42 protein-coding genes and 1 pseudogene (1 of these 43 running past the window's edge) are annotated in these 57,671 nt (G+C 65.6%); 15 read left to right on the top strand and 28 right to left on the bottom strand.

Annotated features, from left to right (window positions below):
• Positions 1–132: the 5' end (the start) of an RsbRD N-terminal domain-containing protein gene (locus MLE18_RS15090; RefSeq protein ID WP_243439632.1), read on the bottom strand. The gene continues 408 nt to the left of window position 1, outside the view; 132 of the gene's 540 nt are visible here — the first part of the coding sequence; its start codon is at positions 130–132; its stop codon lies beyond the left edge, outside the window.
• Positions 133–371: 239 nt separating this feature from the next.
• Between MLE18_RS15090 and MLE18_RS15085 the strand changes: the two genes are divergently transcribed.
• Entirely contained in the window at positions 372–893 is a 522-nt protein-coding gene (locus MLE18_RS15085) for a hypothetical protein (protein ID WP_243439631.1), read from the top strand.
• 49 nt (positions 894–942) lie between these two features.
• Here MLE18_RS15085 and MLE18_RS15080 read toward each other — a convergent pair whose 3' ends face one another.
• Together MLE18_RS15080 and MLE18_RS15075 are read right to left on the bottom strand one after the other, a co-directional pair.
• Positions 943–1,203, bottom strand: a complete 261-nt coding sequence (locus MLE18_RS15080; RefSeq protein ID WP_243439630.1) for an amphi-Trp domain-containing protein — start codon at positions 1,201–1,203, stop codon at positions 943–945.
• Positions 1,204–1,385: 182 nt separating this feature from the next.
• Positions 1,386–1,871, bottom strand: coding sequence for a CinA family protein (locus MLE18_RS15075; protein WP_243439629.1), 486 nt, complete (start codon positions 1,869–1,871; stop codon positions 1,386–1,388).
• An 81-nt stretch (positions 1,872–1,952) separates the two neighbouring features.
• Between MLE18_RS15075 and serS the strand changes: the two genes are divergently transcribed.
• From serS to MLE18_RS15060, 3 genes are all read left to right on the top strand, one after another.
• Positions 1,953–3,224, top strand: coding sequence for a serine--tRNA ligase (gene serS / locus MLE18_RS15070; protein ID WP_243439628.1), 1,272 nt, complete (start codon positions 1,953–1,955; stop codon positions 3,222–3,224).
• A complete protein-coding gene (locus MLE18_RS15065; protein ID WP_243439627.1) occupies positions 3,221–3,385 on the top strand; it encodes a hypothetical protein in 165 nt (54 codons plus the stop codon). Before serS ends, MLE18_RS15065 begins: the two co-directional genes overlap by 4 nt.
• Before the next feature lie 71 nt (positions 3,386–3,456).
• Positions 3,457–3,753, top strand: a complete 297-nt coding sequence (locus MLE18_RS15060; protein ID WP_243439626.1) for a hypothetical protein — start codon at positions 3,457–3,459, stop codon at positions 3,751–3,753.
• Between the two features lie 730 nt (positions 3,754–4,483).
• On the opposite strand, the gene cysQ is transcribed toward MLE18_RS15060, so the two are convergent.
• A complete protein-coding gene (gene cysQ, locus MLE18_RS15055; protein WP_243439625.1) occupies positions 4,484–5,248 on the bottom strand; it encodes a 3'(2'),5'-bisphosphate nucleotidase CysQ in 765 nt (254 codons plus the stop codon).
• Between the two features lie 34 nt (positions 5,249–5,282).
• Positions 5,283–6,770 carry an ATP-binding cassette domain-containing protein gene (locus MLE18_RS15050; protein ID WP_243439624.1) on the bottom strand — a complete coding sequence of 496 codons (1,488 nt, stop codon included), beginning with the start codon at positions 6,768–6,770 and terminating at the stop codon, positions 5,283–5,285.
• A 113-nt stretch (positions 6,771–6,883) separates the two neighbouring features.
• Here MLE18_RS15050 and MLE18_RS15045 point away from each other — a divergent pair, with 113 nt between their 5' ends.
• Positions 6,884–7,264 (top strand): response regulator, encoded by a 381-nt coding sequence (locus MLE18_RS15045; protein WP_243439623.1) that lies wholly within the window; start codon positions 6,884–6,886, stop codon positions 7,262–7,264.
• Between the two features lie 7 nt (positions 7,265–7,271).
• The gene (locus MLE18_RS15040; RefSeq protein ID WP_243439622.1) at positions 7,272–9,899 is read left to right on the top strand and encodes a PEP/pyruvate-binding domain-containing protein; all 2,628 of its coding nucleotides are present in this window, start codon (positions 7,272–7,274) and stop codon (positions 9,897–9,899) included.
• Between the two features lie 35 nt (positions 9,900–9,934).
• Here MLE18_RS15040 and MLE18_RS15035 read toward each other — a convergent pair whose 3' ends face one another.
• The 7 genes and pseudogenes from MLE18_RS15035 to MLE18_RS15005 all read right to left on the bottom strand — a co-directional run bounded on the left by MLE18_RS15035 (position 9,935) and on the right by MLE18_RS15005 (position 22,200).
• Positions 9,935–11,020, bottom strand: a complete 1,086-nt coding sequence (locus MLE18_RS15035; RefSeq protein ID WP_243439621.1) for a hypothetical protein — start codon at positions 11,018–11,020, stop codon at positions 9,935–9,937.
• A gap of 126 nt (positions 11,021–11,146) precedes the next feature.
• A complete protein-coding gene (locus MLE18_RS15030) occupies positions 11,147–12,295 on the bottom strand; it encodes an NAD(P)/FAD-dependent oxidoreductase (RefSeq protein WP_243439620.1) in 1,149 nt (382 codons plus the stop codon).
• 137 nt (positions 12,296–12,432) lie between these two features.
• Entirely contained in the window at positions 12,433–12,834 is a 402-nt protein-coding gene (locus MLE18_RS15025) for a response regulator (protein ID WP_243439619.1), read from the bottom strand.
• Positions 12,835–13,023: 189 nt separating this feature from the next.
• The gene (locus MLE18_RS15020; protein WP_243439618.1) at positions 13,024–16,260 is read right to left on the bottom strand and encodes an EAL domain-containing protein; all 3,237 of its coding nucleotides are present in this window, start codon (positions 16,258–16,260) and stop codon (positions 13,024–13,026) included.
• 140 nt (positions 16,261–16,400) lie between these two features.
• Entirely contained in the window at positions 16,401–19,658 is a 3,258-nt protein-coding gene (locus MLE18_RS15015; protein ID WP_243439617.1) for a PAS domain-containing sensor histidine kinase, read from the bottom strand.
• A gap of 244 nt (positions 19,659–19,902) precedes the next feature.
• Positions 19,903–21,573, bottom strand: a pseudogene (locus MLE18_RS18140) (sulfite exporter TauE/SafE family protein).
• A gap of 105 nt (positions 21,574–21,678) precedes the next feature.
• Positions 21,679–22,200: a 4Fe-4S dicluster domain-containing protein gene (locus MLE18_RS15005; protein WP_243312043.1), complete on the bottom strand. Its 522-nt coding sequence runs from the start codon at positions 22,198–22,200 to the stop codon at positions 21,679–21,681.
• 459 nt (positions 22,201–22,659) lie between these two features.
• On the opposite strand from MLE18_RS15005, the gene MLE18_RS15000 reads away from it, so the two are divergent.
• Positions 22,660–24,744, top strand: coding sequence for a molybdopterin-dependent oxidoreductase (locus MLE18_RS15000; protein WP_243439616.1), 2,085 nt, complete (start codon positions 22,660–22,662; stop codon positions 24,742–24,744).
• A gap of 121 nt (positions 24,745–24,865) precedes the next feature.
• A complete protein-coding gene (locus tag MLE18_RS14995) occupies positions 24,866–25,318 on the top strand; it encodes a DsrE/DsrF/DrsH-like family protein (RefSeq protein ID WP_243439615.1) in 453 nt (150 codons plus the stop codon).
• 72 nt (positions 25,319–25,390) lie between these two features.
• On the opposite strand, the gene MLE18_RS14990 is transcribed toward MLE18_RS14995, so the two are convergent.
• Both MLE18_RS14990 and MLE18_RS14985 read right to left on the bottom strand, forming a co-directional pair.
• The gene (locus MLE18_RS14990) at positions 25,391–25,966 is read right to left on the bottom strand and encodes a flavin reductase family protein (RefSeq protein ID WP_243439614.1); all 576 of its coding nucleotides are present in this window, start codon (positions 25,964–25,966) and stop codon (positions 25,391–25,393) included.
• A gap of 196 nt (positions 25,967–26,162) precedes the next feature.
• Positions 26,163–27,029 (bottom strand): NAD(P)-dependent oxidoreductase, encoded by an 867-nt coding sequence (locus tag MLE18_RS14985; protein WP_243439613.1) that lies wholly within the window; start codon positions 27,027–27,029, stop codon positions 26,163–26,165.
• A 72-nt stretch (positions 27,030–27,101) separates the two neighbouring features.
• Here MLE18_RS14985 and MLE18_RS14980 point away from each other — a divergent pair, with 72 nt between their 5' ends.
• On the top strand, positions 27,102–28,277 hold the full coding sequence (locus tag MLE18_RS14980) for a DNA polymerase IV (protein WP_272881694.1): 1,176 nt from the start codon (positions 27,102–27,104) through the stop codon (positions 28,275–28,277).
• Here MLE18_RS14980 and MLE18_RS14975 read toward each other — a convergent pair.
• The 3 genes from MLE18_RS14975 to hgcA are packed head-to-tail and all read right to left on the bottom strand — an operon-like array spanning position 28,271 to position 32,131.
• Positions 28,271–30,544, bottom strand: a complete 2,274-nt coding sequence (locus MLE18_RS14975) for a transglycosylase SLT domain-containing protein (RefSeq protein WP_243439611.1) — start codon at positions 30,542–30,544, stop codon at positions 28,271–28,273. The two genes, MLE18_RS14980 and MLE18_RS14975, sit on opposite strands and share 7 nt — an antisense overlap.
• A 52-nt stretch (positions 30,545–30,596) precedes the next feature.
• A complete protein-coding gene (hgcB, locus tag MLE18_RS14970) occupies positions 30,597–30,902 on the bottom strand; it encodes a mercury methylation ferredoxin HgcB (protein WP_243439610.1) in 306 nt (101 codons plus the stop codon).
• Complete coding sequence (gene hgcA / locus MLE18_RS14965) at positions 30,902–32,131, bottom strand: mercury methylation corrinoid protein HgcA (protein WP_264175407.1); 1,230 nt, start codon at positions 32,129–32,131, stop codon at positions 30,902–30,904. Before hgcA ends, hgcB begins: the two co-directional genes overlap by 1 nt.
• A gap of 45 nt (positions 32,132–32,176) precedes the next feature.
• Here hgcA and MLE18_RS14960 point away from each other — a divergent pair, with 45 nt between their 5' ends.
• Entirely contained in the window at positions 32,177–32,941 is a 765-nt protein-coding gene (locus MLE18_RS14960) for a hypothetical protein (RefSeq protein ID WP_243439608.1), read from the top strand.
• 173 nt (positions 32,942–33,114) lie between these two features.
• Here MLE18_RS14960 and MLE18_RS14955 read toward each other — a convergent pair whose 3' ends face one another.
• The gene (locus tag MLE18_RS14955) at positions 33,115–36,231 is read right to left on the bottom strand and encodes an efflux RND transporter permease subunit (protein WP_243439607.1); all 3,117 of its coding nucleotides are present in this window, start codon (positions 36,229–36,231) and stop codon (positions 33,115–33,117) included.
• Complete coding sequence (locus MLE18_RS14950) at positions 36,228–37,433, bottom strand: efflux RND transporter periplasmic adaptor subunit (RefSeq protein WP_243439606.1); 1,206 nt, start codon at positions 37,431–37,433, stop codon at positions 36,228–36,230. The genes MLE18_RS14955 and MLE18_RS14950 overlap by 4 nt, the downstream gene beginning before the upstream one ends.
• 119 nt (positions 37,434–37,552) lie before the next feature.
• Between MLE18_RS14950 and MLE18_RS14945 the strand changes: the two genes are divergently transcribed.
• Both MLE18_RS14945 and MLE18_RS14940 read left to right on the top strand, forming a co-directional pair.
• Positions 37,553–38,977 carry a DHA2 family efflux MFS transporter permease subunit gene (locus tag MLE18_RS14945; RefSeq protein ID WP_243439605.1) on the top strand — a complete coding sequence of 475 codons (1,425 nt, stop codon included), beginning with the start codon at positions 37,553–37,555 and terminating at the stop codon, positions 38,975–38,977.
• Positions 38,978–39,041: 64 nt separating this feature from the next.
• Positions 39,042–40,583, top strand: a complete 1,542-nt coding sequence (locus MLE18_RS14940) for a hypothetical protein (RefSeq protein ID WP_243439604.1) — start codon at positions 39,042–39,044, stop codon at positions 40,581–40,583.
• Positions 40,584–40,909: 326 nt separating this feature from the next.
• Here MLE18_RS14940 and MLE18_RS14935 read toward each other — a convergent pair whose 3' ends face one another.
• Both MLE18_RS14935 and MLE18_RS14930 read right to left on the bottom strand, forming a co-directional pair.
• Positions 40,910–41,545, bottom strand: coding sequence for a hypothetical protein (locus MLE18_RS14935; protein WP_243439603.1), 636 nt, complete (start codon positions 41,543–41,545; stop codon positions 40,910–40,912).
• A gap of 101 nt (positions 41,546–41,646) precedes the next feature.
• Positions 41,647–42,912, bottom strand: coding sequence for a VgrG-related protein (locus MLE18_RS14930; protein ID WP_243439602.1), 1,266 nt, complete (start codon positions 42,910–42,912; stop codon positions 41,647–41,649).
• A 31-nt stretch (positions 42,913–42,943) separates the two neighbouring features.
• Between MLE18_RS14930 and MLE18_RS14925 the strand changes: the two genes are divergently transcribed.
• A complete protein-coding gene (locus MLE18_RS14925; protein ID WP_243439601.1) occupies positions 42,944–43,237 on the top strand; it encodes a cysteine-rich small domain-containing protein in 294 nt (97 codons plus the stop codon).
• On the opposite strand, the gene MLE18_RS14920 is transcribed toward MLE18_RS14925, so the two are convergent.
• Positions 43,234–44,712, bottom strand: coding sequence for a dihydrolipoyl dehydrogenase family protein (locus MLE18_RS14920; protein ID WP_243439600.1), 1,479 nt, complete (start codon positions 44,710–44,712; stop codon positions 43,234–43,236). The genes MLE18_RS14925 and MLE18_RS14920 overlap by 4 nt on opposite strands.
• 239 nt (positions 44,713–44,951) lie before the next feature.
• Between MLE18_RS14920 and MLE18_RS14915 the strand changes: the two genes are divergently transcribed.
• Positions 44,952–45,578 carry a hypothetical protein gene (locus MLE18_RS14915; protein WP_243439599.1) on the top strand — a complete coding sequence of 209 codons (627 nt, stop codon included), beginning with the start codon at positions 44,952–44,954 and terminating at the stop codon, positions 45,576–45,578.
• A gap of 1,491 nt (positions 45,579–47,069) precedes the next feature.
• On the opposite strand, the gene MLE18_RS14910 is transcribed toward MLE18_RS14915, so the two are convergent.
• From MLE18_RS14910 to aprB, 6 genes are all read right to left on the bottom strand, one after another.
• The gene (locus tag MLE18_RS14910) at positions 47,070–47,732 is read right to left on the bottom strand and encodes a hypothetical protein (protein ID WP_243439598.1); all 663 of its coding nucleotides are present in this window, start codon (positions 47,730–47,732) and stop codon (positions 47,070–47,072) included.
• Between the two features lie 14 nt (positions 47,733–47,746).
• On the bottom strand, positions 47,747–48,949 hold the full coding sequence (gene qmoC, locus MLE18_RS14905; RefSeq protein WP_243439597.1) for a quinone-interacting membrane-bound oxidoreductase complex subunit QmoC: 1,203 nt from the start codon (positions 48,947–48,949) through the stop codon (positions 47,747–47,749).
• Positions 48,950–48,961: 12 nt separating this feature from the next.
• Positions 48,962–51,256 (bottom strand): hydrogenase iron-sulfur subunit, encoded by a 2,295-nt coding sequence (locus MLE18_RS14900; protein WP_243439596.1) that lies wholly within the window; start codon positions 51,254–51,256, stop codon positions 48,962–48,964.
• 6 nt (positions 51,257–51,262) lie between these two features.
• Positions 51,263–52,510 carry a CoB--CoM heterodisulfide reductase iron-sulfur subunit A family protein gene (locus MLE18_RS14895; protein WP_243439595.1) on the bottom strand — a complete coding sequence of 416 codons (1,248 nt, stop codon included), beginning with the start codon at positions 52,508–52,510 and terminating at the stop codon, positions 51,263–51,265.
• Between the two features lie 159 nt (positions 52,511–52,669).
• Positions 52,670–54,667, bottom strand: a complete 1,998-nt coding sequence (gene aprA, locus MLE18_RS14890; RefSeq protein ID WP_243439594.1) for an adenylyl-sulfate reductase subunit alpha — start codon at positions 54,665–54,667, stop codon at positions 52,670–52,672.
• A 44-nt stretch (positions 54,668–54,711) separates the two neighbouring features.
• Complete coding sequence (gene aprB, locus MLE18_RS14885; protein ID WP_243439593.1) at positions 54,712–55,206, bottom strand: adenylyl-sulfate reductase subunit beta; 495 nt, start codon at positions 55,204–55,206, stop codon at positions 54,712–54,714.
• Positions 55,207–55,704: 498 nt separating this feature from the next.
• Here aprB and MLE18_RS14880 point away from each other — a divergent pair, with 498 nt between their 5' ends.
• The gene (locus MLE18_RS14880) at positions 55,705–57,228 is read left to right on the top strand and encodes a PAS domain-containing sensor histidine kinase (protein WP_243439592.1); all 1,524 of its coding nucleotides are present in this window, start codon (positions 55,705–55,707) and stop codon (positions 57,226–57,228) included.
• The last annotated feature ends 443 nt before the right edge of the window (positions 57,229–57,671 follow it).

Below are 57,671 nucleotides of genomic sequence, written 5' to 3'. Positions count from 1 at the left end.
ATTATGGTAGGGGTCCGAGCTCTTCTTCCAGAGCTTGGCCGTCTCCGGCGGATAAGTGTCCAGAATCAGGTGCTGCCACCGCTGGACAATTGCCTCCCGGTTCGCAGCCAGGAGTGTCTCGACTGTGTTCATTAGTTGCCCTGGTATGCGGCGTGTGGTGATAACGCTTGTTCGCCCCGTCACAAACGCCACCACCCATACCCCGCACTCCATGTCCTGTAAAGATTGAAAAAGGCCGAAAGCGGCTCCCCGCCGTGAAAAACCGCCTCCTGGGCGGCGCATGTGGTTTACAGGCTTCGCATTCGCCACTATATTGTCAGATCGACGGGTTCGCCCAATCCGCCGTACGCCGCGAAACCATAGGACGCACCATGCTGCTCACCCAACAGCACTCGACCATCCTCAAAGCTGTGGAACAGTTCCAGCAAATCGAAAAATATCAGGGGGTCATGCCCCGCAAGCACGCCTGCCTCTTCCGAGATGAGGACGTGAGCGACCTGGTGGACCAGGGCCTGCTGGACTGGGCCAAGTTCACCTTCGATTGCGGCAAGGAGCTCAAGGGGCTGCGCCTCACCGTAAAGGGGCAGCGCCTGCTGGACCAGCAGCTGCGCAACGCCGAGATGCCCGCCCAGATCACCGGCACGGAACTGGCCTACGAGCACCTGCTCATCCTGGAGGATTTGCACCACTTCTGCCGCATGCCCCGCTACCGGCGCATGATGCCCGAGAAGAAGGCCCGCCACTACAACCCCACCGATTTCGAGGACCTGCTGCACAGGGGCTACATCCTCAAGGTGCGCCTCAAGGCCGACGGCGAGCAGACCTTCAAGGGCTACGTGATCTCCACCAAGGGCGAACACGCTTTGGCCGAGGCCAGGCAGGCCATCCAATAGGAAACAGCCCCCGGAGGGGCTGCTTCGGTAACCAGTGGCGAAAGGGCCCTCAGGCCTCGGCCCCGCCCACCTTCAGGCTGACGTCCTCGGCCCGGGTCCACTCCACTTCCAGCGAGAGCTTCTCCTTGTCCTTCTTCTGCGACACCTTGAGGCTGAACTCCATGACGCCGCGTGGTTTGAGGGTCATGCAGTCCTGCCCCACCGTCATGCACACGGACCCGGCCCGCATCCCGGCGGTCAGATCCTCCAGGTAGGCCACGACCTCGGCCACGGCCTTGGCCCCTTCCACCTTGATCTTGTCCTTGCCCATCTTGTTCTCCTTTTCACAAGCCCGGCAAAGCGATCAGCCCATGCGCCACCCCGGCGCGCGGATGCCGCGGGGGCACCGTCGCGGCGCATTTCCCCGCCCCGGGCATCCGGCGCAGGACGGCTATGACGCGCATTGTGCCAAGCATGGCCCCATGCTTAGCGCGCCTTGGTGACGATCCTGTTTCAATCCATGCGGGAGCTGAACCCGGCGATGGCCGCGAGTGCGCTCTGGCGCTTGATGTCTATCCGGTCGCCGTCGAAGTGGAACAGCTCCGCGTCGCGCGTGTCGGGCGTGACCCAGGCCACCCAGACGGTGCCCACCGGCTTCTCCTCCGAGCCGCCCGTGGGCCCGGCGATGCCGGAGACCGCAACGGCGCACTGGGCGCCCAGGCGCGAGGCCGCGCCCTCGGCCATGGCCAGCACGGTCTCCCGGCTCACGGCTCCGTGCTCTTCCAACACGGCCCCGGGCACGCCCAGCAGGCTCTGCTTCAGGGCGTTGGAGTAGGTGACGACGCCGCCCAGGTACCACTCGGAGCTGCCTGAAAGGTTCGTCAACTCGCTGCCGATGAGCCCCCCCGTGCAGGACTCCGCCGTGACCAGGCTCCAGCCCCGGTCCAGCAGTTGCCCGGCCAGCCATTCGATCATCTCGGTTCTCAATTCCCACTGCATCGCGGCCTCTCCCTGCTTGACCGAAGCGTTTTGCCCAAAGTAAGACCCGCCGACAATACACAACCATCCCGGAGGCCGCCAATGCTTGATGTGCGCTTCGTGCGCAAAAATATCGACACCGTCCGCCAGGCCCTGGAGAACCGCCAGATGCAGCTCGACATGGGCGAGTTCGTCCGACTGGACGAACACCGCCGCGCCGTGCTCGCCGAGGTGGAGACCCTGAAGAACGAACGCAACGCCGCCTCAGCCGAGGTGGCCAAGCGAAAGCGTTCCGGCCAGGACGCCTCCGACCTGCTCGAGGGGCTCTCGGCCCTGTCCGAGCGCATCAAGGGGCTGGACGAACAGGCCCGCAAGGCCGACGAGGATTCCGAGGCCTTCCTCTACTCCATCCCGAACATCCCCCACTCCACCACGCCCGTGGGCAAGTCCGAGGCTGACAACCCCGTGGTGCGCGTGGTGGGCGAGGCGCCCTCCTTCGACTTCGCGCCCAAGGAGCACTGGGAGCTGGGGCAGAGCCTGGGCGGCATCGACTTCGACCGCGCCGCCAAGATCACCGGCTCGCGCTTCGCCGTGCTCAGGGGCTGGGCCGCGCGCATGGAGCGCGCCCTGGTGGCCTTCATGATCGACCTGCACACCCGCGAGCACGGCTACACCGAGGTGGCCACGCCCTACATCGTCAACTCGGACAGCCTGCGCGGCACGGGCCAGCTGCCCAAGTTCGAGCAGGACCTCTTCCGCCTGGACTTCAAGGACTACTACCTGATCCCCACGGCCGAGGTCCCGGTGACCAACCTGCACCGCGACGAGACCCTGGACGAGGCCGACCTGCCCATGGGCTACACGGCCTACACGCCCTGCTTCCGCTCCGAGGCAGGGTCCTACGGCAAGGACACCAAGGGCCTCATCCGCCAGCACCAGTTCGACAAGGTGGAGATGGTGCGCTTCTGCAAGCCCGAGGAGTCCTACGAGCAACTGGAGCTTTTGACCTCCCAGGCCGAGGAGGTGCTCAAGCGCCTGAAGCTGCCCTACCGGGTCATCACGCTCTGCACCGGGGACGTGGGCTTCTCCTCCGCCAAGACCTACGACATCGAGGTCTGGCTGCCGGGCCAGAACGCCTACCGCGAGATCTCCTCCTGCTCCAACTTCGAGGACTTCCAGGCCAGGCGCGCGGGCATCCGCTTCAAGCCCAAGGGCGGCAAGGCCCAGCTCGTGCACACCTTGAACGGCTCCGGCCTGGCGGTGGGCCGGACCATGGTGGCCATCCTGGAGAACTACCAGCGCGCCGACGGCTCCGTGGCCATACCCGAGGTACTGGTGCCCTACATGGGCGGCCTCACCGAAATCCGCCCGTGATCAGACTCGCCCCCTTGCTCCGCGCAACAGCAGCCGCCGCCGGGGTCTTCACCCTGGCGGCGCTGTTCTACCTCTCGCTGGCCCAGGCGATTCTGCTCTCGGGTTTGGCCGGTGCGGCCATGCTCGGGCTGGAATTGGCCGGGAGGGGGAAGAACTGGTAGATTGCCCGCGTTGAACCCGCGTCGCCCCATGACAAGTTGACATTCAATAGCCAGATGATACGGACATACCTATGGATACGACCCCGAACATCATTCCCATGTTCCGCAGGACCATCGCATACGCGGTCACGTTCGTATCGTTTTACATCCTGGGCGCGATGGACAGCATGCGCCTATGGGCTCAATTCGGGTTGTTTTTCAGCGGGCTCATAGCGGCAACCGTCCTGAGCTTCTTCTTTTTCCTGTTTATCGGCGCATTCATTCCGCCAAAAGCGGGCAAGGGAGTGCAGGCCGTGATTTTCGCCACGGAAGTGATCGCATCCATCATTGTGTTGAAGCTCGTCATTCCGATCATCCCGACAAATTGAGACCAAGCCTTTTTGCTTGTATTGCGCGCCGACAGAAACGAAACATCAGCTGCATCTCCGTGGGCAATTGGAGCCTGTAAGATCTCTGCCCTGATGTTTCCTTGGAAGGCCCCGGTTCACGCCGGGGCTTTCTTGTTTTCGCCCTCCAAAACGACGACAAGCCCCGGTCAACCCGAGGCTTGTCATGATAATACTTCCCTGGCTCGTACCAAATTCTGAGCATCACCAACCACCGCGACAGGCGGCCGCGCGAGGGGACGAGGGCGGAACGCCGTGGCGATCCCGCGCTGGCGCTTGCGCCAGAGGGGCGCAGCCCCGGCAGCTTGATCGCTGCGGCGGCGCGCCCGATTCCCCGAGCGGCGGACGCCCAGTCGGCCCCCTACCCGCCTTCCGCATCACCCTCCGCCCGCGGCAGACGGACGCGCGAGGGGACGAGGGCGAAGCGACGTGGCGATCCCGCGCTGGCGCTTGCGCCAGAGGGGCGCAGCCCCGGCAGCTTGATCGCTGCGGCGGCGAGCCCGATTCCCCGAGCGGCGGACGCCCAGTCGGCCCCCTACCCGCCTTCCGCATCATCCTCCGCCCGCGACAGGCGGCCGCGCGAGGGGGCGAGGGCGAAGCGACGTGGCGATCCCGCGCTGGCGCTTGCGCCATAGGGGCGCAGCCCCGGCAGCTTGATCGCCTCGGCGGTGCGCCCGGCTCCCCGAGCGGCGGACGCCGAAAACCAACCCCCCTATTTCCAGCCCGCAACCTCGAACCCGCCGTTGCGCAGGTCTTCCTTGTTATAGAGGAACTCCCCTCCCCCCATGGCCTGGAAGCTGCCGCCCGCGCCCAGCACGATGGCGTGACCGGCGGCGGTGTCCCACTCCCAGGTGGGGTTGAAGCGCGGGTACAGGTTGGCGCTGCCCTCGGCCACCAGCCCGAACTTCAGCGCGGACCCGGCGCTGACCTCGCGCCGGTTGGGGTAGCGCTCCAGGTACCCAGCCAGACGCTCGTCCGGGTGGGAACGGCTGGCGACCACCACAACCTCCCCTCCTTCGGGGATCGGGCCGGAGACGCGCAGGGGTTCGCGCTTCCCTCCGGTCATCTTGAACGAGCCCATGCCGGGCCCGCCGTAGTAGAGCACGTCCTTTACCGGCACGTAGATCACCCCGAACACCGGGCTGCGCCCCTCCACCAGGGCGATGTTCACCGTGAACTCGCCATTGCGCTTGATGAACTCCTTGGTGCCGTCCATGGGGTCCACCAGCCAGAAACGCTTCCAGCCCTTGCGCTGCGCGTATTCCGCCTGGGAGGACTCCTCCGAGAGGATGGGCACGTCCGGGTGCAGGGCTGAGAGCGAGCGGGCGATGACCTCGTTGGAGGCGCGGTCCGCCTGGGTCAGAGGGGACTTGTCCTCCTTGATCTCCACCGCGAACTCGGTGCCGTAGACCTCCAGGATGGCCTGGCCCGCCAGCCGGGCCACTGCGCAGATCGCATCCCAATCGAAGTTGGACATCAGGTCTCCCCTTTGCTGTTGGATCGTTCGGAAATCAGGATTCGTAGGCGGCCAGAGCTTCGCCAGCCGGGCCGGCGGCCACGGCCCGCCCTCCTTCCAGCACCAGCGCGTGGGTGACGCAGGCCGGAATCTCCAGCGGATTGTGCGTGACCATCACCAGCTGCCTGCCCTGCGCCGCCAGGTCGTCCAGCAGGGCCAGCACCTCGGCCCGGGCCTGCGGGTCCAGCCCGCCGAGTGGCTCGTCCAGCAGGAGCACCTGCGGATCGAAGGCCAGGGCGCGGCCGATCATGGCCTTGCGCGCCTGCCCCTGCGACAGGGAGGATATGGGCCTGTCCGCCAGTTCGTTGAGCCCGAGCCGCTCCAGCCAGCCCGCGGCGCGGGCCAGCATGGCCGCATCCGGGGCGTTGTAGAGCCCGAAGCTGCCGAAGAAGCCGGAGACCAGCACCTCGCGCACGGTGGTGTCGCGGGGGTGCTCGGCCTGGGCGTCCCAGGCCACCACGCCCAGGCGGGCCCGCAGGTCCCACAGGCTCACAGGCTCGGGCAGGCCGAAGCGGTCCACCCTGCCCGCCGAGGGGTGCAGGTCGCCCGAGAGCAGCTTCACCAGGCTGGACTTGCCCGCCCCGTTGCGGCCCACCACCACCCAGTGCTCGCCCCGGCGCAGCCGCCAATCGAGCGGGCCGAGCACGTCCACGCCGCCCAGGGTCACGGTCGCGCCGTGCAGGGCCAGCAGCGGTTCGCCCTCGGTTGCGGGCTTGGCCGCATCCCTGCGCTCCTCGCGGCGGATGGCCGGAGCCAGCGCCTTGGCCACGGCCTTGAGCGGGCCGCGCTTCGTCGTGCGCCCCCTGCTCATGGAGACGGCTTCGAAGCCCAGGTCCGGCAGGCTCCCGGGGTGGTGCGTGGCGGCGGCCAGGCCCACGCCGGAATCCGCCAGGGCTTCCAGCACGCCGTGCAGAACCCGGCGCGAGGGCGCGTCCAGGCCGTCGGCGGCCTCGTCCAGGAAGAGCCACTCCGGCCCGCGCACCACGGCCCGGGCCAAAAGTACGGCCATGGCCTGGCCCTGGGAAAGCTCCAGGAAGGGCCTGTAGGCCAGCTCCCCGATGCCCAGCCGCTCCAGCGACGCCAGGGCGGCCCGGCGCTCGGGCTCGCCCACGGCCCCGGAGGCCAGGGGGGAGTCGGTCAGGCCGGAGACCACGATCAGCCAGCCGGACACGTTCCAGCCGCGCCTGCGGTAGAGGTCGCGCAGGTCGGCCCCGGCGGCGCCGATGCGCGGCCGGGCCTCGATGGGGCTGGGGGTGGTCCTGCCGTCCACAACATAGAGGCGCTGCCCGGCGTAGCCTCCGCCCGGGAGCTGGTCGGGCCAGATCTCCCCGCGAGCCACGCGCAACAGGGTGGACTTGCCAGCGCCGTTGCCGCCCACCAGGGCCACGCGCCCGCCCGGGGGCAAGTGCAGGCCGGCCCCGTCCAGAAGCGTATTCGCGCCCCGGCTGACGCGCACGTTTTCGATGATGATCTCAAGGCTCATGGGGCTGATTGACTACCCCCTCGCGGTGCAAAAGGCCAGTCGCAGCGAACGGCTTGCAATTCGCGCCTGGAACCGTCATTGTCCAAACTTCAACGCCTTTGGAGGACCAGCCCGTGAGAACATGCCGCCTGTTGCTTGTGGATGACGAAGCCGAATTCATCGAGACACTGGGCAAGCGCCTGGCCCGGCGCGGCCTGACCGTACACCTGGCCAACTCGGGGCAGCAGGCCCTGGACATCATCGGGGGCAACGAGCTCGACGTGGTGGTCCTGGACGTGAAGATGCCCGGCATGGACGGCATCGAGGCCCTGCAGAAGATCAAGGCCCTCAAGCCGGACCTCGAGGTGCTCATGCTCACGGCCCACGCCAACGTGGAAGTGGCCATGCGCGGCATGGAGCTGGGGGCCTTCGACTACCTGATGAAGCCTGTGGAGCTCGACGAGCTGCTCTACAAGATCCAGGACGCCAACAAGAAAAAGTGCCTCACCGGTTGAGCCGCACGTGTTCACTCGCCTGAAGGCCCTTTTCTCCGATATCTTCGGCCAGGAGACGCACCAGCGCCTCGGGGACGAAGAGATTCTGGCCGAGTTCAAGAAGCGCTACCATAATTTCCGCCTGCTGCTCACGGCGAACAAGAAGACCCTGGCCATCATGTCCGAGATGGAGCAGGCCCTGCGCGGCCAGTTCGTGTTCGGCATGTCCTTCGTGCGCTCCCAGGCCACGGCGGCCTCGGTGAACGTGTTCCGCATCGTCAAGCACCTCTCCGAGATCGCCCCGGGCAAGTACGACGCCCTGTTCGAGCGCCTGAAGGACATCCAGGCCCAGATCACCGCCATCCTCGCCCGCCAGCCCCAGACCGTGGCCACCGAGCTGCTGCTGCCGCTGGAGAAGGTGGGCCGCGAAATGTCGGACCAGGTGGGCTCCAAGATGGCCAACCTGGGCGACATCATGACCCGCCTGGGCCTGCCCGTGCCCGCCGGGTTCGCCATCACCTCGCTGGCCTACACCCGCTTCATGGAGGACTCGGGCCTCCGGGACGAGATCAACCGCCTGATCCAGGCCGTGGGCGCCGACGACCACAGCACGCTCCTGCCCCTGTGCTCCCAGATCCAGCAGATGATCGTCTCCGCCGAGCTGCCAGCGGACGTGGCCGAGGCCATCCTCGTTGGCTACAGCGAGCTGGAGGCCAAGACCTACCCCGGGGTGCGCGTGTCCCTGCGTTCCAGCGCCTTGGGCGAGGACGCCCTGGGCCAGTCCTTCGCGGGGCAGTTCCGCAGCGTGCTCAACGTGGCCCCTGAAGAGATGCTCATCACCTACAAGGAGATCGTGGCCAGCAAGTACAGCCCCCAGGCCGTGACCTACCGCCTGGCCAAGGGCATCCCGGACCAGGACGTGGCCATGTGCGTGGGCTGCATGGCCATGGTCCACGCGCGCAGCGGAGGCGTGGCCTACTCCCGCAACCCCCTGGCCATCCGCGACGACGAGGTCTTCATCCACTCGGCCTGGGGCCTGGCCAAGACCGTGGTGGACGGGGCCGTCTCCTCCGACCTGTTCGTGGCCAAGCGCGGCGACCCGCCCAGGCTGGTCACCAGCCAGATCTCCCACAAGGACCGCATCTTCTTCTGCGACCCGCGCGCCGGCGTCTGCCGCCAGGAGGAAGGCGGCGCCCTGGCCGAGGAGCCCAGCCTCACCGACGAGGAGGCCCTGCGCCTGGCCAGCATCGCCATCCGCCTGGACGAGACCTACGGCGAGCCCCTGGACATCGAGTGGGCCATGGATGAGGCCCGCGAGATTTTCCTGCTGCAGTGCAGGCCGCTGCGCCAGATGGAAGCCAGCGGCGTGGCGCGGCCCGAGGGCCAGTTCGGCAAGCCGCTGCTCGCTGGGGGCGTCACCGGCAGCCCGGGCGTGGCCGCCGGGCCCATCCACCGCGTCAGCCGCGACCTGGACATGCTCACCTTCCCGCCCGGGGGGGTGCTGCTCTCCGCCGAGGCGGCCCCGCGCTGGGCCACGCTCCTGGGCAAGGCCTCGGCCGTGATCACCGAGCGCGGCAGCTCCGCCGGGCATCTGGCCAACGTGGCCCGCGAGTTCGGCGTGCCCGCGCTGATGGGCCTGGAAGGGGCCGTGGCCGCACTCTCGGGCAAGGGGGAGGTCACCGTGGACGCCGACGGCCTGGCCATCTACGCCGGGCGGGTGGAAGGGCTCCTGGCCCTGGCCCGGCCAGCCGAAGTGGACGCCGCTGCGCACTCCCCCATGCACGCCATCCTGCGCGACGTGCTGGACGTGATCGCCCCGCTCAACCTGCTGGACCCCAGCGCCCCGGAATTCGCCCCGGAACACTGCCGCACCCTGCACGACATCACCCGCTTCTGCCACGAGAAGTCCGTCACGGAGATGTTCCGCTTCGGGCAGGACTTCCACTTCTCAAAGCGGGCCTCCAAGCAGCTCAAGTACCGCGTGCCCATGAAGTGGTTCTTCGTGAACCTGGACGACGGCTTCACCCACGACATCAAGGGCAAGTACGTCACCATGGAGGAGATCGCCTGCGAGCCCGTGCACTCCCTGTGGGACGGCTTCATCGCCATCCCCTGGCAGGGGCCGCCCCCGGTGGACGGCAAGGGCCTGCTGCACATCGTGGCGCACTCCACCGTGAACACCAACGTGGCCCAGGTGGGCGACGAGTACGCCCAGGGCAACTACTTCATGATCTCGAAGCACTACATGTGTCTGAGCTCGCGCTTCGGCTACCACTTCTGCACCGTGGAGGCCCTGGTGGACGACCGCGAGAACGAGAACTACGTGAGCTTCCAGTTCAAGGGCGGCGCGGCCGAGACCCAGCGCCGCACCCGGCGGGCGCGCTTCATCGGCGACCTGCTGGAGGAGTACAACTTCCGGGTGGAGCTGCAGGGCGACGAGATGCGGGCCATCTACGCCAAGGGGCCAAAAGATTTGATGCTCGATCGGCTGCGCCTGATCGGCTACCTGCTGATGCACACCCGCCAGATGGACATGGTGATGACCAACGAGACCCTGGTGGCCCAGTACCGGCGCAAGTTCACGGAAGATATCGACGGCCTGCTGCGCGAGGCCGGAGAGAAGCACATGCGGGAGGTGATGCGGGAGGAGGCGTAAGGGGGAGTGTTACGCGACGCGCCTACCTTCTTGCATCATTTATGATTTTTGTTTGCTTGGGTTATCAACTTTACCAAAGAATCAATTCCATCAAGAGTGCTCGGAATTTTTTCTTGGTTTGTGACAATTGGGCTAAATATTATGGTGTCAAATTTCTCAAATGCAGTAGTATCTTTATCTTTTTTGAATTCGGCGTGCTCCTCAATAAACTTACAAAGCGCCTTTCTCAATCGCAACTGAGCAATTTGCCCCACACTCGAATTATATTGATGCAATATTACTCGAAAATAATAAATCATCAGACCTTCGACAAACAAAAGCGGCGCAATTCTTGTCACATAAAATTTTATTATCTGCGCGTTGGTTGCCTCGTCTGGAATGTTGAAAATCTGCATCAGAAAACTTGAAGACCCGAGGATTGCACTAGGTATAACAGCCAGCAGCAATCCTAAAAATATTAGCCCAGCCAGCTGAATATTCTTGTCAGCTTTCACCTTTATTAGCATCTCTTGGAATGCAAACGTCAGCCCTGCTAAGTTGTATGTACTTGCTATTTTATTCGCCTCTTCCTTCAAGTTTTCAAGCCGCGATAACCATTGCTCAACCTCTTTCTTTTTAGCGATAAAATCATTATCAAGCACCTGTTTCTTTACCGCAAACCATTCGTCTGAACTACTTGCAATATTTTGATACTCTTGCTCCAATAAATGCGTATCAAAACAATCATAACACTCCAGATACACTTTATTCTTTTCATCCTCACTAAGCATTTCAGAATTTTTAACATTTAAGCAAGCATAGTATAGCAAAACGCGCACATATGGATCACCTGCTTCTCCAGTTCTTGCCATGCATTCCTTACACATTAGTGCAACATCAAACAGGACCCGAGAAATTTTCCCACGTGAGGCATCGTCTAACCTTGCATCCACAATGGAAGCGAATCTATTTGTCATAAACTTTGGACAGGACACTTTTCCACTATGAAACGGATTTGTGGCCAAATAGTTCAGCGCGCCAACTATCAAATTGGCTTTAGTCGCCAGTTCGCTAGAAAGGGGTAATCCACCAATATTCTGCACAAATCTTTCTACTTTCGCTCTGTCTTCGCTATCAAGCATGCCGCAACCCCTTAACAAACCCAAGGACAAATACAAAACACACATGTGGCTGACGTCCGCGCCTTCGTCCAATCACACGACAACGTCTATTTATATATCAATATATAACAAATTCAAGATAAAATTTTACTCCTCCTCCAACTCCCCGCTGACCTGAAACCGCTTCATGAAGGCGCGGTCGATCCTGTCCTTGAGCCAGAAGGCCGTCTGGCCTTCGTAGGTCAGGAAGCCCTTGTGCAGGATGCCCCGGCCGCCGCCGCAGTTGAGTATCAGCAGGTATCCGCCCCCCGTGTTGGTGAACGGCTCCAGCTTGTCCCCATTCAGGGAGGCCAGCAGGTTGTGGTGCAGCACCGGGTTCTGGCGCACCGGGTAGACCCCCACCTTCTCCAGCTCGCCGGGCGCGAAGCTGATGCAGTCGCCCCCGCCCAGGATGTTGGGGTGGCTCACGCTGCGCAGGTATTCGTCCACCAGGATGCCGCCCTTGGGGCCGGTGGCCACGCCGAAGCGTGAGAGGTCCGGCTGCGGGGAGACGCCGTAGGCCAGGAAGGCCACGTCCCAGGGCACGTGCAGGTCTCCGCTGAGGTAGGCCACGCCGTCGCCCAGGCGCGAAGCGGTGTGCCCGTCGAAGATCTTGATGCCCCGGCGCGCCAGGGAGCGATAGGCCAGGCTGCGCACCTTCTCGGGGAAGCGGGGCAGCAGGCCCCGCCCGGGTACAACCGCCACGTCCGGGTCGGCTTCGGAGGTCGCTGAGCAGCCGCAGCGGATGAGTTCGCAGGCGTTGCCCGCCAGCTCCACCCCGGCCGGGCCGCCGCCGATGACCAGCACCTTGGGGGAGCGCCCCGTGGCCAGCACCTCTTCAAGCCTGAGCTTGGCGCGCAGCAGGTTCTCGATGGGCTTCACCGGGAACACGCCGGGGTGCCCGCCGATGCCCGCCATCTTGGCCGGCGGCAGGGAGCCGGTGTTGAAGGAGCAGACGTCGTAGCCCAAGGCCATGCCGTTCTCCAGGTGAACCACGCCCTCCCGCGGGTCGATGGAGGTCATCCTGCTGCGGATGAAGGTGCCCCCGCCGCGCTCGGCCATTGCCCGCACGTTGAAGCGGCACTCGGCGGGCCTGTAGAAGCCGGAGAGCATCCCCGGGCCCATGCCGGAATAGTAGTGGTAGTCGGCGGGCGTCACCAGCGTGACGTGGTGCCCGGCCTCCTGGTAGACGCGCAGGTTGGCCAGCACGGTCAGGTGGGCGTGCCCGCCGCCCACGAGGAGGAGATTTTTGCCCATGCTCCCTACATGCTGCAAAGCAAGCCCGAAGGCAAGCGCGGGCATGGCCCGGCGCGCGAGCGCATAAAAACGGAAGCCCCCGGCCTGTCACGGCTCGGGGGCTTGAAAAGGGAGGCCGCTGGCCGCCCGGCCAGGGCTCACTCGCTGATGAGGCCCAGGCGGCGCAGTTCCGCCAGGAGGGCTTTCTCCTCGATGGGTTTTTGCAGGAAGGCGGTGGCGTCGCCCAGGAACATGGCGTTGTGCGTATCCTCGGCGTCCTCGAGGACGGAGGTGATGATGATGCGCGCCCTGCGGGCATCATCGACGCCGAAGTCGCGCTCCATGTCGCGGATCTCGCGCATGGCCGTGGCCCCGTCGATCTCGGGCATGCGCAGGTCCATGCAGACGAGTTCGTAGGGTTTTTTCTCCTTGAGGGCCCGCTGGAAGGCCATCACGGCTTCCTCCCCGTTCTCGGCCACGTCGCAGGCGGCGTAGGGGTGGAGAATGTACTCCAGGAAGCTCCTGCTGTAGAAATCATCATCGACGATGAGTACGCGCATCAGCGACCCCAGTTTTGACGGTGTGCAATTTCAAGCGGATGCGTATCATTTATATTCGCCGCGCGGTCTATGTCAAGGCTGGTGGAACGAGGCCCTGCCGGAGCCATTTTGCGGCCCGGCTGGCGAATCCACCAATACTGAAAGCATGCAGGCCGCCCCGAACGGTCTCTTCAATCCCTCTGGTGCGGCTCAAGGCAGCAGGCGCGTCCGCAACAGTTTCTCCGCCTCCTCGCTTGGGAGCGGCTTGGAGAACAGGAAGCCCTGGCCGTACTGGCAGCTCAGGCCGTGCAGGTCGTCAAGCTGGCCGTGCTGCTCCACGCCTTCGGCAACCACCTCCAGCCCAAGGTTGTGGGCCAGATGCACGATGGCCCCCACGATCTCCAGGTTTTCGCTCCCGTCGCCCATCTTGCCCACGAAGCTGCGGTCGATCTTGAGGCTGTCCAGGGGGAAGCGGTGCAGGTAGGCCAGAGAGGAATACCCCGTGCCGAAATCGTCGATGCTGATCTTGACGCCCAAGCCCTTGAGCAGGGTGAGCATGCGCACGGTGAACTCGGCGTTCTCCATGGCCCTGCTCTCGGTGATTTCGAGCCGCAAGGACTCGGGGGGGATGCCCGTATCCTCCAGGACGCTGCGGATCTCGCCCACGAGCTCCAGGTTCAGGAACTGCTTTGCGGAGATGTTCACGCTCATGGAGAGTGGCGGCTGCATGCGCTTGAGGTTCTGCCACTTGGCCAGCTGCTCGCAGGCAGTGCGCAGCACCCAGCTGCCGACGGACACGATGAGCCCCGTCTCCTCGGCCACGGGGATGAAGTCCGCGGGGGGGATCAGCCCCCTGGTGGGGTGCTGCCAGCGCACCAGGGCCTCGAAGCCCTGCACGTCGCCGTCGGGGATGCCCACGATGGGCTGGTAGTGCAGGCGAAGCTCCCCCCGCTCCACGGCGGCGCGCAGGTCCGTCTCCAGTTGGAGCAGGGAGGTGGCGGCCTGGTGCATGGTGGAGTCGAATATCTCGTAGCGGGCCTTGCCCAGGGCCTTGGCCCGGTACATGGCGATGTCCGCGTCGCGCACGACGTATTCGGGCTTGTCGTAGGTCCAGGTTTTGAGCACCACGCCGATGCTGGCGGAGGTGAACACCTTGCGCCCCTGCACGTAGATGGGCTTGGAGAGCTCGTACTGCAGCCGGGAGAGGATGTGCGTGGCGTCCAGGGTGCCGGAGATGTCGTCCACCAGGATGGCGAACTCGTCGCCGCCGAAGCGGGCCACCGTGTCCAGGGGTCTGAGCGCAGCCTTGATCCTGCAGGCCACCTCCACAAGGAGCTGGTCGCCGGCCTGATGGCCCAGGCTGTCGTTGATGACCTTGAAGCGGTCCAGGTCCAGGAAGAACACGGCGAAGCGATAGCTGTACTTGCGGCGCGTGCGGTGGATGGCCCATTCCAGGCGGTCCATGAAAAGCACCCGGTTGGGCAGCCCGGTCAGGGCGTCATGGAAGGCCTGGTGGCGCAATTGGGACTCGGCTGCCTTGCGCGCGGTGACGTCCTGGACGAGGCCCTCGTAACAGGCCACGGCCCCGTTATCGCCAAGCACGCTCCAGGTGCTCTCCGAGAGCCAGACCTCCACCCCGTCCTTGCGGCGGACCTGCCTCTCGAAGCTCGTCACATGCCCCTCGGAACCGAGGCGGCGCACGAACTCAACGCGCTGGGCCGGATTGACGAAGAAGCTGTCCTCAAGGTGGGGCTGGACCGCGAGCAGCTCCTCCGGGCTGTCGTAGCCCAGAATGCGCGCCAGTGCCGGGTTGCACGCCAGCAGCATGCCGTTCGGCGCCGCCTGGTAGATGCCCTCGACCGAATTCTCGAAGATGGAGCGGTACTTGGACTCGGCCCGGCGCAGCTTCTCCTCGGCCTGCTTGCGCTTGGTGATGTCCACCACTGTGCCTTCATAAAGCCGCACCCTGCCGAACTCGTCGCGCACGGCCCGAGCCTGTTCGCTGATCCAGATGACTTGCCCGTCGCGGGTGAAGGCCCTGGATTCGAACCCCTGCACCCGGCCGTCCTCGGCCAAGGCGTCCTGGAATTCCCCTCCCCTGCCCTTCATAACGTAGAGCGCGCCTTCGTGGAGGCTGTTCATGAGCTCCTGCGGCGATGGGTATCCGAATATCTTGGCCAGGGCCGGATTGGCCGCGACGAAGCGCCCATCCGTACTGCGCTGGAAAATGCCCTCCTGCGCGTTTTCGAAAATGGCCCGGTACTTCTCCTCGGCCTGGCGCAAACGCTCCTCGGCCGATTTCCGGGCTGTAACATTCTCCACCGTACCCTCCACCAGCATTTCGCTCCCGTCCTGGCCAGCCACCAGGCGAGCGCTCACAGCCACCCAGATCAGTTTGCCGTCTCGCCGGTGGGAACGCATGACGAACCCCGGCGCATGACCCCACCGGGCCAGCATCTCAACGAGCTGCGCACTGCCATCGCAGTCGGCCAGCACTCCGGAGTAGGGTCCCCGGTCGCGCAGAAGCTCCTGCGGCGAGTCGAACCCGAAGATATCCGCCATGGCCTGGTTGGCCATGATCATCCGCAAGCTCGGGGTGGCCCTGAAAATTCCCATGACCGCGTTCTCGAAAATGCCCCGGTAGCGCCGCTCGGCGAGCACCAGCGCGTCTTCGGCATGTTTGCGGTCCGTGATGTCGTTGTAAACCCAGAACATCCCGGCGCTGCAGCCGCCGGCTTCGATGGGGAAGGCCAGCACCTGCATCTGCAGCCGGGAGCCGTCGCTGCGCATCCGCTCCGACTCGCAATGGGCCACGCCCAGCAGATGGGCCTTGCGCAGCATGTCGCGCGACTGCCCCCTGTACTCGGGGGGTACAACGACCTCGACGAGCGACCGCCCTTGCATCTCGGCCTGCGTATGGCCGAACAGCCTCTGGAAGCCCCGGTTGACCTCCAGCACCGCGCCGGAGTTGTCCGTCACGGCGATGCCCCTGGGCGAATTGGCCGAAAGCTGCTCGAACCAGCTGCGGTCCTTACGCAGAAGCTCCCGCCCTTGCGACGGGGAACAGCGGGGGGGCACGCTCCCCAGGCGGCGACGAAACGCGGCGGCCAGCCGGTGCCGGTCGGTGACCAGCACTCCCGCTGGGGAGGCCAGTCTCTCCAGTTGAACGCTCAGGGATTTGCGCTGGTCGTCCAGAACAGCCACCAACAAAGTGTAGGGGCATTGCTTGGCCAGGCGCAGCACGCTCTCGAGCATGTCCATCCCGGGGAGATCCCCGCTGCAGACGGCCACGTCCGCCTCGAAATGCTCGATCGCACGGTCCAGGGATGCGACGCTCTCGGCCAGGAAGGACTCGACGCGCAGCCCGCAACCGTTCAGCTCGTCCAATATGGACTGAGCCGCCGCGCCGTCGCCGTCGACAATCAGAAAGCGATGTGCGTCCTCCACCAGTCCCCCCATTCCACGCCCTGCCACAGGAGCGGACCGAACGTGCCCGCGGCATCCTACACAACTTGCCCACGGCGCGCCACTGCCGCCAGGGGGGCCCGGGTGTCCGGCGGACTGCAATATTTTGAAATACTTCGGGATCAGGCGGGCCGGGAAAGTTCTGCGGCGGTTTCCCCCGCCGCCTTCAGAAACGCGTCAAGCTCCGCCTCGAAATCGAGCAGGAGGGGTTCGGCCACGGGGCAGGCGGTGCCGTCATCCGCACTGGCCAGAGCTTCCTCCAGCCCGCGCGAGCTGGCGTGCAGCCGCTCACCGCCCAGGTTCGCTGAGAGCCCTTTGATGGAATGCACCAGGGCGCGGGCCTCCTGGATCCTGCCCCGTGCCACCATCCCGGCCAGCTCCGCCCCCGTCCGGGAGTACTCCCGCGCGAATCCGCCCAGGAGCCTCGCATAGAGCCCCGCATTGCCCATGAGCATTGCCAGGGCCTTGCCCCGGTTCAGAACAGCCGTGTCCACCTGGCGCGCCCCGCCGGCCAGCAGCGGGCGCAACACGGCGTACAGCGCCGATGCGCTTACCGGTTTGCACAGGTATCCGGCCATGCCCGCTTCGTCGCAGCGCCGCTGGTCCTCCGGGCTGGCCATGCCCGTGAGCGCCACCACCGGGGTGGGCCGCATCCCGGCCTTCTCCCTCTCCTTGAGGGCGCGCATCACCTCGAACCCGTCCATCCCGGGCATTACAATGTCCAGGAGCACCGCGTCGAAATGCTGTTTCCCCGCGGCCTGCAAGGCCTCCGGCCCGTTTTCCGCCTCCACCGCGGCCAGCCCGCCCTGGCGCAGCATCTCGGCTACCGCGTGACGGCTGAGTTCCTTGTCCTCTACCACCAGCACGGTGGCGCCTTCCATGCCCTTGGCCAGCCCCTTGATGTCCTGGAAGTCCCCCAGTCTGCCGGCCCCCAATTCGTGGTTTGATTCGCGGCATGTTTCCCGGTCCGTGTCCGCGGCGCCGGCCACGGGGAGTGAGAGCTGAACGGTCACGGTGGTGCCAGCGCCCGGCACGCTCTGCATGGAGAGCGTGCCGCCCATGTGCGCGGCCAGGCTGCCCGCGATGGCCAGCCCCAGGCCAGTGCCCTCGTAGCGTCTGGTCATTCCGGCGTCGGCCTGGGTGAACGGCTCCATGAGCTGCGCCGCCAGGGCAGGGTCCATACCGATGCCGGTATCCCGCACGGAACAGGCCAGGACCACGCGGCCATCCTCGGGGGCCTCGGCAACCAGGCGCAGCTCCACCTCTCCCTGTTCCGTGAACTTCAGGGCGTTGTCGGTCAGGCAGGAGAGCAGCTTCCGCAGACGCCTGGCGTCGCCCACCAGGGTCAGCTCCGCACCCGCACCGGTGATGTCCGCCTTGAACGCGAGTCCCTTGGATGCGGCTTCGGCGCCGAAGCACTCGCGCAGTTCACGCAGCACCGAGGAGGGCTCGAAGGGGTCGCTGGCCAGGATCAGTGCGCCGGACTCCATGCCGGAGTAGTCCAGAACGTCGCTGATGACCGAGAGCAGCACTCTTCCCGCTTCAAGGGACTTCTCCAGATTGGAACGCTGGCCCGGGGCCAGGGGGGTGCGCAGGGTCAGCTCGGTCAGGCCCATGATCGCGTTGAGCGGCGAGCGCAGCTCGTGGCTGACGCCGGCAAGGAAGCGGCCCTTGGCCTCGCTGGCCTCCTGGGCCTGCCGCACGGCCGTGAGCATCGGTGTGACATCGGTCATTGCGGCGACCACGCTGGCGACTCCGCCGTCGGGATCGTGCAGCGCGCTGGCGCAGAGGTTGCCCCAGAACATGGAGCCGTCGGCGCGGATGATGCGCTGCTGCACGCAGACCCGTTCGGATCTGCCCCCAAGCAGGTCGTCATGCAACGCGCGCAGGGCGGCCCTGTCCTCAGCCGGGATGAGGTCGTGATAGGTGATGCTGCGCAGCTCCGCCGGATCCATGCCGAGCATCTCCGCGCAGGCCTTGTTGGAGAGGATGAAGCGGCCGTCGGCATCCACCTCGACCAGGGCGCAGTCGAGCGTGTTGAACACGGAGTCCATGCGGGCCCTGTTCCTGCGCAGCTCGCGCAGGGCGGTCTCCCGCCGGGTGACGTCGAGCACGATGGACTGCAGCAGCGTCTTGCCTCCGCGCTGCACCGGCCCGGCATAGATGTCCACGGCCCGAATCTCGCCTGAGGCCAGGATGTGCCTGGCCTGGTGGTGACTGCTCGTGCGGGCGAGCTCCTTGAGCATGCGCCTGGTGATATCCTCCGGGGGGGTCATGCTGATGTCGGACACTTTTCTGGCCAGCAGCTCGGCACGCCCGTAGCCGTAGAAGGACTCCGCTGCGGGGTTGGCGTCCACGATCCGCAGGGTGTCCGGATCGACGAGCAGCTTCACGGCCGGGTTGTCCTCGAACATGCCCCGGGAGAACTCGGCCTCCTCCTTCAGGGCCGCCAGGGCCTTCCTGCCGGCGCGCACTTCCGAGGCCAGGCCGCGCGACACCCGCAACAGCACCTGCCTGCGCTTCTCCGCCAGGGCGCGCATACGCAGGGGCTGGAGCATGAGCAGATACAGGAGCAGACCGCTCCCCAAGGCCACGGCCAGCCCCCCAAGGACGAACCCCGTATGCCCCGCAAGGCCCGGCAGGGGGCGCGTGTCCCACATCACCAGGCGCAGGCGCTGCCCCGGGGCGGTGACATCCATGGAGACCGACAGGCCCTCGGACCCGGCGGAATGCACCCCCCCGGCCAGCGGCGTGGCCGTTTCGGGTCCGGACACGGCCTGCTCCAGGCGGAAGGTGACCCCGTCCTCCAGGGAATCGAGGCCGGATTGAGCCAGGATGTTCGCCAGCGTCTGCGCCGAGAGCGCGAGCCCCCAGGCTCCCGTGCCTGTGCCGCCCGCCACGGGGGCCAGACCCAGCATGCGCGGCGCGCCGCCGCAGAAACTGAAGGGGCCGGCCACGATTCCGTGTCCTTCGCGGGAGGCTTGTTGCGCGGCGAGGCCTAGGCGCGGGTCCCTCTGGAAATCCACGCCGATGAGGCAGTCCAGGCCGACGGGAGGCTGCACCTGGGACAGGACGCCCTCCGGCGCGAGGCCCACCGCTCCGGCGGCGGGGAACACCCCCGCTATGTGGGCCCCAAGCTCGGACAGGTGCCGCTCGACAGGCATGTTCAGGCCGGTGATGTCGGCAAGGCCCTGGGCCGCCTGGGCCAGCTGGCCAAGGGTCTTCTCCAGGGCTTGGACCCGGACGGCGCATATCCCCTGCAACGAGGACAGGGCCTTTTCGTGGTCGCTACGAAGTTGGGAATGCAGTTGCAGGCCTATGCCGGCAGCTATGGCGCAACAGAGCAGCAGGGGGGGCAGGAGGAACGTGAACTTCTTCATGCTCGCCTTTTACCGGCCAAAGCAACTGAAGCCTCCAGCCCGGCGCCTGTTTCTAGCAGCATGTGCCGGGGGCTGTAAATCACTCAAGCGAAAACAATTCCAGGGAGATGAAGATGCGGGGAAGCCCCGGATTGCACACCGGCGGCCATGCCCAGCCGGAAATAAAAACGCCCCGACAGGGCTGAGCCGGGGCGTTCGGAAGTCCCCCCGGGGCGCGATGCCCCGGGGGAGCGGTCTACGGATTCTAGAACACGCCCAGCAGGGAGAGGCCCAGGAGCGCCAGGCCCACAACCGCCACGCGCTTGACCCACAGGGGGCTGACGCGCTTGGCGATCTGCGGGGCGATGAAGCCGCCCAGGATGGCCGCCGGGAACATGATCAGGAAAAACGTGAGGTCGAAGTTGCCGAACTGGTAGTGGCGCATCGAGCTCATGAGGGTGTTGAACAGGATGGCCAGCAGGGAGCTGCCCACCACCAGGTACATGGGCAGGCCCAGCACCACGGTCATCAGCGGGACCATGAAGGGGCCGCCGCCGAAACCGAACATGGAGGCCACGATGGCCAGGATGAAGGCCCCGATGCAGCCGATGATGATGTTGACCTTGAACTCCTGGCCCCAGAATTCGACGATGATATGCATTGAAGTGCTCCTTGATCCTTGGTTGGGCTAGGCCTGCTTGCCGCTCGCGGCTTCTTCGGCGCGACGCTTGAATTCCTTCAGGATGGCCTGTTCCTTCTTGTTCTTGGCCAGGTACCCGGGCGTGGTCTGCCAGAACATCAGGGCGCCGAGGATCAGCAGAATGATGCCGAAGACGAACTTGAACTGGTCGAGCGTGATGAGCTCCGTCAGCTTAGGTCCGATGAACCCGCCCGCGGCCATGGCCAGGCCCATGATGGTGCCCAGCTTCCAGCTGATGAACTTGATCTTGGAGTAGTTGTAGATGCCCGAAGCCTGGGAGAACAGCACGGTGGGCGTCACGGTGCCGGCCACGATGGTGTGCGGCAGCGCGGGCCAGATGGAGAGCAGGATCGGGTTGAGCAGGAAGCCGCCGCCCGCGCCCATGAGCACGCCGAACACGCCGATGCCCAGGGTGAGCAGGAAGGGCCAGAACACGTTGAGGCTGGTGCCCGCGCCGGACATGTACATCACCGGGAAGCTGATGGCGTTCTCGACGGTGACCGGCTTGGACTTGAGGCTCTTGTCCGAGTAGGCGGTGATCACGTACTTGCCGGGGGCGCTGCCGTCGGCGATCTTCACCTTGCAGGTGTAGGAGCCGTCCTCTTTCACCTGCACCGTGGGGGAGAGCAGCTTGCCGGGGCTGCGGAAGCGGGCCTTCATCAGCTGCATGGAGCGGCGGCGGTTCTCCTGGGCGTCCAGGTTGGGGAGCTTGTCGCCGCGCGAGCCGATGATGGAGGCGGTCAGGCTGGTCTGATAGGCGTCGATGGCCACGGTGGCGGGCGCGTTGTAGGCGACCTCGGCCCCGAGCTCTTTCAAGGCGTCGGAGTAGGAGAACTTGCCGCCCTGGGCCTTGAATTTTTCGAAGACCTCCTTTGTGGAGGCCGGGGTGTAGATCTGGTAGAAAGCGGGAATCTTCTCGGAGAGATAGAGCTTGTAGGGGCGTACGCCTTCCTTGTTGGGCTTGTCGTCGAAGAACACGGCGCGCACGTCGGCGTCGTTCTCCACTTCAAGGTAGACGGGTTTGCCCGGCTGGGTTTTGCCGCTCACGGTGATCTCGCCGCCGTTGGACAGTGCGGTCTTGTCCACAGCGATGGTCAATTCACCCGCCGCGCCGGCCGGAGCCGCCGCGGGAGCAGCAGCCGGAGCCGCTGCCGGAGCCTGGGCCGCGGGCTGGCTGGGGGCGTTCTGCGCCTGGCCGAAGGGCACATAATACGATGCCAGCACAAGGCAGAGCATCACGGCCGAGATGATTCCGCGTTTTCTCGACATGGCGTAAACTCCTTACAATCCGTCGTGTTGTCCTAACCGTCCGGCGAAAATCCGCCCCCACCACAGGGCCGGCTACAGACCGGGTTCTTCCAGCTGATGCTTGAGCAGTTTCATGCCCCAGGAGGCGCGGATGTCGCGCGAGGCCTCGTTGGGGCGCACGAATTCGAGCGCGTGCGCGGTGCAGGCCGTGACGCAGGCCGGGTTCTTGCCCTGGTCGATCCTGTCGCGGCAGAAGTCGCACTTGATGGCCTTGCCCGTGGCTTCGTCCCATTGGGGCACGTTCCAGGGGCAGGCGATGATGCAGGCCTTGCAGCCTACGCACAGGGTGGACTGCACGTAGACGATGCCGTCCTTGTCGCGCCGGGTCATGGCGCCCGTGGGGCACGCGGAGACGCACCAGGGCTCCTCGCAGTGGAAGCAGGGCATGAACAGGCTCATGATCTTGGGCTTGCCGCCCTTTTTCACAGGGCCCACGCTGACCAACTGCCCCAGGCGCGCGCCGATGGGCACGCGGTTCTTGGCCTTGCAGTGCACTTCGCAGGCCTTGCAGCTGATGCAGCGTTTGGCGTTGGTTTTGATGTAGTACAGACTCATGTGATTCCCTCCGTGGCCGAGGTGGCCGTCCGGCGGAATGTGCCCGATAGGTTCAGGGCATGATTTCCGCCAACATCCATTGCAAATACCAATAATCGGTCACTTCCACACTTTCCATAAAAAAGAGGCGCCTTGCAACGCTTCGCCACACGACAAATCTGCAACATACATTTCGTGGTCGTAGCGCGCAGGCGTTACAAACGTTTCTCACAAGCTCGGAAGGGCAGCAACCATGTCAAGGAACCGCCCCGGTATGCTTACCCATCACACATCGCCTTGCAACTCCCATAGAGAATTTCCTTATTCGGGGCAACCTACGTTAATTTTATCTCAATCTCCATGCTGTCTTGTCATGCATTTTCGGAACTGCTACGGATCGCCCAAAGTAGATGCCAGGGAACACCGCCCGCTCCGGGCGGCTTGTGAAAGTGTCCAGGGCGAATCAGTCAGGAGGGGTCCATGTCCAAGAAGGAAGTCTTCAGCGTCTGCGGCATGTGCACTGTGCGCTGTCCGATCATGGTGGACGTCGAGGACGGTGAAATCCGCTTCATTCAAGGCAATCCTCATTCACCTCTCAAGGGCGCGCTCTGCGCCAGGGGCGCCGCTGGCCCGGCCCTGGAGGCCGACGCCGAACGGCCCCAGCACCCCATGATCCGCCAGGGTGCGCGCGGTGAAGGCAAGTGGGCCAGGGTCAGCTGGGACGAGGCCTTCGACTACATAGCCGACAAGCTCAAGGGCCTCATGGAGCAGCACGGCCCGCGCACGGTGCTCTTCTCCGACCGTGGCGGACCCTTCGTGGATCTGCACCAGGGCTTCATGCGCGCCCTCGGCTCGCCCAACTACTGCAACCACGACGTCTCCTGCGCGCGCAACGTGCAGCACGCCAGCCGCTCCGTCACGGGCCTGCCCCGCACCGAGCTGGTGCACGACTACTCCAACGCCAAGCATATCGTGCTGCAGACCCGCAACATCTTCGAGGCCATCAACGTGGCCGAGGTCAACTCCGTGCTCGACGGCATCGACAAGGGCTGTGAGCTGACCTGCATCGACATCCGAGCCACGGTCACGGCCAGCAAGGCGGACAACTTCTTCATGATCCGCCCCGGCACGGATTACGCCTTCAATCTGGCAGTCATCCACGAGCTCCTGCACAAGGGCCTCTACGACAAGGCCTATGCCGAGCTCTGGATCAAGGACCTCGACCGGTTGCGCACCTTCGTGGAGCCCTACTCCCCGGCCTGGGCCGCGCGCGAGTGCGGCGTGGAGGAGCGGGCCATCACCACACTGGTCAAGGACCTGGCCAAGGCCGCCCCGGCCGTGATCTGGCACCCCGGCTGGATGACCGCCCGCTTCAAGGACTCCTTCTACGTCAGCCGCACGGCCTACATCATCAACGCTCTGCTGGGCTCCATCGGGGCCAAGGGCGGCCTGCCCCTGGCCAGCACCCCCAAGGACGTGGGCCGCAAGGGCCTCAAGAAGCTCGTGGACCTCTTCCCCAAGCCGGAGGAGAAGCGCGCCGACGGCGTGGGCTGGCGCCTGCCCGCGCACGACGCCGGGCCGGGCCTGGTTCACAAGGCCTACGAGGCCATCGAGACCGGGGACCCCTACCCCGTCACGGCCTACATCGCCATGCGCCACGACCCGCTCATGGCCATGCCCGACCCCGACGCCATCCGCCGCATCTGGGACAAGCTGGACCTGCTGGTGAGCGTGACCTTCACCTGGTCCGACACGGCCTGGTATTCCGACGTGGTGCTGCCGCTCTCGCCCTACCTCTCGCGCGAGTCCATCATCGCGCAGAAGGGCGGGCTCAAGCCCCAGTTCTTCTACCGCCAGAGGGCCCTGCCCCCCCGCTTCGAAACCAAGGCCGACTGGGAGATTCTCTGCGGCCTGGCCGAGCGCCTGGGCATCGAGTCCTTCGCCTTCAAGTCCATCGAGGACATCTGGGCCTACCAGTTGCAGGATACGGGCGTGACCGTGGAGGACCTCTCCAAGAAGGGCTTCGTGGGCCTGGCCTCCGAGCCGCGCTACCTGGCCGTGGAGGACCTCAAGTTCACCACGCCTTCCGGCAAGATCGAGATGCGCAGCGAGAAGTGGGAGAACGCCGGTTACGATTCGCTCAAGCCCTATGAATCCCCCTCCGCCCCCGCCGGGGAGGACCAGTTCCGCATCGCCTTCGGCCGCGTGGGCACCCACACCCAGGGCCACACCGTGAACAACCCCCTGCTGGCCGAGCAGTTCCCCGAGAACGTGCTCTGGATCAACGCCGGGCGGGCCAAGGCCCTGGGCATCAAGGACGGCGACACCGTGACCGTCTCCTCCGGGAGCCACACCGGCAAGATCAAGGCCTTCGTCACCGAGTTCATCCATCCCGAGGCGGCCTTCATGGTCCACGGCTTCGGGCACGACCTGCCCGTGGAGTCCAGGGCGCGCGGGCGCGGCGTGAGCGACAACTGCCTCATGCCCGGCGGCCTCGCGGTGGAGTCCGCCCCCGGCGGCGGCCTGGCCATGCAGGAGTTCTTCATCACCGTGCGCAAGGTCTAGCCTGGCGCGTCCGGCGAGAACCGGAGGGGCACTCCCCCAAGCAGTCAAGGAGCCCCTCCCGGCCAGGCCGGGAGGGGCTTTGCTTTTTTACCGGCGCGACCGCGCCCGAAAGGAGACGATCATGGACCCGAAGTGCGAAGGCAAGATGTGCTGCACCTTCATCTGCTCCAAAGGCACGCTGGACGGGGTCTACCCCTCCCTGGTGCTGGCCCTGAACGCCCGGCGGCTGGGGCACGAGGTGAGCCTGTTCTACACCTTCATGGGCATAAACGTGGTGCGCAAGGGCTTTATGGCCAAGCTGAAGTTCTACCCGCACGGCTTCCTGGGAGCCATCCCCGGCATGCCGGACCTGGCCACCAGCATGATGGAGAAGCAGATCGAGGAGGCCAACATCCCAAGCATCGAGGAGATCTTCGAGATGGCCCAGTTGGAGGGCGTGAAAACCTACGCCTGCCGCATGACCCTGGACATGATGAAGATTCCCGAGGACGAGCTGCTGGAGGGCGTGGAGATCATGAACGCGGAGCAGTACCTGAAGCTGGCGGGAACGTGCGGGATCAACATGTTCACGTGAGATTGCAACGGCCGGGGCTGGTCCGCAGTACGGACCGGCCCCGGCCGATTTCCGGCGTAACGGCGGGTGAGCCTACTTCTTCATCAAGGCCGAGCCGATGCTGAACCCGGGCCCCAGGCGCTCGCCCAGGCCCCAGTAGTCCCGCGAGCCGGTGGCGTAGAGCACCGTGCCCATGCTGGCGATGTCGATCTTGCCCTCGACGTCCAGCACGTCCTTGTCGGCCTTCACGTCCACGATCTCGCCCACAAACTGGGTGTGCAGCCCCAATTCCACCACGTGGGCCAGCCTGCATTCCAGCACCACCGGATATTCCGCGATGTAGGGGGCGTCGATCAGGTCGCTCTTCACGGGCGTGAGCCCGGCGGCGGCGAACTTGTCCGTGTCGCGGCCGGAGGCCATGCCGAAGTAGTCGGTCTGCACCACCTGCGTCTGGCGGGGGATGTTCACGCAGAAGGCCTTGGAGGCCATGACGCAGCCGTGGGTGTAGGTGGCGGCGCGCAACGAGATGGCCACGCAGGGCGGCTTGGAGCAGCAGATGCCGCCCCAGGCGATGGTGGCACCATTAGGCTTGCCCGCGGCGTCGTAGGCCGTGACGATCCAGGCCGGGGTGGGGATGGCCAGGGTTTTGGCTCCCAGGGAAGTTTTCATGTGATTTCCTCTTTTGGGTACATGTCGGCTCACGTTCGCGGAGCTTCGCCGAGACAGGATTCCAAAGGGGCGCGCCCTGTTGGACGCCTGAGGCCTCCACCGGCAACGCCCGCCGCCGATTCAAGCGAGACCCTCCGGCGGCCAGAGGGACTTCGTCCCGCTGGACTCCCGGGACGCTTCGCGCTCCCGCGCGCCGCTAAACCATGGCCTCCAATACCTGGATCACGGCCGAGAAGTCCAGTTCGTCCAGGCCCTTGGCCTGCCCTTGGTTGAACAACTGCAGGTTGGCGTAGGCGCTGGGGGCCGGGCAGCGAAGGGTGAAGGCAGTATCCGTGACGAACTTCAAATCCTTGGCCATGTGCTTGAGCGGGAACTGCGCCAGGTAGGTCTTCTGCTTGAGGAGCGGCTCCTTGATGCGGAACAGGTCGCAGGCCAAGGGGCCGCCCAGCACCACGTCCAGCATGGTGTCCGTCTCCAGCCCTCCCGCGCGCCCGAAAGTGAGCATCTCGGCCAGCCCGCACATCATGTTGGCCAGCAGCAGGTTGACCGCCATCTTCATCATGGTGCCCTGCGGCGCGGGGCCGCAGTAGACCACCTTCTTGCCCATGCAGAGCAGCAGGGGCTCGAGCTTCTCCACCACCTCCCGCTCGCCCCCGGCAAGGATCACCAGCGTGCCCTGCTGGGCCGGAACCTTGGAGCCGGAAACCGGAGCGTCCACGAAGTCGGCCCCGCTGGCCGCGATGCGCGCGGCCATTTCCTGCGTGTAGGCGGGCGACACGGTGCTCATGTTCACCACGGTCTTGCCGGGCCCAAGCGCCGGGGCCATGCCGCCCTCACCCCAGAGCAGCGCGTCCAGGGCCTGCGGCCCGGTGACCATCAGCACCAGCACGTCGCGCGTGCGGGCCAGCTGCTCGGCGCTCCCGGCGATCTCCAGGCCCGGGACGGTCTCGGGCGCCGGGCGCGTGCGGTTGTAGACGGCCACGTCGTGCCCTGCCTTGGCTATGTTCAAGGCCATGGGCTTGCCCATGATGCCCATCCCGGCGAATCCTACGCGCAGTTTCATTTGTGCCTGCCTTGGGGTAAGGGAGTTGCGGAAGGGAGACGTCTCTTTTCTGAGCATACCAACCGGCCCCGGATGTCAAGGGAAATGGATTCCGCAAAGCGCATCCTCCATGTGGACATGGACGCCTTCTTCGCCTCGGTGGAGCAGCTGGACGACCCGTCCCTGCGCGGCAAGCCCGTCATCGTGGGCAAGGGCGACCGTGGGGTGGTCTCGGCGGCCTCCTACGAGGCGCGGGCCTACGGCGTGCGCTCGGCCATGCCCGTGGCCCAGGCCCGCAAGCTCTGCCCCCAGGGCATCTTCGTGGGCGGGCGCATGAGCCGCTACGCCGAGATATCGCGGCAGGTCATGGCCGTGCTGGGCGAGTTCTCCCCCCTGGTGGAGCAGGCCTCCGTGGATGAGGCCTACGTGGACATCACCGGCACGCGCACCCTGTTCGGCCCGCCCAGCAAGCTGGCCGAGGCCCTGCAGGCCCGCGTGCGCGAGGCAACGGGCCTCTCCTGCTCGGTGGGCGTGGCCCCGGTGAAGTTCCTGGCCAAGATCGCCTCGGACTTCCGCAAGCCCGGCGGCGTGACCATCATCGAGCCCGAGGACGTGGCCGCTTTCCTCAAGGACCTGCCCGTGGGCAAGATCCCCGGCGTGGGCGGCAAGACACTGCCCCGCCTGGCGCAGCTCGGGGTGCGCACCTGCGGCGACGTGCCGCGGTATTCCCGCGAGTTCTGGGAGGAGCACCTGGGCGAATGGGGGCGCGTGCTGCACCAGCGCGCCCAGGGGCTTGGGTCGGCGGAACTGACCCCCCACTCGGAGATGAAGTCCTCCAGCGCGGAGAACACCTTCGCCAGGGACATAAGCGACGAGGAGGAGCTGAAGCGCTGGCTGCTCAAGCAGTCCGAGCGCGTGGGGCGGGACCTGCGCAAGCACGGCCTGCAGGGCCGCACCGTGACGCTCAAGCTCAAGTTCGAGGATTTCAAGCAGATCACCCGCAGCCGCACCCTGGCCGAGCCTGTCGATTCCGACCTGGAGATCTTCCGCACCGCCTGCGAACTGTTGGACCACACCGAGCGCCGCAAGAAGATCCGGCTCATCGGGGTGGGCGTCTCCAACTTCGGGGGCGGCTCCGCCCAGCTGAGCCTCATGCCAGACGAAAACCGCGAGCGCCTCAAGCGCCTGGACAAGGCCGTGGACACCATCCGCGACCGGCACGGGCGCTCGCTCATCAAGCGCGGCAAGCTGTTCGAGGGCGATCAGTAGAGCACGCGGTACATGGCCTGGTTGCCAAGGATCCGCTTCACGTAGTCGCGCGTCTCGGTGTAGGGGATGAACTCCGTGAACAGCTCCCGGTCCAGCCCGCCGAGGAACTCCCGCCAAACCCCCACCTTCACCCGCCCGGCGTTGTAGCTGGAGAGCGTGAGCGGCAGGTTGCCGCCGTATTCGTTGTAGCGCTCCAGGAAGTAGCGCACGCCGAAGCGGATGTTCACGGCCGGGTCCTTGAGGCTCTCCGCGCCTGGGGTGCGTTCGCCATACTTGGCCGCCAGGCTGGCCGCCGTGGAGGGCAGCACCTGCATGAGCCCCACGGCCCCCGCGCCGGACACGGCCTCGGGCTCGAAGAAGCTCTCCTGGCGGATCAGGCCCCGGATGATCGCCGGGTCCACGCCGGTGCCGGCCAGCTGGGCGTTCACGATCTCGGCGTAGTTGTTGGGGTAGAAGATGTCGCGCAGGGGGCGCAGCTCCTCGGGCGTGCCCCTGGCCAGGCAGGGGCCCAGGGCGCGGCCCAGCGCGCGCACCGCGTTGCCGTGGTTGTCCAGCTCCGAGGCCAGCCGGGCGTAGCGCAGGGCCAGCGGAGCGTCCAGCGGGTTCGCGGCGTTGAGGGCCCCCAGTTCGCGCTCGGCAAGCTCCGGAAGCCGCGCGGCCAGCAGGGCGTCGGCCCGCGCGAGGCTTGGAGCCGTTCCCGGATCCTGCCGCCCGGTGGCCGGCGCGCACAGGCCCGTGTCCGCCTTCGCCTCCGGCTGCACACTCTTGAGCTCGGTCGTGTCCTCCGCCTGGTTCCCCTGCTCCGCCACGGGCCGAGCCGCGCCACCCATCGCTGTCAGCCTCTCCCGGGCCAACATGCCGTAGTAGCCGTTGGGCCAGCGCTCAAGCACCTTGGTCAGGCCCTGCCGGGCCGCATCATCCGTGCCCCTGGCGTGATCGGCGCGCGCCCGCCAGTAGACGGCTGCGGGGGCGTATTCCGAATCGGGGTATTCGGCCGCGAATGCCCCCAGCCCGCGCGCCGCGCCCTGGTAGTCGGCCAGGGCGAAGCGGATAAGCCCGGCGAGCCAGACGGCCTGCTCCCTGGCCTGGGAGCGGGCCTGGGGCGATCCTGCCGGGGCCTGGGCCTCCAGCTGCCGGGCGGCCTCCAGCGCTTCGGGGAAGCGGCCGCGCTCCAGGCGCAGCAGCAGGAGCAGCCGCCGGGAAGTCTCCATGAGCTCCCCGGAGCCGGGCAATACGGCCCCGCGCGCCAGCACGTCCCGAAGCAGCTCCTCCATGCGCGCGGCGTCGTCCGCCCCGGAAAAACGCCACATGGCCCTGGCCTGATGGTACTGGGCCCACAGCGAAAGCAGCGGGTCCGTGGCCGCGCGGGCCGCGTCCTCGTAGAACTGCACGGCGGTCGCGGTGTCGCGCCGGATGTAGGCTGACTTGGCCTCCAGGTAGAGCGCCCGCCCCGGCTGGACAGCGGGCAAAGCCAGAAGCGCGGTGATGAGCGGGCGTGCCTTGGCCGCCATGCTCTTGTTCAGCAGCAGGTCGGCCCGATGGTACATCTCGGAGGGGTCGTCGGGGTCGAAGGCGATGAGCCCCTTGGCGCGGAGCTCCCTGGCCAGCAGTTCGCCCTTCTCCGCCGAGGCGGTCCAGGGCAGGGTGCGCACCAGCTCGGACAGCGCGGCCTCGGCGGCGGCGTTGTCCCCGGCCTGAGCCGCCAGCGTGCCCAGGCGCAGCAGGGCCACGGAGCGAAGGGGATTGTCCCCGGCGTTCAGGAAACGGCGGTAACGCCCGGCTGCCTGGGGATCGATCAGGGCTTCCAGGCAGTAGCCCTGGAGCAGCAGGGCCTCCTGGCCCAGGGCGGGATCGGCGGGATCAACGGTGTCGAAGTCGGCCAGGGCGGCGCGGAAATCGCCCAGCCGGTAGCGGGCGAAGCCGCGATAGAAGCGCGCCCAGGCCGTGAGCGGCGACTGCTGCTCCGCGGCGGGGGAGAGGCTCTGGGCGGCCTCGGCCCACTGGCGTCCGGCGGCCTGGAACACTCCGATGGCGAAGGCCGTCTCCGGCGTGCGCGGCGCGGCGGCCAGGGCGGCCAGCCTCTCCTTGGCCCTGGGCAGACCCTGGGAGAGCGGGCGCGGCATGGGGAATTCCTGCGCCGGGGATGGCGCGGCATGGTTCTTCTGGGCGGCGGGCTTCTGGCCCTGGAGCTTCTGGGCCAGCGCGAAGTCGCCGCCGGAGACCGACAGGAGCGCGGCAAGCAGGGCCGCGAGCATGGCGTGCGTCATGATCCTGTTCTAGCCGCCTTCGCCCCGGCGGGCAAAACAAAACCCCTGCGGTTCAGCAGCAGGTGGAGCTTCCGTCCCCGCCGCAGTCGCAGGAGGGCGGCCCGCCGGTGATCCAGCCGTTGATGATGGCCCGGGCGCAGCCCACGCCCTGCTCCACCTCGATGGCCCCGGAGGCGCAGTTGAGCGCGCAGGCTCCGCACTCCATGCAGGCGTCCCGGTCCGCGATGCTCGCGGTTCCGCCCTCCACCACGAAGACCCCGTGCGGGCAGACCTGGGCGCACACGCCGCAGCCGCTGCAGCGGTGCGGGTCCATGCGCAGGGTCACCACCCCGGGGATGTACCTGAAGCGTCCGCCCATCAGACTCCTCCCACGCCCAGCCGCCACAGGGCCAATGCCACTGCAAGGCCCACACCCTGAAGGGGTATGGCGGCGCGCATCTCCTTCTCCACGCCCGTGGGCGAGGTGTAGGTGCTCGATCCGGTGAAATTCATGCCGTACCAGGAGGCCGCCACCGCCGCCCCCAGCCAGAGGCCCAGGCCCGCCAGCGCGTTGGGCGCGAAGGCCCACACGCCCGCGCCCGCCGCGAGCCCCGCAACGGCCCCCTTGAGGGCGAAGGAGCGCCCCGGCAGCCAGGGCAGGGCCAGTGGGCAGAGCACGTTGCCCCCCGCGAAGCCCAGCATGTAGGCCGCGAAGCCGGTCCAGAGCCCGAGCCAGGCCCGCTGGAGCGAGAAAACCCCCTGCCCGATCCCCGCCAGCGCGAGCAGCGCCAGGGCGACCCAGAGCATGGTGCGCCGCTCGTTGGCGAACTCCACCAGGCCCACCGCCACCCGGTCCAGGGCGGGGAACTCCACGCGGCGCATGGCCGGGGTGGCCTTCATACCGGCCTCCAGGAAAGCGGGGATGTCCGCCGCGCGCACCGGGCCGAACACCACCCGGAAGCCGCACAGCCGCTTGACCTCGTGCGCGGCCACGCCGGGCGCGCCCAGCTGGGGCACCACCAGCCTGCGGTGGGAGACCACCTCCGTCAACCCGCAGGCGGCCACGCGCCGTGCCAGCTCCATGGTGCCGAAGGTCTTCTTGCCCGCCGCGCACCAGACGTTCACGCCGGCAGTGTCCAGCACGAGGATCCAGGCGTTCAGGCCCGCAAGCTCCTTGCGCAGGGAGTCGAAAGTCAGCTTGTAGTTGGCGGTGACCAGCACGGGGCTCTCCGGCCCCGGCGCGCCCACGGCGTAAAGCCCGGGGGCCACGCGGTAGCGCCCGCGCCCCACGCCCAGGCGCACCAGGGCCGCGCCCACGCGGTCCGGCCGCTCAAGGCTGGTCTTGACCACGGGAACAGGCCCGACGGGCGTCTCCAGGAAGCTGGAGACGAAATGCCAGCGACGGTAGCCCGGCAGCTCGCCCTGCCCCGCGCCGTCCGTCGAGGTTGGCCCGGCGCCGCATGCCCCGGGACCGCAGGACTGGGCGTCGCTCCCGGGCGGCGCGGACAATTCCCGACCAATAGCCGAGCACGATATGGGTTCCGGCTGGACCGCCGGTTTCTTGGGCGGTCAGCAGGCCGGTTTCTTGTTCTGGAACGGATCGATCATCACCGGGCGCTTGCCTCCAGGGGCTTGTTTCTGCACAGTGGGCGCATGTCAGATTCCAGCAACGCGCAGTCCTCGCTGGACCTCGTCACCATCGCGCCCGCAGGGTACGCGGCTTACTGGCTATCCGTCAAACGCCTGGCCGACACCAAGCGCGGCCCGCAGGCCCTCTCCGACGAGCTGCAGTACGCGGCAGAGCCCTACACGCGCCTGCTCTTGGGCGCGGCGGCCTCCAACATGGACGAGGCCCTGATGGAGCGCATGGCCCGCAACAAGTCGCAGGTGCTGCTGCGCGACTACCGCCGCAAGTTCAGGGCCATGCGCCAGGCCGCCTGCGCCATCGCCTCGGGCGAGAATCCGCGCAAGACCCTGATCACGCTTTCCGGGGGGTTCGGGCTGCCCGTCTCGGAAGAGACGAGGCTCATGGAGCAGGCCCAGAACCTCATCGAGACCATGCGGGCGGGCAAGCTGGACATGGCCGTGTTCCCCGACGTCTCCCACACCACGCGCCCCGAGGAGCTGGTGCTCAAGCTGCTGGTGTTCACGCTCTGGGCCAGGCGCGACGCCAGGACGGGGCTGCAGGTCTTCCTGCCGGGCATGTCCTTCCCGTTCATGGCGGACGCGCTGCGCCTGTGCATCGACGGCCTGGAGGAGCCCTACATCCGCCGCAGGTTGGAGGCCCAGGCCCGGGACATCCTCCTGGACGCCGCCCACAAGATGCGCCTGGGGCTGGACCTGGCCCTGGCCCTCAAGGCCCGCCGCAGCTACGACGAGGTGCTGGTCCTGGCCCGCTCCCACCTGCTGGAGTTGTAGCCCCCCACCCCGCGCACTTTCTCCCAGACCCCACGCCCCTCAAACGGGATGACCCGCGTAGGCTCCGGCGCAGGCCTTCACCGCACCGGGCCGGCGGATGTTCTTCAAATACAGCGGACAGCCCGGTGCGGTGAAGGCCTGCGCCGGAGCCCGGACGAACGCTCTCCCCCCGCTTAGTGCTGCTCCGCGGCCTGACCCGCCGCGCCGCTTTCCTTGCGCCCGCCCCTGGACAGCCAGGCCTGGAAGCGGTCCAGGTAGATGTAATAGACCGGCGTGAAATAGAGCGTGAGCAGCTGCGAAACCATGAGCCCGCCCACCACGGCCAGGCCCAACGGCCTGCGCGCCTCCGCGCCCGCGCCGAAGCCCAGGGCGATGGGCAGCGTGCCCATGAGCGCTGCCATGGTGGTCATCATGATGGGCCTGAAGCGCACCAGGCAGCCCTGGTAGATGGCCTGGGCCGGGTTCAGGTTCTGCTCGCGCTGGGCCTCCAGGGCGAAGTCGATCATCATGATGGCGTTCTTCTTCACGATGCCTATGAGCATGATGATGCCCACGAATCCGTAGATGTCCAGGTTCATGCCGAAGGCCATCAGCGTGGCCAGCGCGCCCACGCCCGCCGAGGGCAGGCCCGAGAGGATGGTCAGCGGGTGGATGAAGGACTCGTAGAGGATGCCCAGCACGATGTAGATGACCACGATGGAGAGGATCACCAGCACCGAAAGCCCGGTCATGGAGGACTGGAAGGCCTGGGCCGTGCCCTCGAACTTGGTGGTGAAGGACGCGGGCAGCACCCGGCGCGAGACCTTGCCCACCTCCTCCACCGCCTGCGAGAGCGAAACGCCCGGGGCCAGGTTGAAGGAGATGGTCACCGAGGGCAGCTGGCCGGAGTGGTTCACCGAGAGCGGGCCCACGCCCAGTTTGCGCTTCACCAGCACGTCCAGGGGCACGAGCTTCATGTTCACCGGGGAGCGCACATACAGCCGGGACATGAGCGAGGGGTCGCTCTGGAACCCGGGCAGAACCTCCATGATGACCTGGTAGGAGCTGTTGGGCGCGTAGATGGTGGAGATCTGCCGCGTGCCGTAGGACGTGTAGAGCGCGTCCTCGATCTGCTGCACGCTTATGCCCAGGGCCGAGGTCTTGTCGCGGTCGATCTCCAGGAGGATCTGGGGGTTCTTGAGCTGCAGGTCGGAGTTGACGTCCTGGAGCATGCCGACTTCCTTGAGCTTCTCCTCCAGTTCTGCGGCGTACTTGAACAGGTCCTGCGTGTCGGGGTTCTGCAGGGTGTACTGGTAGAGGCCCTTGGTGAAGTTTCCGCCCAGGCGGATGGAGGGCGGGTTCTGCAAGAAGGCCATGATCCCGGGCACCTTGGACAGCTGGGGCCTGAGCTTCTGGATGATCTGGTCGGCTGAGAGCGGGCGCTCGTGGCGGGGTTTGAGCTTGATGAACATGCGCCCGGAGTTGAGCGTGGCCACCGGGCCGCCCGCGCCCACCACGGACATGAATCCCTCGATGTTCTCGTCGCGCCCCACGATGTCCATGATCCGTTTCTGCTTCTCCAGCATGGCCGTGAAGCTGATGCCCTGCTCGGCCTCGGTCATCATCATGATCTGGCCGATGTCCTCGCTGGGCAGGAAGCCCTTGGGGATGGCCGAGAACAGCCAGCCCGTGACCACCAGCAGGGAGAGCGAGAATGCCATGGTCAGCCTGCGGTGCGCGATGACCCAGGTCAGGGTGCGGTCGTAGAGGCGCAGCAGGCCCTCGAACGCGGCCTCGATGGCGGCGGAAATCCGCCCGGGCTTCCTTTCGTGGTGGGGCTTGAGCCACTTGGAGCAGAGCATGGGCGTCAGCGACAGGGAGACAAAGCCCGAGAACAGGATGGCCACGCAGATGGTGACCGCGAACTCTTTGAAGAGCCTGCCCACCACGCCGCCCATGAAGAGCACGGGGATGAACACCGCCGTGAGCGAGATGGTCATGGAGAGGATGGTGAAGCTCACCTCCTTGGCGCCGTCGTAGGCGGCCTGGAGCGGCGGCTTGCCCATCTCCATGTGGCGCACCACGTTCTCCAGCATGACGATGGCGTCGTCCACCACGAAGCCCACCGAGAGCGTGAGCGCCATGAGCGAGATGTTGTTCAGGCTGAACCCGAACTGGTACATGAGCGCGAAGGTGCCCATGAGCGAGAGCGGCAGGGCCAGCGAGGGGATCAGCGTGGCCGAGACGTTGCGCAGGAACAGGAAGATCACCGCCACAACCAGGCCCACGGTGAGCAGCAGGGTGAATTTGACGTCCTCCACCGAGTCCTTGATGGAGACGGAGCGGTCGATCATGATCTCCATGTTCACGGCTTCGGGCAGCTGCACCTTGAAGCCGGGCAGCAGCTTCTTCACGGCGTCCACCACGGCCACGGTGTTGGTGCCGGGCTGGCGCATGACGGCCAGCACGAAGCCGGGCTCGCCGTTGTAGAAGTTGCGGCGGCGGTCGTTCTCCACGGAGTCCATGGCGCGCCCGATCTCGTTCAAGCGCACGGGGGAGCCGTTGCGGTAGGCCACGATGATGGGCCCGTAGAACTCCGCGCGCAGGAGCTGCCCCGAGGCCTGCACGGTGAACTCCCTGCTGGGGCCTGAAATGGTGCCCGTGGGCAGGTTGGCGTTGGCCTTGCGCACGGCCTCGGCCACCTCGTCCACGCCGATCTCGCGGCTGGCCAGGGCGTCGGGGTCCAGCTGGATGCGCACCGCGTACTTCTGGGAGCCGTAGACCACAACCTGGGAGACGCCCGACACCATGGAGATGCGCTGGGCCAGGAGCGTCTCGGCGTATTCGTTGAGGTCCGAGAGGCGCATGGTGGGCGAGGTGATGGCCAGGTAGAGCACGGGCTGGTCCGCCGGGTTCACCTTGCGGTAGGTGGGCGGCGTGGTCATCTCCGACGGGGTGTCCTTGACGGCCAGGGCGATGGCGGAGTTGACGTCCTGCGCGGCGGCGTCGATGTTGCGGTTCAGGTCGAACTGCAGGGTTATCTTGGTGATGCCCAGGGTTGAGCTGGAGCTCATGGAGTCGAGCCCCGCGATGGTGGAGAACTGCTTCTCCAACGGGGTGGCCACCGATGCGGCCATGGTTTCGGGGGAGGCCCCGGGGAAGCTGGCCGTGACCTGGATGGTGGGGAAGTCCACGTTGGGCAGGTCGGAGACGGGCAGGTTCAGGTAGCCCATGACGCCGAAGATGAGCATGGCGGCCATGACCAGCGTGGTCATGACCGGGCGGCGGATGAAACCGGAGGAGAGGCTCATTGGGCCTTTCCTTCTGCACCCAGGGCCCCGCCCTGGGCGCCGCCCTTGGCCTTGGCGTCCGGAGCCTTTCCGTCCGGAGCCTTTCCGTCCGGCGACGGATTCTTGACCTCCACCGTGGAGCCCGGGGCCAGGCGCACATGCCCGTCCGTTACCACGGTCTCCCCGCCGGAGAGGCCCTTGCTGACGATGGTGCGGCCCTCGATGCTCCCGCCGGTCTCCACCAGGCGGAACTCGGCCTTGTTCTGCGGCGTCACCACGTAGACGAAGCTGCCCTGCAGGCCCTGCTGCACCGCGGGCGACGGCACGCTGACCACACCCTCGCGGTTGGACAGGTTGAGCGCCACCTTGGCGAACTGGCCGGGCCAGAGCCGCTTGGATTCGTTCTGGAACAGGCCCTTGAGCCTGATGGTGCCCGTGGTGCGGTCCACGGCGTTGTCCACCGAGGCCAGCACGCCGCGCTCCGGGTTGGCGTCGTCGCCGGCCAGGGTCGCGGTCACTTCGAGCGGGGTCTTGCCCATGCGGGTGGCCACCTCGGAGAGATACTGCTCGGGAACGGAGAAGCTGACGTAGATGGGCTGAATCTGCACCAGGGTGAGCAGGCTGCGGTCGTCGTTGGCCTTGATGACGTTGCCCATGTTGACCTGCACCGTGCCCACGCGACCGGCGAACGGGGCCTTGATGACCGAATACTCCAGTTGGAGCTTGGCCTGCTCGATTTCGGCCTCGGAGAGCTTGATGGAACCGCGCAGGCTCTTGGCGTCGGACTGGGCCTGGTCGAACTGCTGCTGGCTGACCACGTCCTTCTGCTTGAGGCCGGTGTAGCGGGCCAGGTCGTCCTCGGCGCGCTTGAGCAGGGCCTGGTCGCGCTCCAGCTTGCCCTGGGCCTGGAGCAGCGCGGCCTTGAAGGGCCTGCCGTCCAGCACGAAGAGCACCTCGCCCGCCGCGACCTCCTGGCCGTCGCGCACGCGCTGCTCCAAGATCTGGCCGCCCACCTGGGTGCGCACGGCCACGCTGCGCACCGGCTCCACGTTGCCCACGGCGGTGATGCGCACCGGCACCGTGCCCGACTCGGCCACCGCCACGGAGACGGGCGCCGGAGGCCGGGCTTGGCTGCGCTTCTTCTCGTCTTCGGAGCAGCCCGCAAGCACCAGGGAGCACAGGACCACCAGCCACAAGGCCCGCAGGCCGGAACGACTCTTCATGATATCCTTTCCCGCGGGCGGGGAATACCGCGGATTCTTAGCGTGATAACCACAATTTTTAACGCCATTGCAAGGGGCTGTCAAAAGGAGTAGTGCTCCCGGGTCCAAACGGTTACGCCATGTCCCACATTCCCGAAGAAAAAAACATATTCGCCGCCCGCCCCTGGGCCTGTCTCGCGGTCTCGGCCACGGGCACCTTCATGGCCACCCTGGACGGCGGCATCGTCAACGTGGGCCTGCCCACCATCGCGCACGGCTTCGGGGCGGAGCTGCCCTTCGCCCAGTGGGTCATCACCGTGTACCTGCTGGTCATCGCCTGCCTGCTGCCCGCGTTCGGCCGCCTGGGGGACATGCGCGGCAGGCGTTCGCTCTACGGCGCCGGTTTCTTCCTGTTCACCCTGGCCTCCGCGGTGTGCGGCCTGGCCCCGGGCATCTGGTGGCTCATCGGCGGCCGGGCGCTGCAGGGCGTGGGCGCGGCCATGCTCATGGCCAACGGCCCGGCCATCGTGGTGCAGAGCTTCCCCGGCCCGGAGCGCGGGCGCGCCCTGGGCATGATCGGCATGGTGGTCTCCCTGGGCTCGCTGGCGGGGCCGTCCCTGGGCGGGCTCCTCGTGGGCGCGTTCGGCTGGCCCTCCATCTTCTACGTCACCGTGCCCGTGGGCATCCTGGGCATGGTCCTCTCCTCCCGGGTGCTGCCCGACGACAGGCGCCCGGCGGCCCAGAGCTTCGATTACCTGGGGGCCGTCTTCTACGCAGTGGGCGTGGTCTTCCTGCTGGTGGCCATCACCCACGGCGGACGCTGGGGCTGGGCCTCGCCCGGCACGTTGGCCTGCGCCGGGACCGCCGCGCTGGGGATCTGGCTGTTCCTGCGCCGCCAGGCCCGCGTGGAGCACCCCCTGGTGGACCTCGCGCTCTTCCGCATCCGGGCGCTGCTGGTGGGCAACATCGCCTCCCTGTTGGCTTTCATGGCCATGCTGACCAACGCCGTGATGCTGCCCTTCTTCCTGGTGCGCGTGTGCGGCTTCAGCTCCCAGAAGGCGGGGCTGATCATGGCCGCCATGCCCCTGGCCATGACCTTCGTGGCCCCGGTGAGCGGGCTGCTCTCCGAGAAGACGAGCCACGCCCTGCTCACGGGCCTGGGCATGGCCCTCACGGCGGCCGGGCTCTATTCCCACACCCTGCTGGAGCCGGACTCCGGCCTGCTGCGCTGCGTGGCGGGCCAGGCCGTCCTGGGCGTGGGCATGGGGCTGTTCCTCTCGCCCAACAACAACGCCGTGCTGGGCAGCGCCCCCCGGGAGAAGAGCGGCGTGGCCGGGTCCGTCATGGCCCTGGTGCGCAACCTGGGCATGGTCAGCGGCATAGCGCTGGCCACGGCCGTGTACGAGGCCTTCCACACCCGGGCGCTGGCTGCCGGGCAGTCTGAGACAGCCGCCTTCGTCGCCGGATTCGACGCCTCCCTGGCCTGCGCGGCCGCCCTGGCCCTGGCCGCCGCCCTGCTCGGAGCCACGCGCCCGGCGAACCAGGCCCGCAAGCCTACAGGTTAGTCTTTTTTTTTCACACGATCTCCTGTAATATTCGCAGCGTCTTTGCCACCCGGGAGAGAACGCCATGAGCATCGCCGCACTCACTACCCGCCTGGACAGCTGCCTGGCCACCCTGCGCCGCCTCAAGGAGATCTCCTCCAGGCGCGAGGCGGTGGAGCGCGAGGTGCTCCTGGCCGTACTCCTGGCCAACCGCGAGCGGCTCAGCGAATTCCCCTCTCTGGAGGGCGACCAGAACAATCTGGTGAGCGCCATCACCACCCGTTGCGAGCTGTTGCCCGCCCATGCCGTCTACCGCGAGTGGATGGGCCAGTTCCTGACCACGCTCAACCAGTACGAGGTTGCCTCCCGCGTCAACGCCAAGGATCAGGTCGACGGCCTGCTGCACCAGCTGGCCAACCTGGAGACCCTGCTGCTCAAGTGCATGCAGGGCTACATCCTGCTCTCTGGCGCGGTCCGCGACGATTTCAACGACGTCATCCTGGAGCGTTTCGGGGAGTCGGCCCTGGCCGACATCGAGGAGCTGACCCACGCGGGCTTCTCCGACGACCGCTACTGGAAGGCCCTGCTGGAGCGCTTCGTCACCGGGTTCGTCAGGAAGACCTACGAGGTCCTGCTGGAGAAGGACGCCTTCCGCATCGCCAGGGAGGGCGGCTTCATAGCGGTGCGCTACCCGCTGGACGCTTTCCTGGACGAGATGCCCGGCACCGACAAGCAGATCGACAAGACGCGCCTGCAGCAGGCCTTCGAGTCGGCCCGCGAAGACGCCGAGGCCCAGCGCGCTGCCCAGGCCCTGGCCGCGTTCTTCGCCGGTTCCGCCACGCCGCTGCTCCCCGGCAAGCCCCCCAGGCAGGATTTCGAACTCCTGGCCCTGGTGGCCTCCGTGGACCCCGTGGCCCAGCGCTACCTGGACGTTCTCGTGGACAACAAGCCCTACGAGGCTGCAGAGGACGAGGAGCCCGAACCGCAGGACGACGAACCGGAGACCCCCACGCGCAAGGCCCAGAAGCTGGCCGCGCGCAAGGCCTTCCTGCGCGACCAGGCCACGGCCCTGGCCGTGGGCGCGGCCTTCTCCCTGGGCATCGCCCGGGAGGACCTGCACAAAGCCCTCGGCGAATTCACCCCCCGGGAGCGCGAGTCCATCCTGCACGTGGCCGGGACATTCGCCCCCGCCTCCCTGGCTGCGGCCTTCTCCCTGATGATCGAGCACTCGCTGTGCGCCCTCTTGAGCGCCAGAGTCGCCGAGGACGCTGGCAAGGTCCAGGTCCGGTGCCTGCGCCAGCGCCGCGCCCCGCGCCAGGGCGTGGAGGCCCTGGCCGCCCAGGGCTTCAACCGCATCCGCCAGAAGCTTTTTTTTGAGGACGACCCCGCCAGCCAGAAGTGGCTGCTGTTCAAGGCTAAGACCGGGCAGGAGCTTGCCGAGGCCATCCGGCTCTCCAACGTGGAGCCGGAGCTGGCCCAGGCCCTGACCGCGCTCTGGACGGCCATGCACTTCAAGGCCGAGGCCGTGGTCCTGGTGAACTTGGCGCTGGTGGCCAAAGCCACCCAGAACGTGCAGGGCAAGGTGGGCGAGATTCTGGGCAGGCTCGGGGTGGTCAAGTCGGCCTGAGCCCGCCTGCCCCGATTGGACGAGTTGTGAGGGCTCCGGGACGAAAGTCACGGAGCTTTTTATGGACCGGCTGGAATGATGGCGCCGGTCATCGCGGGACTCCGCCCCGCACCCCGCCAGGGGGATGATCCCCCTGGACCCCGCAATAAAAATCCGGGAAGGCGGAGCCTTCCCGGATTTTATAATTTCCCAAGGTTCACAACAATCACGCCCAGGGACGCGAAGCTATCGGGGGTGCAGGGGCATCATGCCCTGCCGGTGGGGTTTGGGGAGGCAGCGCCTCCCCAAGAAAACGCCGAATACTCGCCCGCCCCCAGGCCAAGCCGCTAATTAGTCTTGACCTTGAGCAGCTTGCGGCCCTGGCGCAGGTAGGGCAGCAGGTCGATGCCCGTGTCGTCGGGCTGCTTGATGGGCGCGCCCAGGTTCGGTCCCTTGATGGGCAGGTAGTCCTCGGGCAGCAGCTTGGCCAGTTCGTCCCCGGAGGGCTCGGCCTCGCGCTGGGCGGCGGTGATGCTGGCGGCGGTGGGGTTGTAGAAGGAGAGCTTCATGGTGCCCCCCTGGTCCGGGGAGAGCTTCACCCGCACGGGCCCGACCCTCCAGCGCACCGATTTGCCCGACACCTTGCCCTTGCCGTAGATGTCCTCCAGCTCGAGCCGCAGGGCGTCGAACCCGGAGCCGTCGGTGAGGCGCAGATGCACAGCGTAGAGCCTGCCGCCGGATTGCCCATAGAACACCGTGGGGCGGCCGAATCCCGAGGCTTTGGTCTGCTCGCGCAGGAAAATGTAGTAGTCCACGCCCTCGTCGGTGCGCAGCTTCATGAACCCCTGCTTCTTGGAGATGTCCTCCCCCCAGTTCACGGAGCCGAAGCCTTTGCTCAACGGCTTCTGCGGGTTGGCAGCCAGGCAGGGCATCGCCACCAGCAGGGCCAGGGCCGCGACCATCACACGAATCATTGAAACCACGCAGTCCTCCCAATCGACCTGTATGGCTCCAGATAGCCACAGCCGGCCGCTTCTGGCAAGCGCGCCCTTGAGTTGAGTGGAGGGAGGCGGACCAGGGCCGTTCAGCCCAGCTTGGCCCCGCCGAGCATGGAGAGGGCCGACTCTTTTTCGTCGGCCAGGCGCGTGGAAACGGCCACCCGCAGCTTGCCCCGCCCGGCGAACTGGACCATGCGCTGGGCGTAGACCTCCTCGATGAGGGCCTTGTCGCTGGCCAGTTGCTTGTTCGCCTCCAGCTTGTCCAGCGCCTGGGAGAAGATTTCGGACGCCCCGTTGGGCCCGTGCTGCACGGCGGTGCTCCAGAGCACTTCGCGCACGGCCTGGGAGCGGGTGGACATATCCTGCCCGGTGGACATGGTGATGGACTTGAGCGCGGGCACGTAGTGCGTGTCGCGGATGAATTCGTGCTGCAGGGTCTCGAAGCGTTTGGGCTGCTCGGAGGCGATGCGCTTCCACTCGCCGGTCATGCCGCCCTGCCTGCCGCCGGTGTTGGCCGGGCCGGAGGTGTCCAGGCGCGAGGCCAGATCCGGGGCCTTGTTCTCCAGGTAGTTGAGGAAGCGGTCCATGGTGCCCACGCCCGAGGCGATCTGGTACTTGCCGTAGGATGTGCCGCCCCGGCCGTCGTACCCGATGGCGTCGATGGCCCCGCGCGACTCGTACATGGCCGAGAGGATGCCCATCTTGTCCGCCTTGCCCTGGCCGTCGTCGGCCTTGGCGCTCGAGGCCCGGCGCTTGGCCGCCAGAAATTTGGACTCCGCGGCGGCGGCGGCCTGGAGCAGGTCCTCCTCCTCCCGGGTGAAGCCCTTAGGCAGCGGCCCCTTGCCGCCAGCTCCGGGCAGGTGCCCCACGTCGTCGGGGTGGCGCGCGTTGGGGTTGATGGGGGTGCGGACCTCCTGGCGCTCGATGGCCACCTTGACCTCTCTGGGCTGCTGGGAGGGGGCCGCCTGGGCCGGAGCCTGGGCAGGGGCTTTGCCGGAGGCCTGGGCTGGAGCCGGGGCCGGAGCCTGGGGCGCCTGCTTGACGCCTTGCCCGATTGCTGTTCTGTGCATGGACGGAGCGGCCGGGGCCGCCAGAGGGGGCGAACCGGCCGCCTTGGGTCCGGCGGCGGCCACCTGGTTGGAGAGCATGTTGGCGAAGTTGTTCCTGTCGTCCGCCAGAGGGCTCATGGGGTCCTTGAGCTTGTCGCCCAGGATGGACTTGCTGGCCCCGAACTGGCTGGTGAGCATGGTCTTGAAGGCCCCCTTGCCGTCGGTGAGCCGGGACGAAGGCCCGCGAAGGTTCTCCGGGCGGGCCGCCACCGCGGCGGCAATGTTCTGCGGCGTCAAGGCCATGACGTTAACCCCTTGAATGAGAGTCTGCGCCATGAGCAAGCAACCGGCGTGCCAAGCCTCCCACGCGTTCTTCAGCAACACGGAGTGCGCCTACTTCCCCTGCCACAAGGGCGCGGACCCGGCGTGCTTCAACTGCCTGTTCTGCTTCTGCCCACTCTACTTCCTGGAGGACTGCGGCGGGGACTGGCGCATGGCCAAGGGCGTCAAGGACTGCAGCGGCTGCACGAAGCCGCACGAGCTGGGAGGCTACGAGCGCACCATCGCCCGCCTCAAGGATGAGTTCGCCCGGCGCAGGGCCCAGGCTCAGGAGGAAGGGGAAAGCTAGCTTTTGGCGGCTTCCTGGCTCCCGGGGAGTTCGCAGGCCCTGCCCTTGAGCCCGAAGATGACCTTGAGCAGCTTGGGGGCCACGCCCTCGAACACCTTGGGGGCGAGATACTCCCCTGCTGCGCGCCTGTTGATCTCCCCCAGGGTGGGATAGGGATGCACGGACTGAGCCAGCTTGGAGAGGCGCACCCCGCCCGAGAGCACCGTGACCCACTCGCCGATCAGGTCCCCCGCGCGCGGCCCCAGGATGCGCACGCCGAGCACCTGCCCCTGTGAATCCACCACCATCTTGATCATGCCGTCCGGGGTGTTCTCGGCCAGGGCGCGGTCGTTCTCGGCGAAGGGCTGCACGTGGGTGGTCACGTCAAGGTCGGCGGCGCGGGCCTGGCGGTAGGTCATGCCCACGCCCGCCAACTCCGGGTCGCAGTAGGTGGCGACGGGCATGAACTGGTAGTTGGCCTTGCGCGGCAGGCGCGCGACAGCGTTTGTCAGGGCCACGCCCGCTTCGTAGCCAGCGGCGTGGGTGAACTGCCATTTGCCCAGCACGTCGCCGGCGGCGTAGATGTCGGTGGAGCTGGTGCGCAGCCGTCTGTCCGTGGGCACGCCCTTCTCGGTGTAGGCCACCCCGGCGTTGTGCAGGCCCAGGCCAGTGACGTTTGGCGCGCGGCCCATGGCCACCAGCAGGGCCTTGGCGCGCACCAGGCGTTGCATGCCCGTGTCGTCCGCGAACCAGACCTCCTTCTGCCCGAAGGCCTCGCCCACCGTGGTCACATGGGCGTTCAGGCGCACGGAGACGCCCTCCTGGCGCAGCTTGGCCGCCACCATGCCCGCTATGTCGGTATCCTCGTTGGAGAGCAGCTGTCGGGAGCGCTGCAGGATGGTCACGCTGGAGCCCAGGCGCTGGAAGGCCTGAGCCATCTCCACGGCCACGGCCCCGCCCCCCAGGATGATCAGGGAATCTGGCAGTTCGTCCAGGGCCCACAGGTCGCGGTTGGTGAGGTAGGAGACGTCCTTGAGCCCCGGGATGTTGGGCACGGCTGGCGAGGAGCCTGTGGCCACCAGCCACTTCTCAGCCGAGAAGGTCTCGCCGTTCACGCGCAGGCTGTGCTCGTCGATGAACTCAGGCGCGCCGAACACCACCTTTGCCCCCAACTGGCAGAAGCGCTGCGGGGAGTCGTGACGCTGGATGCGCGCGATGACGCTGCGGATACGCTCGGCCACGCGGGTGAAGTCCACAGGGCCGGGGTCGCAGGCGGGCAGGCCCCACTGCTGGGCGTTGCGCATGGAATGGTAGACTTTGGCTGACGCAATGAGCGTCTTGGACGGCACGCAGCCGTAGTGCAGGCAATCCCCCCCAAGGTGCGGCTCGCGTTCGATGAGCAGGGTCTTTGCGCCCAGACGCGCCCCGCCCGCCGCGGCCGTCAGCCCAGCGGCCCCGCCCCCGATGATCCCCAGGTCGAAGTCGTAACCAGCCATCCCCCCTCCTTCGCCGGAAATTGTGTTTTCTTTAAGCACTGTTGCAAAGTGCTGTCCACACATGATTTGTTTTCCGTTTGCATCCAGTCCGTGGAGGTAGGCTTTGCCGATGTGATAATTTCAGGGACTCGAAACTTTCTTCCCATAGAGCCCTATGTGGGGAGACAGCGGCACATTCTTGAATATGATGTGTCTCCATTCCCGGCGTACCGGGAAACAACAAACAAGGACACATCATCATGAGAAATGAGAAGGAACTTCGCGACAACCTCGCCGCCTATTGGCGCAGGCTCAACGCCGCCTGCGGACTGCCCGACGGCACGCACCCCGACGACCCCAACCCCGCAGGCACAGCCTATCAGCGGCAGCCCCAGTACAGCCATGCCGCAACAGCGAGCGCCCATGGCCCCATGCCCAGCTTCAGGCAGATCCACAACGCCTTGCTTGGCGACCCAGAGGCCATGGCCATTTTCCAGGACCACTGGAATGACACCTTTGTCCCCAACGACCGCGGCCTCGCCCCGGCCAACCCTGAGGCCCAGTTGCGCTGGTACGTTCTCCGCGACCTGAACGATCACCACCATAAACGCCACAAGGCCGACTTTGAGGACGCGAGGAAGTTTCGGACAAGGCAGCGCGTGGAACGGTTGTTCGAGCGGCTGGCGGTGATTGATCCGTTGTATGCTCTCACTCGCGAGGTGATGGAGTTCTACGCCGGGAGACTGGCGCCCTTCGCCAAGCATGCCATGCAGCAAGTCCCAGAGCGTAGCCCGCATGACGCCATAAAATTGTACTACGAAATGCGCCGCTTATCTGAACAGGTTGTTGCTAAACAACAAAACAGGCTGATCCGCAGCTCCGATTGACACCTTATCATTCGTGCTCGGAATTGTGGGATGTGCCATGGCGAGGTGGTGTATCACAAACCGTGGAATTCGCCTTACCCCGTAACAGAATGAGTAGACAGTGCCATACGCAGAACGAGTTGCAGAAGCATTCATCGACGCCAAGGACTCTCCGAAGAGGCAGGATATTTTGGTTAGGGAAGGTCAATTCAATACAATCCCTGTAACCGGCGAATCCTACATGAACCCTAAATACAGGCTGCCAACTGAAGAGGAAGCAAAGCAGTCTGTCGCGAGTATAAAGGCCGCAGGGGTTGGAGTATCAGGCCTGTTTGCAGGGTCAATAAACCCGCTGGCAGGTCCACCCGTAGCGGCTGGGGCTGAGCAGCTTTGGAGTATGTTACTCCATCGCTGGAAAGATGGGTTGGCAGTCACGCGACAGTGCCTGTCGATGAGAATTGGAACGACAGCGACTATTGGAACGAATTCCACGGGAGGTAAAATAAAGTCGTGGTTGACATGTTCCGGCCACGACTTTAATTTAGAAGATTGCAAAGGAAAGTCATTAATTCACTGTTAAGCCAGGCGCACGCAACGACACCAAGTATTTATCATACATTTAATACGCTGCTGATGACGCTTATTAGCCAAACACAAGCCTAGCCTTCCCTGACAAAAGTAGCGTTAACATAGTAACAACAATAATAATATTTAATACAATGAAAATTGTTTTAACCATCGCGACCTCGTGCATACTGTACATATTAAAACTACAACTTGCACGTTTGCAATATTGCACTCCCAGCTCTTCAGGAACCCCCTCCGCATTTAAAGCGAAGTAATGCTACGACGAGATAATAAACCAAAAAGAATACTGCGTAAAACACCCATTCAAATCGATCAATTTTCTTCATATTATTACCAGTTCATTCCAAATAGCCTCGAAAAACGGAGACAGGGGCGAATATACCCTAAATACACCATAAGGTGCAAGCCAACCAAGAAGAGAACTCGCATCATATCTTTTGTTCGCCAATCCACAATCACCTCCTTCGGATCTTCCTGCAGTATACCATGCGTGGTTCATTAACTTCTTTGATTTGTCGCCACCATAAAAGCAACTATCATGCCTGCAACAATCAACGATATGAACACGAGCCCCATTTCGTATACGAACCGAACAGAAAGCGGCATCGTTTCTTTCTGAAACTCATCCGGGGGTATGCGTTTCACCTCCGTCAGATCCCTGTTCTCTTCAACCATCTTCCCTCCCGAAGTTCCAGCAAGTTGAAAGATACAGACGGGGAGGAGGCCATCTCCGTTAGCCCCGTTAGACAGGCCTGATTCAGCTGCCCGTGTCGGAACTGCTCCCCCCTCAAAAGGTCCAATGCCTGACCTTGCGCACAAGCATTGTGCGTACTTTTTGCTTATTATTGCATAGCACTATGCGTCAAACAAAAAGGCCGCCCGTTGCCGGGCGGCCTTTGCGGTCACAGGCTCGCGCCTGATATTCTACCAGTCGGACTTGGTGAAGCTGTCTTCCACGCCGAAGTCCACGACCGGCTCGGGCTCGGCAGCGGCACCGCCGCCAGCGGCGGGAGCGCCGCCACCGGACACGGTCACAACGCCGTGCTTCTTCACGTCTTCGATCATCTTCAGCAGCTCGTCCACCTTGCCGATGTACTCGTTGACCTTGGCCAGGGGGGCCACGATCAGCTTCTCGCTCTCCTGCTTGGAGGACTCCTCGAAGCGCTTCACGGAGGCCTCGGCCACCTTCAGCTTGGCTTCGACATCGGCGAGCATGGCGGTCTTGGCGGCCAGGTCGGCCTTCACGGCGGCCAGTTCCTCGGCCTTGGTGGCCGCGGTGGTCTTGTACTCGGCGAGCTTGGCGAAGAGATCGTTGATCTCGTTCATGGTCTCGGCGGGCAGCTTGGGCACGGAGACGTTCTTGCCGGAGGAGGCCAGCTGGTTGGCGCTCATGGAGATCACTTCGGGGTGCTGCTCATAGATCCAGGCCTTGGCGATAGCCTTGGCGAAAGGAGCCAACTCCTCGTCGATGACGGTGTCGGCCATGTAGCCCACCATCTCCACAACGCTCTTCTTCTGGCCTTCCTTGTCCATGCCCTTCAGGTAAGAAATGAAGGTGTTCATCGGGAAAACTTTCGTCTCAGCCATGGGAGTTCCTCCTCTTAGATCTCGAAAATTTTGTCTTCAACGCGGGTGAGGGGCTTGCGGCCGCTCATGCGGGCATACACCAGAGCCGTCGTGCGATACACCAGGTGCCCCAGCTTGGACCAGGGCAGGTACGCGATCATCATGAAGACCGCGACCAGGTGCAGGTAGTACATGGGGTAGGCCAAGCCGGCCACGCCCGCCAGACGCAGAACCATGGAACCAAGGCCGGTGACGAACACCGCCCAGATGACGCCGAGCAGATACCAGTCGTAGAACGAGGAGCCCTGCTTCTGGGCGTCCAGGTTCAGGCGGCGGCGGGTGAGCATGGTCAACCCGTAGAAGCCGAGCACGGTGCCCACGATGGCCAGCAGCTTCACCGGGCTGTAGAGCGCCATGGGCGTGTCGCCCAGGACGTGCAGCCAGCCGAAGCCGGGGACCTTGGAGCCCCAGTGTGAAACCGCCACGATGGAGGTGACGATGCCCAGGGCCACGAAGGCGGCCAGCAGGGCCCAGTGGCCCTTGGAGCGCTCGGTGTTGTCCGCGCCGCACTCGTTGAACTGGCGGTGGGTGTAGAGGTCGTCGCGCAGGACATCGATGATGGCCTGCACCAGGGTGGGCTTCTCGCAGTGCGCGCCCACCTCGAAGGTGGTCGGCAGCGACGCGAAGCTCTTCCACATGTTGGTCACGCCCTTGTAGAAGCTCCAGGCCACGAACACCGCCACCGCGCCGAAGAGCGGGTCGATGGTGAAGTCGCCGGGGAACACCTTGGCGAACTTGATCTCACCGGCGGGGATGGACAGGCCGGTGGTCAAGAGCCAGATGAACAGCCAGAGCACCGCCGGAATGCCGGCCAGGTAGGGCAGCCCCTTGGAGGAGCTCATCCACTCGCCGATCTTCGCGGGGCCCACCAGCTTGCGGTAGGTCATGTTGCGGATGGCCGCCAGGGTGTCGGCGGGTTTGGCGCCACGCGGGCACAAGTCGGAGCAGGTGCCGCAGTTGTGGCACAGCCACACGTCGATGTCGTTCATGAGCTTGTCTTTGAGGCCCCACTGAGCCCAGACCATCTCCTTGCGGGGATAGGGGTTCTCAGCCGGGGACAGCGGACAGGCCACGGAGCAGGTGGCGCACTGGTAGCACTTCTTGACGTTCTCGCCACCAGCTGCCTGAAGCTCCCTGACGAAGCTCGGGTCGGGTTGGATCCGGACCGGAGAAGACATAAGCAGGGCCTCCTAATAGCCTTTGAACGGGTTGGGACCCATTTTGACGATCATGTCCATGAACTTGTCGATCATGGAGGGCACGACGTCGTACTCGTCGATGGCCACCTGGAACTGGTCGACGCGCTCGGGCTCAACGCCGAGGCGCTTGAGCGACTCGGAGATGTTTTCCTTGCGGCGGTTGCACAGCTCGGAGCCCTTGACGAAGTGGCACTGGTAGTCGTCGCCGTACTTGCAGCCCAGCAGCAGCACGCCGTCGATGCCCTTGGACATGGCGTCGGCCACCCAGATGGCGTTGACCGAGCCGAGGCAGCGCACCGGAATGACGCGCACGTAGGGGCTCCAGGGCTTGCCGCGCATGGCCGCCATGTCGAGCGCCGGGTAGGCGTCGTTCTCGCAGGCCAGGATCAGCACGCGGGGGCCGCCCTGATCCATCTTGGCCGGCACCTGCATCTCACGGATCATGGTGCCGATCATGTCGATGTTGTAGTTGTCGAAGCTGATGACGCGCTCGGGGCAGGCGCCCATGCAGGTGCCGCAGCGGCGGCAGCGCGACGGGTTGGGCATCGGGGTGCCCTTCGGGTCGTCATCGAGGGCGCCGAAGGGGCATTCCTCGGTGCAGCGCTTGCACTGGGTGCAGCGCACGAAGTTGAACACCGGGAAGCTGCGGTCGCCCGAGCGGGGATGCACGGCCACGCCGCGGTTGGCGCTGGACACGCACTGGATGGCCTTGAGCGCGGCGCCCATGGCGTCCTCGGAGGCCAAAGCCAGGCCCATGGGCTGGCGCACCGCGCCGGCGGCGTAGATGCCGGTGCGGCGTGTCTCGTAGGGGAAGCAGATGTAGTTGGAGTCCGCGTAGCCCTCGAAGAGGCCCAGGTCCGGGAAGGCCAGGCCCTGGCGGTATTCCAGGTTGATGACCGGGCTGTGCGCGGTGGTGGGCACCAGGGAGGTGGGCAGCACCGCCATGTCGGCCTCGATCTCGATGGCCTCGCCCAGCAGGGTGTCGGTCATGGAGATGATCACGGACCCGTTGGCGCCGGCCTTGATGGACTTGATCTGCGCCTTGGAGAGCATGATGCCCGGGATGTCCTGGGCGGCCTTGTAGTAGCGCTCGTTGATGCCGGGAACCATCATGTGGTCGTAGAAGATGTAGGCCGCGGCCTCGGGATCCTTCTCGACGACGTAGTTGGCCTGCTTGAGCGCCACCAGCGAGGACAGCTCGGAGGACAGGGCCAGGTGCCTCTGCGACTCCAGGTCGCAGAAGGGAGCCTCGGCCGGAGCCTCTTCGCCTTCGGCGGGCGGGTTCACGGGGGCCTGCTCTTCCTTCTCGCACTCCAGGGCCACGTCGGCCGGGCAGGAGTCGACGCTGCACAGCGCCGTGTTCAGCAGGAAGGCCACGCTCTTGGGAGCCTTGCCGTCGGACGGGCGCACGATGGGGCCGTCCTTGGCCATCTTCTCGAGCTCGGCGGTGGTGATCACGTTCTTGATCTCGCCGTAACCCATGGGAGCCAGGTACTTGGTGTCGCCGGGCACCCAGCCGGTGGCCAGGACGACGGCGCCGATGTCCAGGTTCTGCCCGCCGGACAGCTCGGCCTTGTACAGGCCGGGCGCGCCGGAGAGCTTCTCCAGCGTGGTTCCGGTGAGGACCGAGACCTTCTGGTTGGTGGTGACCTGCGTGATGAGCTTGTCCAGGCCGGTTTCATGGGCCTCGGTGTAGGGGTAGCTCAGGGGGAAGGTCTTGTAGAAGTTGGCGACCTTGCCGCCCAGAGCCGAGGCCTGCTCCACCAGCACCACGTCATAGCCCAGGGAGGCCGCGGCGTTGGCGGCGTTGAGGCCGGTCCAGCCGCCGCCCAGGACCATGATGGTCTTGCAGGTCTCGGGCACTTCCGGGTTGGGGATGTTGGATTTGATCAGCTTGACCACGCCCATCATCGAGTATTCGTTGCAGATGATCTGCAGGTCGTCGAAGCCCTTGGCCTTCTCCAGCGCGCCGATCTCCTTGTTGAAGCACCAGACGCCCTGCTCGCGCAGATTGACGCGTTCGACCTGGATCTTGTCGCCGAAGGTGAACACGTCCCACTTGGCGCGGGGGGAACACGCACACAGGCACACGGCGTCCAGCCCGGCCTCGGCGATGTCCGCGTCGATGGCGGCCTTACTCTCGGAGGAGCACAGCACGGGGACGGCTTTGATGACCGGACACTGCGGCTGGTACTTGTTCTTCACCGCAGTGCACACTGCGTCCAGATCGACGGCTTCGCCCAGGCCGCAGCCGCCGCAGACGTAAACGCCTATTTTCTCGGCCATGAATCGTTACCTCCCCGCAACCGTTTGAATGGCCTTGAGCGCCGCGCCGGTGGCAGACTGGGCCGAGCGCATGACGTCCAAGGGCACCTTGGCGCAACCCGTGGCGATGACGCCGGAGTCGGGCGAGCCGATAAAGAACCCTTCCTCGTCCCGGGGGGCGTTGACGGCCACGGCCTCACCCGCGACGGAAGGCTGCATGCCGGTGGCAAGAACCACCAGGTCGAACTCTTCAACGTTCTTGATGCCGGTCTCCACGTTCTCGACCGTGGCCAGCACCTTGCCCGAAGCCTCCTGGGTCAGATCGGCGACCTTGCCCTTCACCAGGGAGAGCTTGGGATCGGCGGAGACCTTCTCGAGGAACTTCTGGTAGCGGCCGGGGGTGCGCAGGTCGATGTAGAAGACGGTCACTTCGGCGCCGGGCACGCGCTCGCGCACGTAGGTGACCTGCTTCAGGCTGGCCATGCAGCAGATGTAGGAGCAGAAGTTCAGGTGGTTCTCATCGCGGGAGCCAGCGCACTGGACAAAGGCCACGCGCTTGGGCGCGGTCTTGTCGGAGGGGCGAAGCAGCAGGCCGCCGGTGGGGCCGTTGGGCGCGCAGAGGCGCTCCATCTGCATGTTGGTGATGACGTTGGAGAGCTTGCCCGCGCCCAGATTCTCCAGCTTGGAGACGTCGTAGGGCTTCCAGCCCGTGGCCTGGACCACGGCGCCGACCTTGAAGGTCTGGGTGCGCTCCTGGTCTGCCAGGTCGATGGCTCCGTACTTGCAGCTGGCCTCGATCTTCTTGGCCTCGGCCTCTGAGCACTTGGCCTTGTCGAAGGCGTAGCGCTGGGGGAAGGCGAAGATGTTGGGCCGGTAGGCCACCTTGCGCATGCCCATGCCGAAATCGAATTCGCAGGGGACCTGGGTTTCAGCGGCTTCGGTGCAGGCGTTGCAGCACGTGCACTTCTCGTTGACGTAACGGGGCTTGATGGACACGGTCACGTCGAAGTTGCCGGCCTGGCCGGAAACCTTGGTGACGGTGGCCATGGTCAGCACCTTCACGTTGGGGTTGTTGCGGATGCGCTGGAACTGGATTTCCAGCCCGCAGGACGGGGGGCAAAGCTTGGGGAAATATTGGTTGAGCTGCGCCACCCGGCCCCCAAGATAGGGATTTTTCTCGACGAGGATGACCTCGTAACCCATTTCGGCGGCCTCCAGGGCAGCGGTGATGCCGCTGAATCCCCCGCCGACCACCAGAATCGCGTTGCCAGACATTGACACCTCCCTGCTCGGATTTGACCTTTGACGGTCAAACGGCCTGATCCGGGACGCCTCGCCCCGGCGCGCCCCGGATCAGACCGTTTGGAACAAACGGCCGGCTTCCGGCGTGAAAAACGGCCGCGGGCGTGAGCCCGCGGCCGCGTTTGATCCGACTTAGGCGTCGGGGATGATCTTGAAGTAAGGACGCTTGAAGACCTTGGTCTCCTTGGTGGCAGGGTCGTACTTCGAGTTGACGAAGCACTTCCACTTGCTGTCGTCCAGGCCGGGGAAGTCGCCGCGGTAGTAGAAGCCGGGGTAGCGGGACTCTTCACGGAAGGCGATGTGCTGCATGTGCATGCGAACGGTCCACAGGCGGTGGAACTGCTCCCAGCAGCGCATCAGTTCGTGCAGGTCGCGGGCGGCCAGCTTCTTGGAGTCTTCTTCCAGCATGGCCAGCAGCTTGAAGCCGGTGCCCAGCAGGGAAGCGGAGGTGGTGTACAGGGTGCCGACACCGCCGCCGTACTCGTCGGAGCACTTCACCAGACGCATCATGAAGTTCTTCGGGGAGATGAACTTGGGGTTCACGATGGGGTCGGTGGAGATGCCCTTGTTCTCTTCGAAGGTGTACCAGGGCTGGTAGATTTCCTGCTTCAGGTCAGCAGCTTTCTCAGCGATGGTGGGCTTGAAGTCCTTGTGGTCAACGCACCAACGGACCATCTGCTTGCCGACGATGCGGCCTTCAGCGTGGGAGCCGGAGGAGAACTTGTGACCGGAGGCGCCAACGCCGTCAGCGCAGGTCCAGAGGCCGTTCACGGTGGTCATACGGTTGTAGACCTTGCCGTTGTCGGCGCGGACCTTGTACTCCTCGGGAACCCAGGGCTCGTCGGGACCGGAGGCCCAGATGCCGCAGCAGCCGGAGTGGGAGCCGAGCAGGTAAGGCTCGGTGGGCATGATCTCGGAGCCGGACTTCTCAGGCTCGATGTTCATGGCGGCCCACAGGTTGGCCTGGCCGACGCACATGTCGAGGAAGTCTTCCCAGGCTTCGCTCTCGAGGTGCTTCTGCTGCTCGGGGGTCAGGGTGGCGAAGGTGGCCTGCAGGGCGCCAGCGGTGTCCATGTAGATGGGGCCGCGGCCGGCGCGCATTTCGGCCAGCATCATGTGGTTACGCAGGCAGGTCGGGATGATGTGACCCTTGGCGTAACCGCGATCCTCGTAGGGCTTCAGCATGCCACGGTTGGTGGCGCAGTAGTCTTCACCCTTGGAGTTGGTGGCTTTGGCCTTGAAGAGCAGGAACCAAGCGCCGACCGGTCCGTAACCGTCCTTGAAGCGGGCGGGGACGAAGCGGTTTTCCATCATGGTCATTTCGGCGCCGGCCTGAGCGCACATGGTGTAGGTGGAACCAGCGTTCCAAACCGGGTACCAGGCGCGGCCCATGCCCTCACCAGTGGAGCGGGGCTTGTACACGTTCACCGCGCCGCCGCAGGCGACGACCATGGCGTTGCAGGTGAAGATGTAGACCTTGTTCTCGCGGGTGGAGAAGCCAACGGCGCCGGCGATGCGGTTAGGCTCTTTGGCGTCGTTGAGCAGCTTCACGATGAAGATGCGCTCCATGTAGCGATCCTGGCCCAGGGCGTTCTTGGCAGCCTCGGCCACGATGCACTTGTAGGACTCACCGTTGATCATGATCTGCCAGCGGCCGGAGCGGACGGGGTCGGCGCCGGTGCGCAGGGACTTGCCGGCGGCCTTGGACTGGGCGCCGTCAAGGTTGTGGCCGTGCTCGTCCTTGGTCCAGCAGGGCAGGCCCCACTCTTCGAACAGGTGGACGGAGTCGTCGACGTGGCGGCCCAGGTCGAAGATCAGGTCTTCGCGGACGATGCCCATCAGGTCGGTGCGGACCATGCGGACGTAGTCGTCGGCGTTGTTCTTGCCCAGGTAGGTGTTGATGGCGGAAAGGCCCTGGGCCACGGCGCCGGAGCGCTCGAGGGAGGCCTTGTCCAGCAGCATCAGGGAGAGGCCGCCGCCAACCTTGTCAATCCAGCGGCAGGCCTCATAAGCGGTGCCGCAGGTGCCCATGCCGCCGCCGACCAGCAGCATGTCGACGTACTTTTCAATGATTTCCGGCTCGGCCAGAGCGACGCCTTTCGCGTCCTCTTTCATGGGAATACGGGGCATTGATGTGCTCCTTATATTCTTAGGGGTTGCGCGTCAGGTTCCGCTTATTTGCAGAAGCCGTCCAGCCAGCACTGGGACGAGTCGGCCTCGGTGATGGGGGCCTTCTCAGCCAAAGCCACCTGAGGCTTGGCGAGTTCCCAAGTCTCGGTGAACAGCAGCTCGTCTTCCAGGCTGCCGGGTTCGGGCTTGCCCTCGTAAGGCTTGATCGAACCTTCGGGGGTGGTGCGGATGGGGAACTTGAAGCGCTTGGCGTTGCCGTTGCGGAACTTCACGGTCCACATGATGGAGTCGGCCGAACGCATGGGGATGCAGACGCCGCCCATGGGGGCGAAGTCAGCGTAGGGCCTGGCCTCGATGGCGCCCTGGGGGCAGATCTTCACGCAGGAGTAGCACTCCCAGCAGGCTTCGGGCTCCTGGTTGTAAGCCTTCATTTCGGCCGGATCGAGGATCATCAGGTCGTTGGGGCAAATGTACATGCAGGCGGTCTTCTCGCCGCCCTTGCACCCGTCACATTTGCTCGGATCGACAAAGGTAGGCATACCACGTCCTCCACGCTGGTTGATGGTTAAATCTCTGTTCAGCCAATTCCAAAATACGCTTTACGCCTGCCCGGCTTTTACAGGTGTAAAAACCGCCCGGTAGCGGTGAAACCGCCTTGCGGGCGACGGTGCCGGACTCGACGGGGACGGCGGCCTTGGATCGCTTCGCGGCTGCCTTGCGCCCTCCCTGAGCAGGGGGAGGGAGCCTCCGCGAAGGCTTCTTCGATCCGCCGTAAACCTCCGATCTTTATCCGCCTGATTGGCGGCTTGTGAGGTTTGTAACGAGACGCCGCAGGCGCGTCAAGCCGAAAGTGAAATTTGTTACAAATGCTGTAACGTGATGAAATTATGATAAATCAGGTGAAGCGCATCGCCACTTCAATGGCCGGATGTATTGCCCTCTTGACCTACCACGACACCACCGCCAAATCAAGGGGGTTCTTGTTCCCGCACCCCTTGCTTCTTGCCATGCACCGTGTTTCTGGACATATTCACCTTGTGAACGCTTCCACCAACTGCACGCCAGGGGACGCATCCCGCTACCAGGCAATTCTCGACGCCGCCGTGGACGCCGTGATCATCATCGGGGCGGACCGGCTCATCAAGGCCTTCTCCCGCGCCGCGCAGCTGCTCTTCGGCTACGCTCCCGAGGAGGTCATCGGCCGCAACGTGAACATGCTCATGCCCGAACCCTATGCGGCCCGGCACGACGGCTATGTGGGCCGCTACATCGCCACCCGCGAGCCCCACATCATCGGCGTCGGCCGCGAGGTCCGGGCCCGCCGCAAGGACGGCAGCGTCTTCCCCGCCTATCTCTCCGTGGGCGAAGGGCTGGCCGAATCCGAGACATTCTTCGTCGGCATCCTGCACGACCTCACCCGCGAGAAGGAGACCTTCCGCCGCGTCCAGCAGTTGGCTTCCATTGTTGACTCCACCGGCGACGCCGTCACCGGCCACACCCTGGACGGCATCGTGACATATTGGAACAAGGGCGCCGAAGAGCTCTACGGATACACGGCCTCTGAAACCGTGGGCCGCAACCTTGCCGACCTCATCGTCCCCCCCGAGAAACAGGGCGAGTTGCGCGAAAACACCGAGCGCATCAGCCACGGGGTGAGCTTCACGCGCATAGAGAGTCTGCGCCAGAACAAGGCCGGGCAACGGCTCATCGTCTCCCTGAGCATCTCGCCCATCCGCGACGCCGACGGCAACGTCATCGGCGCGGCCTCCATCGCCCGCGACATCACCGCCCGGCGCATGGCGGAGAAGGCCCAGGCCGAGGCCCGCCAGGCCGCCGAGGAAGCAAACCGCATCAAGAGCGACTTCCTGAACATCGTCTCGCACGAACTGCGCACGCCCCTGACCATCATCCTCGGCAACATCTCCCTGCTTACCGACCACCAGAACATGCCCGAGCCCGCCGAGGCCGCGCTCATCGCTCAGGACATCGAGGACAGCGCCAACCGCCTCCAGCACATGATCAACGACCTCCTGGACATCTCCGACATGGAGGCCGGGCAGGCCCACCTACGGCTCACGCCCGTGCAGGCCGCCGACCTCATCGACGAGGTGGCCGACGCGGCACGGCCCCGCGTGATCGAGAAGGGTTTGCGGCTGGAGACCTACACTGAAGAGGTGGAGGTTTTGGCCGATCCCCTGCGCCTGAAACAGGCGCTGCTCAACGTGGTGGACAACGCCGTGAAGTTCTCCAGCGCCGGCGTCATCACGCTCGGCGTGAGCCGCACGGAGAACAAGGTGCTCTTCGAGGTATCGGACACGGGCTCCGGCATGACCGAACAGGAACTCCCCCGCGTGTTCGACGCCTTCCATCAGGGCGACACCTCCAGCACCCGCGCCGCGCAAGGCACCGGCCTGGGGCTGACCATCGTCAAGCGCATCGTGCTGCTCCACCAGGGCACCATCAGCGTGGAGAGCGAACCCGGAGTCGGCACGACATTCTACATCGCCCTGCCCCTGCTCTCCGGCGAAGCCTCGCAGGACGACGCACCCGGCGACGACTGAGCCCCCTCCCCTGCCCTCTTTGTTCCAGGGCCGCCGCGTCCAGTCGCGCGGCCGAACGCTCTGGGCACTGGTACTTTACAACCTTAGCGGCTCCGCCCGGACGAGCGACAGAAATAGCGGGAGGGAAGAACAGGGGCTCCGCCCCTGACCCCGCCGGGGGGAGAGCCTCCCCCCGGACCCCGGCAATAGCTTCGCGGCTTTGTGCGGCGACGAGGTTCGCTGACTGTAAGACACGTGGAAAGAACTCGATTGGAGCGGCTTGAGCCGCTCCAATCGAGTTCTTTCCTTTTAGGCTCCCGAAACGCCGCCTCACACGACCGTCTGCGTGAAACTGTTGGGGGTGCAGGGGGATCATCCCCCTGCCGGAGGGGTCCGGGGAGGCAGCGCCTCCCCGGTCTCCAGTTCTCTGCGCGCAAAAAAAGGGAGCGGCCGAAGCCGCTCCC

Source organism: Fundidesulfovibrio soli, assembly GCF_022808695.1.
GTDB lineage: Bacteria > Desulfobacterota > Desulfovibrionia > Desulfovibrionales > Desulfovibrionaceae > Fundidesulfovibrio > Fundidesulfovibrio soli.
The sequence above is the reverse complement of the archived record's forward strand: the minus strand, read 5'-3'. Positions and strand labels throughout refer to the sequence as shown.

What these genes read in the sequence shown, in the direction of transcription:
- MLE18_RS14940 (WP_243439604.1), top strand. Translation starts at nt 39,042, where the DNA reads ATGAGCATCGCCGCACTCACTACCCGCCTGGACAGCTGCCTGGCCACC.
- MLE18_RS15015 (WP_243439617.1), bottom strand. Translation starts at nt 19,658, where the DNA reads ATGAAGAAGTTCACGTTCCTCCTGCCCCCCCTGCTGCTCTGTTGCGCC.
- MLE18_RS14985 (WP_243439613.1), bottom strand. Translation starts at nt 27,029, where the DNA reads ATGAAACTGCGCGTAGGATTCGCCGGGATGGGCATCATGGGCAAGCCC.
- aprB (WP_243439593.1), bottom strand. Translation starts at nt 55,206, where the DNA reads ATGCCTACCTTTGTCGATCCGAGCAAATGTGACGGGTGCAAGGGCGGC.
- aprA (WP_243439594.1), bottom strand. Translation starts at nt 54,667, where the DNA reads ATGCCCCGTATTCCCATGAAAGAGGACGCGAAAGGCGTCGCTCTGGCC.
- MLE18_RS14995 (WP_243439615.1), top strand. Translation starts at nt 24,866, where the DNA reads ATGGACCCGAAGTGCGAAGGCAAGATGTGCTGCACCTTCATCTGCTCC.
- MLE18_RS15050 (WP_243439624.1), bottom strand. Translation starts at nt 6,770, where the DNA reads ATGAGCCTTGAGATCATCATCGAAAACGTGCGCGTCAGCCGGGGCGCG.
- MLE18_RS14980 (WP_272881694.1), top strand. Translation starts at nt 27,102, where the DNA reads ATGTCAAGGGAAATGGATTCCGCAAAGCGCATCCTCCATGTGGACATG.
- MLE18_RS15025 (WP_243439619.1), bottom strand. Translation starts at nt 12,834, where the DNA reads ATGCGCGTACTCATCGTCGATGATGATTTCTACAGCAGGAGCTTCCTG.
- MLE18_RS14930 (WP_243439602.1), bottom strand. Translation starts at nt 42,912, where the DNA reads ATGGCCTTGACGCCGCAGAACATTGCCGCCGCGGTGGCGGCCCGCCCG.
- MLE18_RS15030 (WP_243439620.1), bottom strand. Translation starts at nt 12,295, where the DNA reads ATGGGCAAAAATCTCCTCCTCGTGGGCGGCGGGCACGCCCACCTGACC.
- MLE18_RS14895 (WP_243439595.1), bottom strand. Translation starts at nt 52,510, where the DNA reads ATGTCTGGCAACGCGATTCTGGTGGTCGGCGGGGGATTCAGCGGCATC.
- MLE18_RS14945 (WP_243439605.1), top strand. Translation starts at nt 37,553, where the DNA reads ATGTCCCACATTCCCGAAGAAAAAAACATATTCGCCGCCCGCCCCTGG.
- MLE18_RS14955 (WP_243439607.1), bottom strand. Translation starts at nt 36,231, where the DNA reads ATGAGCCTCTCCTCCGGTTTCATCCGCCGCCCGGTCATGACCACGCTG.
- MLE18_RS14990 (WP_243439614.1), bottom strand. Translation starts at nt 25,966, where the DNA reads ATGAAAACTTCCCTGGGAGCCAAAACCCTGGCCATCCCCACCCCGGCC.
- MLE18_RS15005 (WP_243312043.1), bottom strand. Translation starts at nt 22,200, where the DNA reads ATGAGTCTGTACTACATCAAAACCAACGCCAAACGCTGCATCAGCTGC.
- MLE18_RS15060 (WP_243439626.1), top strand. Translation starts at nt 3,457, where the DNA reads ATGGATACGACCCCGAACATCATTCCCATGTTCCGCAGGACCATCGCA.
- MLE18_RS15080 (WP_243439630.1), bottom strand. Translation starts at nt 1,203, where the DNA reads ATGGGCAAGGACAAGATCAAGGTGGAAGGGGCCAAGGCCGTGGCCGAG.
- MLE18_RS14975 (WP_243439611.1), bottom strand. Translation starts at nt 30,544, where the DNA reads ATGACGCACGCCATGCTCGCGGCCCTGCTTGCCGCGCTCCTGTCGGTC.
- cysQ (WP_243439625.1), bottom strand. Translation starts at nt 5,248, where the DNA reads ATGTCCAACTTCGATTGGGATGCGATCTGCGCAGTGGCCCGGCTGGCG.
- MLE18_RS14920 (WP_243439600.1), bottom strand. Translation starts at nt 44,712, where the DNA reads ATGGCTGGTTACGACTTCGACCTGGGGATCATCGGGGGCGGGGCCGCT.
- MLE18_RS15035 (WP_243439621.1), bottom strand. Translation starts at nt 11,020, where the DNA reads ATGCTTGATAGCGAAGACAGAGCGAAAGTAGAAAGATTTGTGCAGAAT.
- MLE18_RS15075 (WP_243439629.1), bottom strand. Translation starts at nt 1,871, where the DNA reads ATGCAGTGGGAATTGAGAACCGAGATGATCGAATGGCTGGCCGGGCAA.
- serS (WP_243439628.1), top strand. Translation starts at nt 1,953, where the DNA reads ATGCTTGATGTGCGCTTCGTGCGCAAAAATATCGACACCGTCCGCCAG.
- MLE18_RS14900 (WP_243439596.1), bottom strand. Translation starts at nt 51,256, where the DNA reads ATGGCCGAGAAAATAGGCGTTTACGTCTGCGGCGGCTGCGGCCTGGGC.
- MLE18_RS14910 (WP_243439598.1), bottom strand. Translation starts at nt 47,732, where the DNA reads ATGGCTGAGACGAAAGTTTTCCCGATGAACACCTTCATTTCTTACCTG.
- MLE18_RS14925 (WP_243439601.1), top strand. Translation starts at nt 42,944, where the DNA reads ATGAGCAAGCAACCGGCGTGCCAAGCCTCCCACGCGTTCTTCAGCAAC.
- MLE18_RS15000 (WP_243439616.1), top strand. Translation starts at nt 22,660, where the DNA reads ATGTCCAAGAAGGAAGTCTTCAGCGTCTGCGGCATGTGCACTGTGCGC.
- MLE18_RS14915 (WP_243439599.1), top strand. Translation starts at nt 44,952, where the DNA reads ATGAGAAATGAGAAGGAACTTCGCGACAACCTCGCCGCCTATTGGCGC.
- MLE18_RS14950 (WP_243439606.1), bottom strand. Translation starts at nt 37,433, where the DNA reads ATGAAGAGTCGTTCCGGCCTGCGGGCCTTGTGGCTGGTGGTCCTGTGC.
- qmoC (WP_243439597.1), bottom strand. Translation starts at nt 48,949, where the DNA reads ATGTCTTCTCCGGTCCGGATCCAACCCGACCCGAGCTTCGTCAGGGAG.
- MLE18_RS14960 (WP_243439608.1), top strand. Translation starts at nt 32,177, where the DNA reads ATGTCAGATTCCAGCAACGCGCAGTCCTCGCTGGACCTCGTCACCATC.
- hgcB (WP_243439610.1), bottom strand. Translation starts at nt 30,902, where the DNA reads ATGGGCGGACGCTTCAGGTACATCCCCGGGGTGGTGACCCTGCGCATG.
- MLE18_RS15085 (WP_243439631.1), top strand. Translation starts at nt 372, where the DNA reads ATGCTGCTCACCCAACAGCACTCGACCATCCTCAAAGCTGTGGAACAG.